Annotated in this window: 47 protein-coding genes (1 of these 47 running past the window's edge); 30 read left to right on the top strand and 17 right to left on the bottom strand. The window is 51.8% G+C overall.

Features of this window, described 5'->3' with window-relative positions:
* The 3 genes from C8E01_RS15225 to C8E01_RS15215 all read left to right on the top strand — a co-directional run.
* Positions 1–230: the 3' portion of a hypothetical protein gene (locus C8E01_RS15225; RefSeq protein ID WP_116544317.1), read on the top strand. It extends 49 nt beyond the left edge of the window; 230 of the gene's 279 nt are visible here — the last part of the coding sequence; its start codon lies beyond the left edge, outside the window; its stop codon occupies positions 228–230.
* 141 nt (positions 231–371) lie between these two features.
* On the top strand, positions 372–1385 hold the full coding sequence (locus C8E01_RS15220) for an NAD(P)/FAD-dependent oxidoreductase (protein ID WP_116544316.1): 1014 nt from the start codon (positions 372–374) through the stop codon (positions 1383–1385).
* Entirely contained in the window at positions 1385–1708 is a 324-nt protein-coding gene (locus tag C8E01_RS15215; RefSeq protein WP_116544315.1) for a 2Fe-2S iron-sulfur cluster-binding protein, read from the top strand. The genes C8E01_RS15220 and C8E01_RS15215 overlap by 1 nt, the downstream gene beginning before the upstream one ends.
* Before the next feature lie 109 nt (positions 1709–1817).
* On the opposite strand, the gene C8E01_RS15210 is transcribed toward C8E01_RS15215, so the two are convergent.
* Entirely contained in the window at positions 1818–2651 is an 834-nt protein-coding gene (locus tag C8E01_RS15210) for a helix-turn-helix domain-containing protein (RefSeq protein WP_116544314.1), read from the bottom strand.
* A 225-nt stretch (positions 2652–2876) separates the two neighbouring features.
* On the opposite strand from C8E01_RS15210, the gene C8E01_RS15205 reads away from it, so the two are divergent.
* From C8E01_RS15205 to C8E01_RS15180, 6 genes are all read left to right on the top strand, one after another.
* Complete coding sequence (locus C8E01_RS15205) at positions 2877–4436, top strand: aldehyde dehydrogenase family protein (protein WP_207774904.1); 1560 nt, start codon at positions 2877–2879, stop codon at positions 4434–4436.
* A 78-nt stretch (positions 4437–4514) separates the two neighbouring features.
* The gene (locus C8E01_RS15200; RefSeq protein WP_116544313.1) at positions 4515–4865 is read left to right on the top strand and encodes a DUF779 domain-containing protein; all 351 of its coding nucleotides are present in this window, start codon (positions 4515–4517) and stop codon (positions 4863–4865) included.
* Positions 4866–5017: 152 nt separating this feature from the next.
* Positions 5018–5845 carry a pseudouridylate synthase gene (locus tag C8E01_RS15195; protein WP_116544312.1) on the top strand — a complete coding sequence of 276 codons (828 nt, stop codon included), beginning with the start codon at positions 5018–5020 and terminating at the stop codon, positions 5843–5845.
* 38 nt (positions 5846–5883) lie between these two features.
* On the top strand, positions 5884–6684 hold the full coding sequence (locus C8E01_RS15190; RefSeq protein ID WP_116544311.1) for a HipA family kinase: 801 nt from the start codon (positions 5884–5886) through the stop codon (positions 6682–6684).
* Positions 6662–7045 (top strand): DUF3037 domain-containing protein, encoded by a 384-nt coding sequence (locus C8E01_RS15185; RefSeq protein WP_116544310.1) that lies wholly within the window; start codon positions 6662–6664, stop codon positions 7043–7045. The genes C8E01_RS15190 and C8E01_RS15185 overlap by 23 nt, the downstream gene beginning before the upstream one ends.
* 65 nt (positions 7046–7110) lie before the next feature.
* On the top strand, positions 7111–7671 hold the full coding sequence (locus C8E01_RS15180; protein WP_116544309.1) for a tetratricopeptide repeat protein: 561 nt from the start codon (positions 7111–7113) through the stop codon (positions 7669–7671).
* Positions 7672–7696: 25 nt separating this feature from the next.
* Here the strand turns inward: C8E01_RS15180 and C8E01_RS15175 are convergent, their stop codons facing one another.
* Genes C8E01_RS15175 through C8E01_RS15160 form a run of 4 tightly spaced genes read right to left on the bottom strand, consistent with a single transcriptional unit; the run spans position 7697 to position 10724 of the window.
* Positions 7697–8593, bottom strand: coding sequence for a cyanophycinase (locus tag C8E01_RS15175; RefSeq protein WP_116544308.1), 897 nt, complete (start codon positions 8591–8593; stop codon positions 7697–7699).
* A 26-nt stretch (positions 8594–8619) separates the two neighbouring features.
* Positions 8620–9054 carry a hypothetical protein gene (locus C8E01_RS15170; protein ID WP_116544307.1) on the bottom strand — a complete coding sequence of 145 codons (435 nt, stop codon included), beginning with the start codon at positions 9052–9054 and terminating at the stop codon, positions 8620–8622.
* Between the two features lie 8 nt (positions 9055–9062).
* Positions 9063–9938: a TIGR02587 family membrane protein gene (locus tag C8E01_RS15165; RefSeq protein ID WP_116544306.1), complete on the bottom strand. Its 876-nt coding sequence runs from the start codon at positions 9936–9938 to the stop codon at positions 9063–9065.
* A gap of 12 nt (positions 9939–9950) precedes the next feature.
* The gene (locus tag C8E01_RS15160; RefSeq protein ID WP_243409609.1) at positions 9951–10724 is read right to left on the bottom strand and encodes a transporter; all 774 of its coding nucleotides are present in this window, start codon (positions 10722–10724) and stop codon (positions 9951–9953) included.
* Positions 10725–11386: 662 nt separating this feature from the next.
* On the opposite strand from C8E01_RS15160, the gene C8E01_RS15155 reads away from it, so the two are divergent.
* Together C8E01_RS15155 and C8E01_RS15150 are read left to right on the top strand one after the other, a co-directional pair.
* Positions 11387–12049 carry an outer membrane beta-barrel protein gene (locus C8E01_RS15155; protein ID WP_116544305.1) on the top strand — a complete coding sequence of 221 codons (663 nt, stop codon included), beginning with the start codon at positions 11387–11389 and terminating at the stop codon, positions 12047–12049.
* Between the two features lie 7 nt (positions 12050–12056).
* Positions 12057–12776, top strand: coding sequence for a hypothetical protein (locus C8E01_RS15150; RefSeq protein WP_116544304.1), 720 nt, complete (start codon positions 12057–12059; stop codon positions 12774–12776).
* 84 nt (positions 12777–12860) lie between these two features.
* Here the strand turns inward: C8E01_RS15150 and C8E01_RS15145 are convergent, their stop codons facing one another.
* Positions 12861–13601, bottom strand: a complete 741-nt coding sequence (locus C8E01_RS15145; RefSeq protein ID WP_116544303.1) for a (Fe-S)-binding protein — start codon at positions 13599–13601, stop codon at positions 12861–12863.
* A 2-nt stretch (positions 13602–13603) separates the two neighbouring features.
* Positions 13604–14464, bottom strand: coding sequence for a hydroxymethylglutaryl-CoA lyase (locus C8E01_RS15140; RefSeq protein ID WP_116544302.1), 861 nt, complete (start codon positions 14462–14464; stop codon positions 13604–13606).
* A gap of 256 nt (positions 14465–14720) precedes the next feature.
* Between C8E01_RS15140 and C8E01_RS15135 the strand changes: the two genes are divergently transcribed.
* The 4 genes from C8E01_RS15135 (at position 14721) to C8E01_RS15120 (ending at position 18654) form a co-directional block, all read left to right on the top strand.
* Complete coding sequence (locus C8E01_RS15135; protein ID WP_116544301.1) at positions 14721–15569, top strand: SDR family oxidoreductase; 849 nt, start codon at positions 14721–14723, stop codon at positions 15567–15569.
* A gap of 13 nt (positions 15570–15582) precedes the next feature.
* Positions 15583–17013 carry an aldehyde dehydrogenase gene (locus tag C8E01_RS15130; RefSeq protein ID WP_116544300.1) on the top strand — a complete coding sequence of 477 codons (1431 nt, stop codon included), beginning with the start codon at positions 15583–15585 and terminating at the stop codon, positions 17011–17013.
* Between the two features lie 118 nt (positions 17014–17131).
* A complete protein-coding gene (locus tag C8E01_RS15125; protein ID WP_116544299.1) occupies positions 17132–17524 on the top strand; it encodes a hypothetical protein in 393 nt (130 codons plus the stop codon).
* Between the two features lie 80 nt (positions 17525–17604).
* The gene (locus C8E01_RS15120) at positions 17605–18654 is read left to right on the top strand and encodes a CNNM domain-containing protein (protein ID WP_116544298.1); all 1050 of its coding nucleotides are present in this window, start codon (positions 17605–17607) and stop codon (positions 18652–18654) included.
* 88 nt (positions 18655–18742) lie between these two features.
* Here the strand turns inward: C8E01_RS15120 and aceA are convergent, their stop codons facing one another.
* Entirely contained in the window at positions 18743–20023 is a 1281-nt protein-coding gene (gene aceA, locus C8E01_RS15115) for an isocitrate lyase (protein ID WP_207774903.1), read from the bottom strand.
* Positions 20024–20231: 208 nt separating this feature from the next.
* The gene (gene aceB / locus C8E01_RS15110) at positions 20232–21824 is read right to left on the bottom strand and encodes a malate synthase A (RefSeq protein ID WP_116544296.1); all 1593 of its coding nucleotides are present in this window, start codon (positions 21822–21824) and stop codon (positions 20232–20234) included.
* A gap of 152 nt (positions 21825–21976) precedes the next feature.
* Here aceB and C8E01_RS15105 point away from each other — a divergent pair, with 152 nt between their 5' ends.
* The 4 genes from C8E01_RS15105 to C8E01_RS15090 all read left to right on the top strand — a co-directional run bounded on the left by C8E01_RS15105 (position 21977) and on the right by C8E01_RS15090 (position 26592).
* Complete coding sequence (locus C8E01_RS15105) at positions 21977–23458, top strand: helix-turn-helix domain-containing protein (protein WP_116544295.1); 1482 nt, start codon at positions 21977–21979, stop codon at positions 23456–23458.
* 1093 nt (positions 23459–24551) lie between these two features.
* Positions 24552–26114: an exodeoxyribonuclease VII large subunit gene (gene xseA / locus C8E01_RS15100; protein WP_116544294.1), complete on the top strand. Its 1563-nt coding sequence runs from the start codon at positions 24552–24554 to the stop codon at positions 26112–26114.
* Positions 26107–26373 (top strand): exodeoxyribonuclease VII small subunit, encoded by a 267-nt coding sequence (gene xseB / locus C8E01_RS15095; RefSeq protein WP_116544293.1) that lies wholly within the window; start codon positions 26107–26109, stop codon positions 26371–26373. The genes xseA and xseB overlap by 8 nt, the downstream gene beginning before the upstream one ends.
* 18 nt (positions 26374–26391) lie before the next feature.
* Positions 26392–26592: a hypothetical protein gene (locus C8E01_RS15090; RefSeq protein WP_116544292.1), complete on the top strand. Its 201-nt coding sequence runs from the start codon at positions 26392–26394 to the stop codon at positions 26590–26592.
* 79 nt (positions 26593–26671) lie between these two features.
* Here C8E01_RS15090 and C8E01_RS15085 read toward each other — a convergent pair whose 3' ends face one another.
* Positions 26672–28879 (bottom strand): bifunctional alpha,alpha-trehalose-phosphate synthase (UDP-forming)/trehalose-phosphatase, encoded by a 2208-nt coding sequence (locus C8E01_RS15085; RefSeq protein WP_116544388.1) that lies wholly within the window; start codon positions 28877–28879, stop codon positions 26672–26674.
* Positions 28880–29283: 404 nt separating this feature from the next.
* Between C8E01_RS15085 and C8E01_RS15080 the strand changes: the two genes are divergently transcribed.
* Positions 29284–29883 (top strand): DUF2179 domain-containing protein, encoded by a 600-nt coding sequence (locus tag C8E01_RS15080; protein ID WP_116544291.1) that lies wholly within the window; start codon positions 29284–29286, stop codon positions 29881–29883.
* 280 nt (positions 29884–30163) lie between these two features.
* Here the strand turns inward: C8E01_RS15080 and glgB are convergent, their stop codons facing one another.
* From glgB to C8E01_RS15065, 3 genes are read right to left on the bottom strand one after another with little or no spacing between them, the layout of a single operon-like run.
* Positions 30164–32509, bottom strand: coding sequence for a 1,4-alpha-glucan branching protein GlgB (glgB, locus tag C8E01_RS15075; RefSeq protein ID WP_116544290.1), 2346 nt, complete (start codon positions 32507–32509; stop codon positions 30164–30166).
* On the bottom strand, positions 32502–35834 hold the full coding sequence (gene treS, locus C8E01_RS15070; RefSeq protein WP_116544289.1) for a maltose alpha-D-glucosyltransferase: 3333 nt from the start codon (positions 35832–35834) through the stop codon (positions 32502–32504). The genes glgB and treS overlap by 8 nt, the downstream gene beginning before the upstream one ends.
* Positions 35835–35849: 15 nt before the next feature.
* Entirely contained in the window at positions 35850–37871 is a 2022-nt protein-coding gene (locus C8E01_RS15065) for an alpha-1,4-glucan--maltose-1-phosphate maltosyltransferase (RefSeq protein ID WP_116544288.1), read from the bottom strand.
* Positions 37872–38081: 210 nt separating this feature from the next.
* On the opposite strand from C8E01_RS15065, the gene treZ reads away from it, so the two are divergent.
* From treZ to C8E01_RS15035, 6 genes are all read left to right on the top strand, one after another.
* The gene (treZ, locus tag C8E01_RS15060; RefSeq protein ID WP_116544287.1) at positions 38082–39926 is read left to right on the top strand and encodes a malto-oligosyltrehalose trehalohydrolase; all 1845 of its coding nucleotides are present in this window, start codon (positions 38082–38084) and stop codon (positions 39924–39926) included.
* 109 nt (positions 39927–40035) lie between these two features.
* Complete coding sequence (locus tag C8E01_RS15055; RefSeq protein WP_116544286.1) at positions 40036–42459, top strand: DUF3536 domain-containing protein; 2424 nt, start codon at positions 40036–40038, stop codon at positions 42457–42459.
* A gap of 150 nt (positions 42460–42609) precedes the next feature.
* Positions 42610–45327 carry a malto-oligosyltrehalose synthase gene (treY, locus tag C8E01_RS15050; RefSeq protein WP_116544285.1) on the top strand — a complete coding sequence of 906 codons (2718 nt, stop codon included), beginning with the start codon at positions 42610–42612 and terminating at the stop codon, positions 45325–45327.
* On the top strand, positions 45324–46832 hold the full coding sequence (malQ, locus tag C8E01_RS15045) for a 4-alpha-glucanotransferase (protein ID WP_116544284.1): 1509 nt from the start codon (positions 45324–45326) through the stop codon (positions 46830–46832). The genes treY and malQ overlap by 4 nt, the downstream gene beginning before the upstream one ends.
* 67 nt (positions 46833–46899) lie before the next feature.
* Positions 46900–47148 (top strand): hypothetical protein, encoded by a 249-nt coding sequence (locus C8E01_RS15040; protein WP_116544283.1) that lies wholly within the window; start codon positions 46900–46902, stop codon positions 47146–47148.
* A gap of 273 nt (positions 47149–47421) precedes the next feature.
* On the top strand, positions 47422–47994 hold the full coding sequence (locus C8E01_RS15035) for a thioredoxin family protein (protein ID WP_116544282.1): 573 nt from the start codon (positions 47422–47424) through the stop codon (positions 47992–47994).
* Here C8E01_RS15035 and C8E01_RS15030 read toward each other — a convergent pair.
* Positions 47960–48814 carry a murein L,D-transpeptidase catalytic domain family protein gene (locus C8E01_RS15030; protein ID WP_243409603.1) on the bottom strand — a complete coding sequence of 285 codons (855 nt, stop codon included), beginning with the start codon at positions 48812–48814 and terminating at the stop codon, positions 47960–47962. The genes C8E01_RS15035 and C8E01_RS15030 overlap by 35 nt on opposite strands.
* 176 nt (positions 48815–48990) lie before the next feature.
* On the opposite strand from C8E01_RS15030, the gene C8E01_RS15025 reads away from it, so the two are divergent.
* Both C8E01_RS15025 and C8E01_RS15020 read left to right on the top strand, forming a co-directional pair.
* Positions 48991–50343, top strand: a complete 1353-nt coding sequence (locus C8E01_RS15025) for a peptidoglycan DD-metalloendopeptidase family protein (protein WP_243409602.1) — start codon at positions 48991–48993, stop codon at positions 50341–50343.
* A gap of 111 nt (positions 50344–50454) precedes the next feature.
* On the top strand, positions 50455–51357 hold the full coding sequence (locus C8E01_RS15020) for a Ppx/GppA phosphatase family protein (RefSeq protein WP_116544281.1): 903 nt from the start codon (positions 50455–50457) through the stop codon (positions 51355–51357).
* A 3-nt stretch (positions 51358–51360) separates the two neighbouring features.
* Here C8E01_RS15020 and ppk1 read toward each other — a convergent pair whose 3' ends face one another.
* A complete protein-coding gene (gene ppk1, locus C8E01_RS15015) occupies positions 51361–53466 on the bottom strand; it encodes a polyphosphate kinase 1 (protein ID WP_116544280.1) in 2106 nt (701 codons plus the stop codon).
* A gap of 436 nt (positions 53467–53902) precedes the next feature.
* Here ppk1 and C8E01_RS15010 point away from each other — a divergent pair, with 436 nt between their 5' ends.
* Positions 53903–54970, top strand: a complete 1068-nt coding sequence (locus tag C8E01_RS15010) for an acyloxyacyl hydrolase (protein WP_243409600.1) — start codon at positions 53903–53905, stop codon at positions 54968–54970.
* A 4-nt stretch (positions 54971–54974) separates the two neighbouring features.
* On the top strand, positions 54975–55436 hold the full coding sequence (locus C8E01_RS15005; RefSeq protein ID WP_116544279.1) for a DUF302 domain-containing protein: 462 nt from the start codon (positions 54975–54977) through the stop codon (positions 55434–55436).
* Between the two features lie 64 nt (positions 55437–55500).
* Here C8E01_RS15005 and C8E01_RS15000 read toward each other — a convergent pair whose 3' ends face one another.
* Together C8E01_RS15000 and C8E01_RS14995 are read right to left on the bottom strand one after the other, a co-directional pair.
* Entirely contained in the window at positions 55501–56133 is a 633-nt protein-coding gene (locus C8E01_RS15000; RefSeq protein ID WP_116544278.1) for an HD domain-containing protein, read from the bottom strand.
* A gap of 276 nt (positions 56134–56409) precedes the next feature.
* Positions 56410–57483, bottom strand: coding sequence for an erythromycin esterase family protein (locus C8E01_RS14995; RefSeq protein ID WP_165820663.1), 1074 nt, complete (start codon positions 57481–57483; stop codon positions 56410–56412).
* Between the last annotated feature and the right edge of the window lie 188 nt (positions 57484–57671).

Genomic DNA, 57671 nt, shown 5'->3' with positions numbered 1-57671 from the left:
TGGTAGTAGCAGCCGTTGGAGTCCTGAACCTGGTACTGGTACATCCTGTGCCCGGGCTCGTATACCTGTTGCTCTCGCTCGTCTATCTCCCACCGGCCAACACCTATCTGAAGCGCCACCTCGGCTTCGCTATACCTGTGGTGGTTAAGATCATACTGGCCATTGTGCTGTTTATGTTCACCTTAGGTGTGAGCGACCTGGGCGATATGCTGGATAAAGCACTGAAATAATTATATACAGCACAACTGAAATGGGGCGGTTTACGGCAGGTGCTGTGAGCCGCCCCATTTTATAACAGAAATTGCTATGGATGCTTAACACATGGCCGTATCTTTACGGTAGAAAATTGATTGATCAAAAGACAATTTTAAATGGACAGAATAACAACCGATATATGCATTGTAGGCGCAGGCCCTGTGGGCTTGTTCGCCGTGTTTGAGGCTGGTCTGCTCAAGATGCGCTGCCACGTGGTGGACGCTCTGCCTGTAGTGGGCGGACAGCTAGCTGAGATATACCCTAAAAAACCGATCTACGACATACCTGGTTTCCCGTCGATACTGGCTGGTGAGCTGGTTGACAATCTAATGAAGCAGATCGAGCCTTTCCACCCTACTTTCACCCTGGGAGAGCGCGTAGAAGAACTCGACAAGCAGGAAGACGGCTCGTTCATTGTGCGTACTTCCGAAGGCACCGAAATTGCCTGTAAGGTAGTGGCCATTGCGGGCGGACTGGGTTCTTTTGAGCCCCGCAAACCCGCCATCGAGAGCCTCGAGAACTTTGAAGGAAAAGGCGTGACCTACATGGTGCGCGACCCGGAGCTGTTCCGCAGCAAGAAAGTGGTACTGGCTGGCGGTGGTGACTCCGCCCTGGATTGGGCCATCTACCTGGCCGGTGTAGCGGAAGAACTGACACTCGTACACCGCGGCTCTACTTTCCGGGGTGCGCCGGAATCGGCGGAAAAAGTGCTTACGTTGGCCGAGGAAGGACAGATAAAACTTCTGCTTAAGTCGAACGTGACGGAAGTGCAGGGCAACGGTAAACTCGATGGTGTAACCGTCTTGATCGACAACCAGACCGAGTACCAGATCAAGACCGATTACTTCATCCCGCTTTTCGGTCTGGTGCCAAAACTGGGGCCGCTCGAGAACTGGGGACTGGAGCTGGAGAAGGGCGCCATCGTGGTGAACACCGTGGACTACTCTACCAACATTCCGGGCGTGTACGCCATCGGCGACATCAACACCTACCCGGGCAAGTTGAAGCTGATCCTGTGCGGTTTCCACGAGTCGGCCTTAATGGCACAGAGCGCCTATAACATTATCTATCCGGACAAGAAGTTTGTGCTCAAGTACACCACCGTGAACGGCATACAGGAGCTAAGCTAATGGAGGAGCTGATCGACATACACGTGGAGCTGCCCGACGGTAGCCGCGTAACCCTGGAAGCCCCTACCGACATGGGCCTTTCGGTAATGGAAGTGATGAAGGCCAACGAGCTGGACGTACCGGCTATCTGTGGCGGCATGGCCATCTGCGCCACCTGCCACGTGGAGGTGCTCGAAAGCGGTGAACTACCCGAGCCCGGAGACGACGAAGCCTACATGCTCGAAACTCTGCCACACGCCACCGCAACCAGCCGGCTTTCCTGCCAGCTGCGCGTCAACCCCGAACTCGATGGCCTGGTGGTGCGCCTGATGCCGGAAGCCTAAGCGCTATACCTTATACCTGAAAATCCGGAAAGCCATACCTGTAAAAGGGTATGGCTTTTTGTTTGCGCTATACCTGAAGCCCCTTCAGCATGATATTGCTTGCTATACATTAGACAGGAAAAATACGCTCCTTGGCTTGTTTCTGGAACTGCTCCGGCGTCTGTCCGGTCATTTTTTTGAAGAACCTGCTGAAGTAGGATCTGTCATCAAAACCAAGGCTATAGCCCACTTCCTGTATCGTCTTTGCGCTGGCGATAAGCTGCTGCCTGGCCTCCACTACCAGGCGCTCCTGCAGCAACTGCGTGATTGTTTTTCCGGTCTTTTGCTTCAGGATCTGGTTCAGACGTTTGGGGGTAATGTTCAGTTTATCGGCATAGAACGCCACCGCTTTCTCTTCCCTGAAGTGGTGCTCCAGCAGCAGCAGGAAATGGTACACCCGTTTCTCATTAAGCCCCTGTCTGGTTAAGGTCTGTACCTTATACTGCATTAGCTTCAATAAAAATGCCTTCAGCAGCGCTTTAAGCACCAGGAAATTCTCTTGCTGCTGCTCATACTCGTCTTTAATGATCCAAAGGATGCTCTCCAAAGTTACGGCCATCTCCTCTTCCAGCAGGATAGTAGAGAAACTACCAGCCCCTTTGCCCAAAAAAAGCCTGATCACATCCAAAGTAAACTCTTTTACCTCATAATCCAGCACCGACTTGTGGAAGGCGAGCAGCGTCCCTTTTTTGCCTGATTTTCTGGGACGGGGAGAGCGGTTGGCCGGGATCAGGTATAGCCAGTCTCCCTTGATGCGGGATGTACCCTCTTTTATAAAATGAATGGGTTCCTCATCCTTCAGCCAGGCAATTTCAAAGTAATCTTCCCGGTCAGGGCTTTCAAAATATTCCTGCAGCGGGGCGTCAAGCGGGCTTATAAAAAACAGGTCCATTTCAGGATTCATAGGCTTCTAGTAAAATGTAAAGTCTGTGCGGAATCTACGAGCACTTACTCTCGGGTGTGCTCCTAAGTTACACCTTGATATTTCCAGGCAATTTCCCTTTTGTCCTACCTTATGGGAAGTCTGTACTACCCCTCGCGCTAAGTTATGTTGTAAATTTGTAACAGTTGCAATTACAGTAGCATGCTGCTTCTAAATACATTAAAACACATTTAAAGATATAAAATTATGAGCACGACAGTATTAGAACCTATATTAAAGAATGGAAAAGCTGACAAGAAACAGTATAAATTCCCACAGCTCAAAGGCAAAGAACTACCACGCGATAACTTTATTGGTGGGCAATTTGTCCCACCAATAAAGGGAGAGTATTTCGACAACATTTCACCCATCAATGGAAAGGTCTTTGCGCAGGCAGCCCGTTCTACCAAAGAGGACGTGGAGCTGGCGCTGGACGCAGCGCACGAGGCGTTTAAAACATGGAGCAAGACATCTGCCAAGGACCGTAGTAATACATTGCTTCGGGTAGCCCAGACCATCGAAGACAACCTGGAGTACCTGGCCACAGTCGACACCATTGACAACGGTAAGCCAATCCGTGAAACGCGTGCGGCAGACCTTCCGCTTGTAGTCGATCACTTCCGCTATTTTGCCGGTGTGATCCGTTCTGAGGAGGGTGGTGTTTCAGAGCACGACGAAAACACGGTGAGTATCGTATTGCACGAGCCGATCGGGGTGGTAGGACAGATTATTCCGTGGAACTTCCCGCTGCTGATGGCCGCCTGGAAAATTGCCCCGGCACTTGCTGCAGGCAACACGATTGTCCTGAAGCCGGCTGAGCAGACCCCAACGAGTATTCTGGCCTTGGTGGAGTTGCTCACTGATGTACTACCAGCCGGTGTACTGAACGTGGTGAACGGTTTTGGAGCCGAGGTTGGTAAAGCGCTGGGTACTTCCCCACGAATCAGCAAGCTTGCGTTTACCGGATCCACGGCAACAGGAAAACTGATCATGCAGTACGCCTCTGAAAACATCATTCCTTCCACGATGGAGTTGGGCGGTAAATCACCGAACATCTTCTTCCCTACCGTGATGGATGCCGACGATGAATTCTTCGATAAAGCCCTGGAAGGAGCCGCCTTCTTTGCCCTGAACCAAGGGGAGATTTGTTCTGCCCCAACCCGATTACTGGTGCACGAAAGTATAGCCGACGCATTCACAGCCCGCGTGATAGAACGTGTAAAAGCCATAAAAGCCGGTAACCCGCTGGACGGCGAGACCATGATCGGGGCTCAGGTATCGAAGCCACAGTACGACAAGATCCTGAACTACATCAAGATTGGTAAAGAAGAGGGAGCTGAAGTACTGGTAGGTGGCGAACCGCAGAAACTCGAGGGTGAATTGGCCGATGGCTACTACATCCAGCCAACCATTCTGAAGGGCCACAACAAGATGCGTGTGTTCCAGGAAGAGATCTTTGGTCCGGTCGTGGCGCTGACCACTTTTAAAACAACCGAGGAAGCCATTGAGATCGCCAACGATACTATTTACGGACTGGGCGCCGGCGTCTGGACCCGTGACGCACACGAGATGTACCAGGTGCCGAGAGCCATACAGGCCGGCCGTGTCTGGGTGAACCAGTACCACACCTATCCGGCGCACGCTCCGTTTGGTGGCTACAAGCAGTCGGGCTACGGTAGAGAGAACCACAAGATGATGCTCGACCATTATCGCCAGACCAAGAACATGCTGATATCTTATGATAAGAAAAAGCAAGGTTTCTTTTAAGAGCTAAAGTTTGTCATTAACCTGAAATCACCTGGGGCTTCCTCAGGTGATTTTTTTTAATCATTTAATATGTAGGATATGGAAAAGATACTAGTAACCGAAAAAGCAAAAGAAGTAATCAGCCAGTTGAAAGAGCGCTACGGCGAGCTGATGTTTTACATGAGTGGCGGCTGTTGCGAAGGTTCCCAGCCCATGTGCTACGAGAAAGGCGAGTATAAAACGGGCTCCAGCGATGTGCTGTTCGGCGAGGTGGAAGGATATGAATTTTACCTGTCGGAAGAGCAGAACCAATATTACGAATACTCCCAGATGCTGCTAGATGCGGCACCCGGCATGGGCGGTGGCTTCTCGCTGGGGAGTGTGCTTGGCATGGCATTTAGTATAACAACGCATACGCTGATTGAGAAGGAAGATGCCGAAGTAGTCTAGCCAACCCTGTTTGCTATGTGCATTAGAATAGCTTTCGGGGAGGTTTTGTGGAGCAGGAACTTCAGGGTTACTGTTTCTGGTTGACACTATTACTCTTGTCAACACTTTATATATGACTACCTTTGTCGCCCCAATAGCTTTTTCCAGTTCTTTTGTCAGATACCCTTACCAAGCCACTGCTCATACCTTTTGGCGAGCGTGCAGCGGCCTATACCCTGCCCGAAAAATTCACTTACCCTTTCGGGTATACACCCCATGCCCTTGCCCTACTGGCAGCTGAAAAGCTACAGCAGCAACTCGCACAGCAGCAAGAGTGGGTGCACAATTTTGGCTTAGAAGCGGGCCAGGCAGGAACGATCATCGGGAAAATGTTTGGTGTGCTGGTTGTGAAGACGGCACAGGATGAACTGGGCTTTCTGGCGGCATTTTCGGGAAAACTGGCTGGCAGTTATCACCACCCTGCCTTCGTGCCGCCCATATTTGATGCGCTCATGGAAGGCAGCTTTCTGAACACGGGCATGCGCGAACTTACCCGCATCAACCAGGAAATAAACACACTTCAGGATCAAGGAAAAACCGAAAACGCTACTCGGATTGATGAGCTGCAAAAGCTGCGCAGAACTAACTCTGTTGCGCTGCAGGCGAAGCTCTTTGACCAGTATCATTTCCTGAACCAGAAAGGTGAAGTGAAGGGCCTGCGTGATATTTTCCAGAAGAGAGCCAACGGTAATCCACCAGCCGGCGCCGGGGAATGCGCCGCGCCAAAGCTTTTGCAATATGCCTTTCAGCACAACATGAAACCACTTGCAATGGCAGAATTCTGGTGGGGACAGTCACCCAAGTCGACAACTTGGAAACACGGCCACTTCTACCCCGCCTGCCACGAGAAGTGCAAACCCATTCTGGCCCATATGCTACAAGGTATAGCCCTGGACAAAAGCCGGAATAGCGGCCCTCCCTACTGTATATTTTCAGCATAGGCCAATCGCGCTCAACACATTTTTCGTAAGTTGCACCTATGAATCACAGATCACCAGAGATCCGGACCGTCAACGTTGTCCGCTACATCACGCCTTTGCGCGAGGGAGGCTCGCTGCCCGCCATCGTGGAGGCCGATGATGATTTTCTGTACGTCCTTAAATTCAGGGGCGCGGGCCAGGGCATCAAAGTGCTGATCGCCGAACTGATTGTGGGAGAGATTGCCCGCGCATTGGGCTTCCAGATTCCCGAGATCGTGTTCATGCACCTCGACGAAGCCTTTGGTCGCACCGAGCCCGACGAAGAGATACAAGATCTGCTGCACGCCAGCGAAGGCCTTAACCTGGGCTCACACTACCTGCAGGGCGCCATTACCTTCGACCCTGTGGTCACAACCATTGACGCCGACCTGGCTTCCCGCATTGTGTGGCTCGATGCCCTGGTGACCAACGTAGACCGCACGGCCCGCAACACCAACATGCTCATGTGGAAGAAAGAACTCTGGCTGATCGATCACGGCGCTTCGCTGTTTTTCCATCACTCCTGGGATAACTGGGAAGAGCAGGCCAATCGCCCGTTTGCCATGATCAAGGACCACGTGCTCCTGCCGCAGGCCAGTGAGCTGGAAGCAGCGAACGAGGTTGGCCGGTCAACGCTTACACTTGAACGCATACAGGAGATCCTAGCGCTTATACCGGACGAGTGGCTGACCGGCGTGGAGTCACCGTTCGAAACAGCCGGGGAACACCGCCAGGCATACGCCCGCTTCTTCGAGATCAGATTAGCCCAATCAGACATATTTGTGAAAGCCGCCCAAGATGCAAGAAAGACACTTATTTGAGTACGCCGTCATTCGGGTGGTGCCGCGGGTGGAGCGGGAGGAGTTTCTGAATGTGGGCGTTATCCTGCTTTGCAATTCACGGGGCTTTTTGCAGATCCGCTATATCCTAAACGAGGCGCGCCTGCAAGCTGCATTCGGCGAGCTGGACATGGAGGAGCTGCGGGCACGCCTGCAGGCTTTTGAGAAAGTGTGCGCCGGACGTCGAGAAGGCGGACCGATTGGTCAGCTGGGAACAGCCTCCCGTTTCCGCTGGCTCACAGCTAACCGCAGCACCATTGTGCAGACCTCGGCTGTGCATCCCGGCCTTTGCCTCGACCCTGCCGAAACCCTGGAGAAGCTGCACCGCGAGTTGGTGTTATAGGCACTTTGGCTGCAACTCAACCTGCTTTGCTTTTTGTTATATTCGCATAGACCAGACGCCACCTTATGAACATCTCCCGCATCATCACCATCGTCCTGACCATAGGCGCAATCGTGTTTGTGGTCCTGATCCTCTCGGATCCTTACTTTTTCGCGAGTACAAAAAAAATGCGAAAGAATGCGGAGGCGAAACTGGAGGAAGGCATCATGGGCAACCCCAACGCGTTCAAAGAGGCGAGCTATTTCTTCAATTCACTCATCACTCAGGGCCACGGCGACCGCCAAACCCACGACCTCCTTTACTGGAGCTACCGCTACGACAAGAACTTTATACAGGCCGAAGAAGCCCTGAACGAGGCACTCGAAGCCTATCCGGATGACATCGGTTTTCGGTACCACCGTGCCGAAATGCGTTTAGAATTAGGCAAGTATGAAGAGGCGCTGGAAGATTACAACGCTGTTATACCTGCTGCCGGTAGTGAAAGCTTTTTTTACGATGCGCTTTATGGCCGTGGCGCCGCCAGGTATAAGCTCGGCCAGGAGAAGGAAGCAGAAGCAGACCGTGTGAAAGCGCAAGCCTTGACGCAGGATACCTTGCAAACCTATGCGGTGTATTTCAGGGAGTAGCTTAGCGTTTAATCCTGCTAACTGCCTAAATATGTAATTGATCGTAGGTAGGCAAGGTATAGGTATCGCCTGCTGCCAACAAGTGCACTCTCATATCCCGAACCGAGAAGGGTTCACCTGTTTTGATCTCGTATATATTCGTTTCTGTGATGCCCAGCCCATCAACAATGGTGACCAGGCCGGAGCCAAGCACTTTCACTTCGGATCCTTTGGTGACGCAAATAGCAGTGTCCTCTTCCAGCCCAATGCCAATACAACCCGGGTTAGTGGCAATGCACTGCGACACCCGAATGATACGTCCGCGCTGGATAAAGTGTGTGTCAATGGCAACGTTCTTGAGAAACTCCAGTCCGGTAGTAATGCGCACATCACCTTTGATGTAGCCTCCCTGCGTTTCGCCCTCGTAGATCATAGGCGTGGACATGGCTGCGGCTCCAGCGCTGGTGCCGGCTATGATAAAATCTTCGTCGTAGGTATAGCGCTCTTTCATAAGCTGCAGCACCGGCGATCCGCCCAGTATGGAGGTGAGGCGCAGCTGATCGCCCCCTGTGAACATGATGCCAGCCGCCCGTTCGACCATCTCCAGAAATTCAGTCTTGCGTGCATCCAGACGGTTGCGGATGTCCAATACCTCTACATTCTTTACCCCCAGTTTGTTAAACTCCTTGATGTAGTCTTTTGCTAATTCATCGGGCTCGGTAGAAGCTGTCGGCACCACAGCCACCATCGGCTCATTTCCTTTGAGTGTGCTCACAAAGTATTTCATGATCTCCTCGCTCTCGAAGTCTGCATTCTTGCTCTGCTCTTCTGATAGCTCCTTGTCTCCTTTGTCCTCACGGCCTCCTATGGCCAGCAGGCAACCTTTGGGTACAGGAGCCTCTTTGTGATGCTCGTGCCGGTTAGATACTTTTTTCTTCGCCATTATATCTCCATTAGTTAACTCAATTATCAGGGTCTCTTATAACTCACCACACGTGCCACCAGCGTATCGGCTTTGGCCGGATCTTCTTTAAAATTCACCCAACCTTCCCGTTTCGATTCCTTCGGGGAAAAGGCGATATTCAGTTCAGCACTTTCCACTTCCGCTCCTCCGCTTTCAACAATGAGCTCCACCTGCACTTCCTCTGCGGTTTCACCTCCTTTGTTTTCTACCACCACCCGATAGCGGTGCGGTGCGTTAGCAGAAGGGTCGTGAAAATACGCTACTGCCAGATCGGGCGTGGATGGTTTGTGCGTATAGGCCATGTAACTCAGGTATACCAGTATCGCCAGCACCAGCACCAGGCTGACGCCAAAAACCGCCCACTCCAACGCATTTTTATCATCATCATCTCCTGCCCTATTCCCCTGTTGCTCCTTTTTTGTATCGTTTTGTTCTCTCATTTATCCGGTTACTTAATAAGCAGTCGGCCTGCCGAAGCGCCCAAACTGGCCAGTACACCCAGCACAATGCATTGCGCAAAGGCTACCTCAAAATTCACCCCTTCAAAACGCCCGAAAAACCAAAGCAGAAAGGCCGAAGCCATCAGCGCCGTGAGGTAACTCAGACAGGTATCGAGTGTGATGGCGAAAACCAGGTTCTGTTGTTTGAGATGCCCTGTACCTTTAAAATCACTGAAATAAACCACGATCATGCTCATAGCGAGTGAAAGCACAGCCATGAGTAGAATATGAAACGGCTTGGCGCCGACTGCCAGCACAACGACTTCCTCGGTGGGGGCCACGTTGCCGCCCACTATGATGCTGCCGCAAAGTGCCAGCACCACTAAACTGACCTTGCTCCGTAGCCCGGTGCGCCAGCCCGCTTCCTTTGCTTCTGCCTGTACTTCGTCTTCTTCTTCCGGCTCATCATCTGCGCCACCCAGCTGCGCCGTCCCGATCGAAACGCCAATGGATACGGCCATGGCCTCCACGATGATCTTTCCCATGATCTCATCGATGGACATCTCGCCGAACTGGATGCGGTTGAGCACAAACAGAACCCCAAAAGCCAGCACAATACCCAGGCCCATTTCCTCCACTGAGTCGATGAAGACGCTGCGCCACGATGCCCCCGGCCGCATACCTGCGTAGCGGTTATAGCCTAGCAGCAGCAGATAGGTCACGACGACCATGATCAGCAACTGCGTGGGAGATGCGATAAAGCCCGCCCACCATACCTCCATGGTGTATAAAAGAGGAAAGCTGAACAGGAGTCCTCCGGCTATACCCCGGGCATATTCCTGCAGCGATTTCCGGACAGGTCTTATCTTCTTGTTTTTTTCCATACCTGCTACCTATTAACGGGGTAACCGAAATGCCAGACCTGTTGTGATAAAATGCTGCGGGGCCTCTTTGTTGAGCCGCCTTCCGGCCGCCACATCAACCTGCAAATTGGGCAGCAACAGGTATAGTAATCCCACATCAGCCTGGTGCCCTGCCGTTTCGTTTTTTTCTTTGCTGCCAAACACCTCCAGGTATAGCGTTAGCTTATCGAAGAACTGCCGGGTAATGTTGGCACCATAGGTTCGCACAGGGCTGCCCTTGGTCCAGCCATAGCCCACCGTGTAAGTGAGGTCCATCTTATCAGAGAGCGCATTGCTAAAAGCCACACCGAACTGAGGCTCCGGATGATCGGGTTTGAACACTTCGCTGGCAATGGGCAGCGCCAGCATAGCGCTGATGCCAGCCTCCGGACGCCAGCCGCTTTCTTCCCACAGTCGTATTTTGGTTCCGACACTCAGTGGCCCCCATCCTTTGATATGTCGAGTTGATCCGTTCTCGATAACAGAATCTTTTACGGCACCCTGCAGGCGCAGCTCCACACCCTGTAGCAAGCCAATGCGCACAAGCGCTGTAGGATAGGCATATGTTCTGATATTGGTGTTTAACTTTTGATAATTATAGCCAGCCTCCAACTGCACGTAGCCACGAGAAATAACACTGGGACCCTGTGAATTATCAGGCCTGTCAGTATTAAGCTCCTCCCGCTCTTCCTGCGCCTGCGCCGGAAGCATAAGTACACTGAGGAAAAAACTCAGCAGTCCTGGCACTAGCGTTTTTGTAAATGTCATAGCCTTGAGCGTGTCCGTGCATTCGTTGCGCTTTATACGCTGAAGTATACGGCTGGTAGGCTAGGCGGGGCACAAATACCGTTTTGCACGTAGTTAGGCCGTATAATACCGCAAAGTATGGTCAGAGGCACTTTTTCCGTGAAACCCCTGGAAGAGGACTATGAATGGCCTGGCAGATGATGGGTTAAAACCGAAAGGGGATTCGTATGACAGAGGAGAAAAAAAGGGAGCCGGTTCCAACCGCCTGCATTATAAAATAACAGATACCGACTCCCCTATAAACATGCACAAACCGCTAAACGCACCCCAGATAGCGGCAAGTCCATGATCATATTAAAAACAACGTTCGTTTCGGCAGCACGCTCGTCTAGCGTAAAATACCTGGTTTAACCAACCTAAAACCAGGCTTCATAAACGCCTCATCCGTGTTTTGTATTCTTATACGATAACGATTTGGAGAGGTCATCTCAAAAGGCACTAATTAGTTGTCGTTCAGGCATTTTCAGTATTATCAGCTCTTAACCTACGTGTTTCTACGCATAACTATAAAACCGATACCCTGCAGTGGCTAGCCTCCACGAGTTTATCACATTAGAATATTCCGATATTACAATACTGGCACATTTGTTGCCTTTCATGTGTCCTAACCTTAAAAAACAAACATGAAGAAAATCTTTACAACTGCCATGCTGGCATTACTGGGTGCCGGGGCTTATGCTCAAACTATTCCGCAAACGACCCAGGGCTCCTTGGTCGTATCAGGGTCGGTGTATTTCAATAATGAAGTCTCCGAAAACACGGACAACACTTCCGAAAGCAAAGGCATCTCACGCAGTATCAACCTAAATCCCACTGTAGGTTATTTTATAAAGGACGGTCTTGAAGTAGGTACAGGTTTGGGTTTGAGGCATCAGACCAGTATAAGTAAAACGGAGGGAGCAAAACATACCAACAGAACTAAAACGATCAGTCTCAATCCCTATGTCCGGAAATATATTCCACTTTTTGAACAGCTTCAGTTGCATGGCACAGCCTATGCTTCTTTTGGCATCGGCAACCAAACGGCCAAAAACAACCAGGGCGCATCATCTGAGGTTGTGAGTACTCATAACAGTTTAGGTATAGGCGTTTACCCCGGCCTTACTTATTTTGCCACGCCACGGCTAGGATTCACGGCTGTGTTTGGCAATATCTCTTATGATCGCAGCAGGGAAAAGTCGAAGGAAAATCAACCCTATGATTGGAGCAGAGGAAGCAACTCTTTTAATGCCAATTTTTCTCCTAGCAGCATCGGTGTAGGTTTCAGTTATTTCATTTCCCGCTAGTCCGATCATGGTGAAGAAACTGACTATACTAGCGATTACGGGTTTGCTGGCTTACAGCGTGCAGGCACAAACCACAAAAGGCACTCTGGTGCTGACGGGAGAATTGGGCTATACACAATCAAAATCCGAGACCGACAAAGAGAAAAACAGCCCACTATATGAGTATGAGCATTACAACTATTTTGTATCGCCATCCATAGGATTTCTGATAAAGGATAACCTGGAAATCGGGGCGACTGCACACAGGTATAAGTCTGCCAACGAGAATATAAGGTATATGGAAGGTTTCAAAAGTACCTGGAAGCTGAGTCAAAAAACAACGGGCGCGAGCGTGTACGCCAGGCAATACAAGTACCTGACTGAAAAACTCGCCTTGCACGGCACGCTTTCAGTTGGCGTCAGCAATCAGGAGTATCACGACATCAGCAGCAATTCGGATGCACCTTATTCATATCATTTCTTATATGAGTTTGATGCTACCACGCTAAATGGATCCTTTTCTCCCGGCCTTACTTTTTTTGCTTCCAATAAAATAGGGTTTACAGCAAGCCTGGGTGCGCTTACATACAACCGCGTCACTACTGATGCAGCAAGAGAACACTCAGATTATTATTACTCACCTGATGAATTTGAAAGAAGGGAGTATACCCTTAAAAGAAATGTGCTCCTGTTTGATTTCTCAAGTCTGCACCTGAACTTTGGAATCTCTTATTTTCTCGGAAAATAGACTCCCTATACCTGTAAACGAACAGCGGCCTCACCCTTTCCAGAGTGAGGCCGCTACTTTATACCTATACCTGTCGTTTATAACTTACCAGCCACTGGCCAACACGTCGGCAATGTGCATGGTTTTGATCGGCTTCTTGTTTTTCTGTATGTAACCGTTGAGGTGCATGAGACAACTGCTGTCCGTGGAGATGATGTAGTCGGCACCGGTTGCCAGCGCATTTTCTACTTTTTGCTCTGCCATCGCTACTGATATGGATTCGAACTTCACGGCAAAGGTGCCGCCAAAGCCGCAGCAGGTTTCAGTGTCTTCCATTTCGATCATTTCCAGCCCGTGCACGCCTTGCAGCAGCACACGCGGCCCTTCCTTGATGTGGCACTCGCGCAGGGCGCTGCAGGAATCGTGGTAGGTGGCTTTGCCGTCGAGGCGGGCGCCGGGCACCTGCGATACTTTCAGCACGTCAGTCAGAAATTCGGTCAGTTCGAACACCTTCTTCTGCATGGCGCGGTACTTCACCAGTTTCGATGACTTCACGAAAATATCCTGGTAGGCATTGCGCACCATCCCAACGCAGCTTGCCGAGGGCGCCACAATGTAGTGCGACGTTTCGTTTGAGAAATCGTCGAGAAACTTGTTGGCTACTTCGCGGGCTTCGTCAAAAAAACCGGCATTAAAAGCAGGCTGTCCGCAGCAGGTCTGGTTGGGGTTATAGTTTACCTCGCAGCCCAGGCCCTCTAGTACTTTCACCATGCTCATACCTGTCTCGGGGTGTAGCTGGTCCACGAAGCAGGGGATAAAAATATCTACAATTGTTCTTCTTGCCATAATCAGGAGAAAACAGAGCCTGAAGCTGCCAGCACAGCAGCGAAAGCCTCTTTGTCGAGCTTCAAATTTAAGGCATTATTTTCGAAGTAGCCGACCAAATTTTCAGTCGCCATATTGCCCACCAGTTCATCTTTGGCCATCGGGCAACCGCCATACCCGCGCATGGCCCCGTCAAACCGACGACAACCGGCCCCGTACGCGGCCTCCACTTTCTCTTGCCAGGTAGTCGGAGTGGTATGCAGGTGCGCGCCAAACTCGATGTGCGGAAAAGCGGGCACCAGTTCGCTGAACAGGTAGGTAATGTTCTCCGGATTGGAAACGCCAATGGTATCTGAAAGCGAGATGATCTGTACGCCCATCTTATCCAGTTCCTCTACAAAACGAATCACGGTGGCTGCATCCCAGGGGTCGTTGTACGGATTGCCGAAACCCATGGAAATGTAGGTCACGAGCGTTTTGTCCTGGTGCTGGCAAATGTCCTGTATCTGCGCCAGTTGGGTCATGGCCTCGGCGATGCTCTTGTTGGTGTTGCGCTGCTGAAATGTCTCTGATACCGAAAGGGGAAAGCCCAGGTAATCGATTGCTTTGTGGGAAGCCGCCTCCTCTGCGCCCCGCACATTGGCAATGATGGCCAGCAGTTTAGAGCGGGTGCTGCTCAGGTCCAGCCCAGCCAACACCTCGGTAGTGTCAGCTAGCTGCGGGATGGCTTTGGGCGATACAAAACTACCAAAGTCAATCGTGTCGAAGCCCACCTTCAGCAGCTTGTTGATGTAGTCGATCTTGGTCTGCGTAGGTATAAAATCGTGCAGGCCCTGCATGGCATCGCGGGGGCACTCGATTATTTTGATGGTATCGTTTATCATAGAAAAGCGATTTTGGTCGTTTTGCCAAAGATACAAAGAAGCGTAAGTCTGAGTTGGGAAATACCGGGAGAATTTATACCTGACCCAACCAGCAGGTTTAATGGTATAACACCTAAGCAGCCACACAATACGCGGCCAGGTATTGCATGACTTTATTTGCGCATCATACTGAGGATAAATACATAATAATTTTTGTATATGACCTTATTCTCCTATATTATGCTTGCGAAATACAGATAATTTCAAAAAAAGCCACATGACCCACATCAGGAAAAGTACAGTGCTCATCACTGGAGGAGCCTCCGGCATAGGCAAACTGATGGGCAGCAAATGCCTGCAGCGCGGTGCTATCCGTGTACTGGTGTGGGACATTAACCCCACTGGGCTGCAGCAGACTTATCAGGAATTCAGTAAAGCCGACCACGAAGTGCATACCTGGCAAGTGAACATAGGCGATGCGGCACAGGTGCAACAGGCGGCTGAAGATGTACAAAGCCGGTTTGGCGCACCGGAGATCCTGATCAACAATGCCGGCATTGTGGTGGGCAAGCCTTTTGTAGAACACAGCATGGCCGAAATTGAGCGGACGCTGCAGGTAAATGTGCTGGGCGCCATGCTGGTGACCCAGGCCTTTTTGCCTGCCATGGTCGCGCGCGGATCTGGGCACATTGTGAACATTGCCTCGGCTGCCAGCCTGCTTCCCAATCCGCGCATGAGTGTGTATGCGGCCAGCAAGTGGGCGGTGCTCGGCTGGTCTGAAAGCCTGCGGCTGGAACTCGAGCAGACCGGACCCAACCTGAAAGTTACAACCGTCACGCCCAGCTACATCGACACCGGTATGTTTGCCGGTGTAAGAGCGCCGCTCCTAACCCCGATCCTGCAGCCTGAAGTGATCACAGAAGCCATACTGCAGGCCGTGGAGCGTAACAGGATCCTGCTGCGCAAACCTTTTATCGTGAACCTCCTCCCCTTCCTTCGTGGCATTTTACCCACCCGTGTCTTCGATACGGTGGCAGGCCGCTGGTTTGGGGTCTATACCTCTATGAATGATTTTACCGGCCGACCGGCTGCTGACCCAAAACCGGCTTACGCAACCAAACCCTAACCATTCACCCGCTATGAACGCTACAAACACCTTTGTAACCAAGGTCAGCCCCGCCAGGGAAGCAGACCCGCAGGCCGTGCTCGACCTGCTGCAGCAGCAACGCGCCTTTTTTGCCGGAGGCCACACCTTAAGCGTCAGCTTTCGCAAGGAGCAGCTCCGTCACTTACTGGAGGCCGTGCGCAGCCACGAGCAGGAGCTGATCGATGCCATGTATGCCGACTTCCGGAAGCCGGCTTTTGAAACTTTTACCACCGAGATAGGCTTCGTTGAAAAAGAACTTCAGCTTGTACTCAAAAATATCGTGCGCTGGGCCAAGCCACAACCCGTAAGCGAAACGCTGCTAAACTTCCCGGCCCGCAGTTACATTTACTCACAGCCTTATGGCGTTGCCCTCATCATCGGCCCCTGGAACTACCCATTGCAACTGGTGCTCAATCCGCTGATCGGTGCCCTGGCAGCGGGCAACTGCGCCATCATCAAGCCGTCTGAACTCACTCCTGCCACTTCGGCTGTTATTTCGCGGCTCATCTCCGACACGTTTGATCGGCGCCTGGTCGCTGTGGTGGAAGGTGGTGTGACTACTACGCAGCACCTACTGGCTCAGCGGTTCGACTATATCTTTTTCACAGGCAGCACCCAGGTGGGCCGGGTCGTCATGAAAGCGGCCTCCGAACACCTGACTCCGGTTACGCTGGAGCTGGGCGGTAAAAGTCCGGTGATCGTAGCAGAAGATGCCGACCTTGGGCTGGCAGCAAGGCGCATTGCCTGGGGGAAATTTATGAACGCCGGTCAGACTTGTGTGGCCCCTGACTACCTGCTGGTGCATGAGCAGGTGAAAGACGAGCTGATCGAAAGGCTTCGCATCGCCATTCAGGAGTTTTATGGCGACTCGCCACGACACAGCCCGGACTTCGCCCGCATTATCAGCGACCGGCATTACCAGCGTCTGAGCAGCTACCTGCAGCATGGCGTGATTCGCATCGGCGGACAGCACGATCCCGAAAGCCGCTTTATCGCTCCTACTGTGCTGGATCAGGTGAGCTGGCAGCACCCCGTCATGCAGGACGAAATTTTCGGTCCTATCCTGCCTGTGCTTACCTATACCTATTTGGATGAAGCCATCCGGCAGGTCAACACAAGAGAAAAGCCCCTGGCGCTTTACTTTTTCTCTTCTGACAAATGGCAGCAGCAGCAAGTGCTCGAGCAAGCGCACTTTGGAGGCGGTTGCATCAACGATACCATCTCACATCTCATTAATCCCAAGCTGCCTTTCGGCGGTGTAGGCGAGAGTGGTGTGGGCAGCTACCACGGGCAGGCCAGTTTTGAGCTTTTCTCGAATCAGAAGAGCGTGGTGCACCGCGGCACCTGGATCGACCTCCCGTTGCGCTATCCGCCTTACGGCAACCGGCTGGCCTTTATCAGAAAGGTTTTCAAATGGCTGTAAGTCCAGGTATAGGTATACCTTCAGCAGGCATGTAGCCGTACCATAGCTCTTCACGTATGAAAATAAACAGGGGAATTTTCCGTATAGGAGCTGTATACCCTGCTATACCTGATAAGAAATGGAAAACCTGATTGAATACCTGGACGAATCACTCGTTCCGCTAGAAGAAAAAGTGAAAGAATACCTGCATGTGGAACGTGACATCCGGCTGCTGGAGGTAGAACTGCTGTCGTTGCAAAGTATGCGATCTGACTTCGATCCGGAGCAAACTACTGAACAGCAACTGACTGACGGACAACCGCAGAACACGCTGAACGATAAAGAGCAGAAGCTGAAAGATTTGCTGGAAAAGTATAAAAACCTGCAGCAAGAGGTGATTGGTATGCTGCCTGAACAAGATAAATTTGTGGAGCTTAATCTGGGGTATGGGCCAAGTATGGTGGGCTATTTTACAGTGGACCCAGAGACGCGTACGCCGCTAGAAGAGCCGGTGCTGCGCGTGGTGCATTAATTTCAGTATCTTTGATCCCTTAATCTTTGACGTCTCTGGATTAGGATTGTCATAGACTAACCATAACCGTATCTACCTACATGGGTTTACTATTCCTATACCTTACTATTTCACTTGTATTTTCATTTTTATGCTCTCTGCTCGAAGCAGCTTTGCTTAGCATAACGCCCTCGCACGTAAGCATCACCTCACAGGAAAACCCTACCGTAGGCAAGCACCTTGAGGAATTTAAAGACAATATAGACCGTCCGTTGGCTGCCATCCTGACGGTGAACACCTTTGCGCACACCATCGGGGCGGCTGGTGTGGGTGCTCAGGCCCAGATCATTTGGGGCGAAGAGTACCTCTCCCTTATCTCTGCCATCCTCACGATCATCATCCTGATCCTCTCCGAGATTATACCTAAAACACTGGGTGCCAACTACTGGAGGCAATTGACGCCCTTCACAGTGAGGACGCTGCGCATCATGATCTACTCTCCTTTGTATCCGCTCATCATACTGTCTCAGTTCATTACCAAGCGCCTGAAGCGTGACAAAGACAAAAGTGTGCTGAGCCGTGCCGACTTCACGGCCATGGCGGAAATAGGTATAAAAGAGGGCATTTTTAAGAGAAGCGAGTCCCAGATACTGCGCAACGTACTGCGCTTTAATCAGATTCTGGTGCGCCACGTGATGACACCTAGAACGGTTATTTACGGTGCGCAGGAAGACATGCTGATTGTCGATTTTTTCAAGCAAGCCAAGACCCTTCGCTTTTCCCGCATCCCGGTTTACCAGAACAGTCTGGACGATATACATGGCTATGTGCTGAAAGACGAAGTGCTTTCCAAACTGATTGACAACCAGGGGAACCTACCCTTGAAAAGCATTAAGCGTGATATTGAGGTAGTAACCGAATACATGCCTATACCTGAGCTCTTCAGTCGACTGCTCAAAGACCAAAACCACATCGCGCTGGTAGTGGACGAGTACGGTGGCACGGCCGGAATCGTGACCATGGAGGACATCATTGAAACGCTGCTGGGCATGGAGATTATGGACGAGATGGACAACGTGGAGGATATGCAGAAATGGGCGCGTGACAACTGGGCAAAAAGAGCCAAAGGCATCGGGTTCAAAACAGAATAGGCAATTGTTTAAATCATTTAAGACACCATAAAGAAAGCTCCCCGCCATCGCCAAGACAGAGGGGAGCTTTCCTTTTATGCAGTCATGCTTAATGAAACTGTTCTTCTTCCGTAGAGCCTACCAGCGCAGCCGTAGAGGCGGTGCCGGATGTAACGGTGTTCTGGATGGCATCGAAATAAGCGGTTCCGACAAAAGACTGGTGCTTCACCGCTTTGAAGCCTTCTTTCGCCAGGCCGAACTCACGTTCCTGCAACTCAGAGTAACCGGCCATGCCACGTGCTTTGTAAGCCTTTGCTAACTCGAACATGCTCGTGTTGAGCGCATGGAAGCCGGCCAGTGTGATGAACTGGAATTTGTAGCCCATCTTCGCTAATTCTTCCCGGAACGTTTCCATTTCTTCCACACTTAATTTGGCAGCCCAGTTAAAGGATGGCGAGCAGTTATAAGCCAGTAGCTTGCCCGGAAATTCTGTATGAATGGCTTCTGCAAATCTACGGGCCTGCTCCAGGTCTGGGGTAGACGTTTCCATCCAGATCAGGTCGGCATAAGGAGCATAGGCCAGGCCACGGGCTATACCTTGCTCGATCCCACAATTCACGCGGTAAAAGCCCTCGCTGGTGCGCTCACCAGGTATGATGAATTCATGGTCACGCGGATCAATATCGCTCGTGATCAGGTTGGCGGCATCGGCGTCGGTGCGGGCCACCAGCAAAGTAGGCACCCCCATCACATCGGCTGCGAGTCGCGCAGCGACCAACTTGTTAATGGCCTCTTGCGTTGGCACCAGCACCTTGCCACCCAGGTGCCCGCACTTTTTGGCACTCGACAATTGGTCCTCGAAATGCACCCCGGCAGCACCGGCTTCGATCATCATTTTCATCAATTCAAAAGCATTCAGGTTGCCCCCGAAGCCAGCTTCTGCATCAGCCACGATCGGCACCAGCCAGTCAATTTCACCATCGCCGGTCACGCTTTGAATCTGGTCGGCACGCAGCAGGGCGTTGTTGATCTTCTTGATCACATTCGGCACGCTGTCTGCCGGGTACAGGCTTTGATCGGGGTACATGTGTCCGGCCAGGTTGGCATCGGCGGCAACCTGCCAGCCGCTTAGGTAGATGGCGTTAAGTCCCGCCTGCACCTCCTGCACCGCCTGATTACCCGTCATCGCGCCCAATCCGACCACATATTCTTCGGTATGCAGCTTGTTCCACAGTTTCTCCGCCCCGTTGCGGGCCAGGGAATATTCAATTTTAACGGAGCCCTGCAGTTTTACAACTTCGTCGGCGGTATACGGTCTTTTTATACCTGTCCAACGTGGGTTCACCAGCCAGTCCTGCTGGATAGCCTGAATTCTTTCGGTCTTTGACATAATTATTGGAGTTTTGGAGTTTGAGAGGTTTGAATTTGGGAGTTAAATGAGTTTAGGAGTTGGGGAGTTTGAGAAGTAGAAATTAGAAAGTATAGAAGTCACAAGTCCTGGGTTAATTAGGGTTGAAAAGAGAATCAGTTTTTGCGTACTTTTTCTTATTCCATAAACTCTTACATCCTCAACTCTTAAACTCCCCAACTCCTAAACTCTACACTATGTACTTATAAGCCGGGAGTGTCAGGAAATCAACGAAACAGGTAGAGAGCACGAGCTCGGAGAAGAGTTGTGAGGCACGTTCGAAATGGCAGTTTTTGAACATAGCCAGCCCAACTTCTTCTTTGATATGGTCGGTCTCTTCTTTGATAAGTTGTAGCACGCGTTCCTCCGTGATCGGCTCGCCTTCGGCAGTGCGGGTGTCTTTTTGGTGAAGCCACTGCCATACCTGTGCCCGGGAGATTTCGGCGGTGGCGGCGTCCTCCATCAGGTTGTGGATGGCGGCCGCACCGGTACCGCAGAGCCAGTTGCCGATGTAAAGGATGCCTACGTTGATGTTAAGTCGCAGCCCGGCCTCTGTGATCTTGCCTCCTTCTATGTTGAAGTTGAGCAGGTCATAAGCTTTTACGTTCACCTCTTCTCGTAGCACTTCCTTCTGGTGCGGTTTATCGCCCAGTACTTTATCGAAAGCTTCACGGGCAACAGGTATAAGATCCGGGTGTGCCACCCAGGTACCGTCAAAACCATTCTTCGCTTCAAAGTCCTTGTCGGCTTTCACTTTCTCAAAGGCAGTCTTGTTTACGGCTGGATCGTGTCGATTCGGGATGAAGGCCGCCATACCGCCCATGGCATGGGCGCCGCGTTTGTGACAGGTTTGCACGAGCAGATCGGTATAAGTTTTCATAAAAGGCACCTGCATGGTAATGGCGGTGCGGTCTGGAAAGATCACTTCCGGCTGGTTGCGGAACTTCTTGATGGCGCTGAAGATGTAATCCCAGCGGCCGGCGTTGAGACCCACAATATGCTCGCGCAGTTCATACAGAATTTCGTCCATCTCAAAAGCAGCCAGAATGGTTTCAATCAGTACCGTCACTTTGATGGTGCCGACAGGTATAGCCAGAGCCTCCTGCGATGCTACGAACACATCATTCCACAAGCGGGCCTCCAGATGGCTCTCCAGTTTAGGCAGGTAGAAGTAAGGTCCTGTACCGCGGGCAATCAATTCTTTAGCGTTATGGAAGAAGTAAAGCCCGAAGTCAAACAAAGCAGCTGAGACAGGCTTGCCTCCTATCACCAAATGCTTTTCAGTCAAGTGCCAGCCGCGTGGGCGCACTTTCAGCAAAGCCACCTCCTCTTTCAGTTGGTATACCTTGCCATTTTGGTAGGTGATAGTGCGACGCACGGCATCGTATAGGTTGATCTGCCCCTGCACAACGTTCTCCCAGATAGGCGAGTTGGCGTCCTCAAAGTCAGCCATAAACACATCAGCCCCGGAGTTGAGCGCGTTGATCACCATTTTGCGGTCCACCGGCCCTGTGATTTCCACGCGCCGCATTTGCAGGTCGTCAGGCATAGCGCCCACTTTCCAATTCCCCTCTCTGATTGCTTTGGTCTCCTCCAGAAAACCGGGGCGCTCGCCGGCATCAATGCGCTGCTGTCGCTCTGATCTGGCTTTCAAAAGCTCTTCTCTTCTTTTTTCGAAACGATCGTGCAGTGTTTCCAAAAACTCGAGGGCTTCCGGTGTTAATATTTGCTCTATACCTTTCACAGGCATTCCTTTTACCTGGGCTGTGCTCTCTACTAACATATCTATAAACGTGAGGTGACGGATTGTAATTTTATCATCTATACGCGAACATTTAATTTTTGGCGAATTTTCGCTAATAATATTTTTTACGTTTTTAGGAAATAATCGCAAAAGCCCGTTTATTAGCATTAGCACAGTGAAATTATTTTTGAATGAGGCTACAAGAAGATGTTATCAGGCTTATACTCGGTCTGAAAATCAAACAGTTAAGATCAGAAAAGAATATATCGCTGACAGACTTGGCTATAAGCACAGGGATATCGGTGTCGTACCTCAACGAGATAGAAAAGGGAAAGAAGCACCCCAAACCCAGCAAAATTGCGATAATAGCCGATGAACTGGGCGTGACATACGATTACCTGGTGTCGTTGCAATTGAGCAAGCGCCTACAGCCTGTAGGCGAACTCCTGCAATCGAACATTCTGTCGGAGTTGCCGCTCGAGCATTTCGGGCTGGATGTTAGTCGGTTACTGGACCTGTTTGCCACAGCCCCGGCCAAGCTAAGTGCTTTTGTGAACACTTTGCTTGAGATCTCGCGCGCCTTTGACCTTCGGGTAGAGCAGTTTTACTTCTCCGCCCTCCGCTCATACCAGGAACTGCACGACAACTACTTCGAGGATTTAGAACTGGAAGTAGAGCGATTTATGGAAACTCACGGCATCAGCGCGGAGGCTACCCCTGGCTTTGAGCAATTGGCAGGTATACTGGAAAACTCATTTAACATAAAAATTGCAACGGAGGCTTTTGAGCAGTACCCTGAGCTAGCTCCGCTTCGCTCCATTCACAAACCAGGTGCGACACCTCTGCTTTTGCTCAACCCTAACCTGACAGAGCAGCAGCGTACGTTTGCAGTAGCACGCGAGATTGGTTTTGAGGTATTGCAGTTGCAACCACGCCCCCATACCTCCACCTGGGTGAAAGTGGGGTCGTTTGAAGAGGTTCTCAACAACTTCAAGGCCTCTTACTTCGCTGGTGCCCTCCTGCTCAACCGCGACCGACTGGTGCAGGACATGCAGACATTTTTCGCACAACCGACCTGGCAGCCAAATTTGCTGCTGCAGCTCATGGAGAGCTACAACACCTCTCCCGAGACGTTGCTGCACCGCCTGACTTCGTTGCTGCCCCGCTTCTTCAGCATCAAACAGCTTTTTTTCCTGCGCTTCCACCATGATGCGGCCTCAGACCACTTTTCTCTTACCAAAGAGCTCCACCTGTCGGGACTGCACAACCCACACGCCTCCTTCCTGAACGAGCACTATTGCCGCCGCTGGATCTCGCTCACGCTCTTCGAGGACATGGAGAGGCAGAAACTGATGGGTCAACTTGAGCGGCCACTGGTAGGCATACAGCGCTCCTCATATATCAACTCAACCAATGAGTACCTGGTGCTGGCACTGGCGCAGCCAACTGAAAGCCTGACCGGCACGATCAGCATTGGCATGCTGCTCAATGAGAACCTGCGCCGCAAAGTCCGCTTCCTCGACGACCCGGCCATTGTGCACCGCTACGTCAACGAAACCTGCGAACGCTGTCCCGCCCTCGACTGCCTCGAACGCGTCGCCCCCCCCGTGATTTTAGAGAAGCAGCTATGGCAGGAGAAGGTGATGCAGACGCTGGATCAGTTGAAGGGGTAGGGTTGGATTTTGGGTTGTTAAAGATTCTTGTGCATGATTGTCATCTTCCTGCCTCTCCCGAAACAAGTCCTGGATATTCAACTTCGAAGCGGGACTTTTCCGCTGCTGCTTTCCGATCTGTCATCCTGAAGGGATCTTAGTTGAAGGGAGGTTAAGCGGTTGCTATAATATACCCCTGTCCCTCTCTTAATAGAGGGCCTCTACCTCCAGAGGGGAATTTCTGGTACTTCCCGACCCTTAGGTATAGGCTTTGTCTCTGCAGCAATTCTTTTGCTACACCGGGTCCAATCACCCTTGCCCCTCCTTATCCAAGGAGGGGAGCTTTCGCCACTGCCAGTTGGTAGGTATAAGCCTCATTACTTCTGTATACCTGTAAACGATTATACCAACCCCTACCCCTCACTTCTAAGCAGGCTGCTTCATTCTACGAAGACAGGCAAAAATCTTACTGTCATTTTGTTAAGAGACTTGGTTGAAATAGACGGCCCCTACCCCCGGGAGGTTAAGTCGATCCTAGTTGCGGGGGTAGGGGCCCTCTTTACCAAGATTCTTACAGGATAACAAAAGAGGTGGAATGAAACGAACCTGCCCGTACCGAGGCAATATCTACCAATCTCAATCTACAGGTATAAGTGCTATATTTTCTGCCACACACCACTATCAGTTATAGCAAGGCATCCTTGCCCCTTGGGCTACGAAGCAGATCGCTCTAGCCAAGTGCACAAAACGGCGCTCTACTGTTGGGGGTGAAGGGGTCCCCCTGTCAAGAGCGTTCAGCGAGTGGGGGTAGGGGCCCTCGATTTGGATAGTCTTGATTTTTTTGCCTACTGGGGGTAGAGGCCCTCTTTCTTTTCATCAAGGAAAAAAGTAGGTGCCCGCCGCACAGGCGAAAAAGTCGCCCGGCTGGCCAAGCCGAGCTATGAAACAAAACAAGTAGTTATACTTGAAAGACCAGTACCTACCCATTCAGCTATTAAAAAACAAAGCCCATGCGCCGCTAAACCAATATCTGTTAAAGAACAAAATCCCATAACGCTTTAAAAAGAATTCCCCTAAAACCCCTATCTTCGGGTTTAGATCCTTCACCCTACCCATGGCCCAGTTTTATTTCAGCCAGACTACCGTAACCCAGGAGTTTCATGCTCCGCTTTCGCTCTTCGAACTGCACCAGCAGATACGCGAAGAGCTGGAAATGGCGTTTCCGGAGAGCTACTGGGTGGTGGCGGAGATCTCGCAGGTGACGCCGGATCGCCGCAAAGGGCACTGCTACCTCAACCTGGTCGATAAAGGCGACAATCCGCGCGGCGCGATACAAGCGCAGGCCCGAGCAACGATCTGGAGCAGCCGTTTTCAAATGCTGGGGCGGTATTTTGAGGAGAAAACAGGGCAGCCACTCAAGGCCGGACTCAAGATTCTCTTTCAGGCGCAGGTGCGTTTTCACGAACTCTATGGCCTTAGCCTCGACATTGTCAACATCGACGCCAACTATACCATTGGTGATCTGGCCAGACAGCGACAGGAAACCCTGAAGCGACTGGAAACCGAGGGATTGCTCACAGCCAACAAAGAGCTGGAAATTCCACTGGTGCCACAGCGGCTGGCCATTGTATCGTCGGCGACAGCGGCGGGCTACCAGGATTTTATACACCAACTCGAAAACAATAGCTACGGCTATACTTTCGATACGAGGCTTTTCCCAGCTACTGTTCAAGGGAACGAGGCACCCGCCTCCATTACCAAAGCCATGGACCTGATCGCTAGGTATAGCCATTTGTTCGACGCCATTGTGATCATTCGTGGGGGCGGTTCGCAGACCGATCTGGGCTGCTTTGACGATTACAAGGTAGCTGCTGCCATTGGCAATTCGCCGCTGCCCGTTATAACAGGTATAGGCCATGAGCGCGACGAAAGTATCTCTGACCTCGTAGCCCATACCCGCCAGAAGACGCCGACGGCTGTGGCAAATTATCTGGTGGATAAAGCGCTTGCTTTTGAAACAGGGGTAGAGGGACTGTTTGACAGTATTCACATGTTCGCCAGTCAGCAGCTGCGTCTCACAGCCGACAAGTTGGAGCGACAGAGCCTGAAAATAGCGAACTTAACCAATAGTTTTCTGCAGGAAAACCGGGAGCAGCTGGAGCATTTTTCTAAGAGTCTGCTCCTTAAGCCCAAAAGCTTCCTCGAAACCCAGAAACACCGACTTCTGAACTCAGAAAGGTTGCTGCAGGCTTATACCAAAGACCTGTTGCACCTGCGCGGCAGGGAACTAAGCGAGCTGACCGTTTGTGTGGAGGGAATAGGCCAGCGCTGGCTGCACATGAAGGAGCAGGACCTGAACAAACTCGTGCACTGCATCGAGACAGAGGCCAAGGACAAGCACAAGCGTAGTCAGTTGAGCTTTGTGAAATGCAGTGACCGCCTGCAGTACAGTGCCCAGAAAAAACTAAGCTCCGACAGCCACAAGCTTGACATGCTCGAAATGCGCATCCAGGCCAACGACCCGGAAAAGCTTTTGTTGCGCGGCTATACCTTAACGCTGATCAACGGAAAGATCATCAAGCACATGGGGCAGGTAAAAGAGGGAGATGTGATTGAAACGCGCCTGCAGGACGGCAGGGTGCACAGTTTAGTTGTAAACACAGACAAAGATGAATAACAAAGACATAAGCAAAATGACCTACCGCGAGGCCACCCAGGAACTTGAGGAAATCCTGCGGGCCATCGAAAGCGACTCCGTGGATGTGGACGAACTGACCCAGAAAGTGCAGCGTTCTTCCCTGCTGATCAAATTCTGCAAAGACAAACTGCGCCATGCCGAGAACGCCATCAACCAGGTGTTCAACGAGGAGAATTGCGAGGAGCCGGTATCTAAGTCTGAGAAAGGCGGCGCAAGCGGTGGCACTTTGTTCCAGTAATGTATAGCCGAATTGCTCATGAAGAAATTCGCCCTTGTTCTGATCATCCTGTTGATCGTCTTGATCATCTATAACATCACCAACATTGATTTCTCCGACTCGCTGACTTCTGTACCGAACCAGCATGTATACATGCGTTTGGTAGCCAACGTGCTGGTGCTTCTATCACTCGTATACAGTTACCGCAGGTATAGCAAGAGAACGGAAGAAAGACGCTAAGCTCAGCTGGTACCGCCTAAACGAAAAGCCCCGACCTGTTATGCAACAGCCGGGGCTTTTCTGTTTCACTAAAACCTATTTACAGCAATTCTTTCGGTAGCTTTTTTTGCTTGAGCCCCACCAATCTGGAGAGCAGTTTCCGGGCTTCTTCACAGCTATCAAGGTGATACTTTGCCACGGAGTGCGTGTTTCCGATCTTCACGGTATAAGCCTCGCGCGGCATGGCTTTGAAGATATCCTCGTCGCCCCAGTCATCGCCAATGGCCAGCACAAAATCATGCGGGTACATGTTGAGCCAGTAACTGGTTGCCTTTCCCTTGCTCACTTCCTGCGCCTTGATCTCTACGGCCATTTGTCCGTCGAGCACCTGCAGGTTGCTGTTGGTGGCCAGGAAGTTGAGGTGGCTCACGAGCTCACGTGCACGCAACTCACCCAAACCAGTTTCTACGCGGCGGTAGTGCCATACCAGTGAGTACTCTTTCTCCTCAATAAAAGAGCCCGGCGTGCGGTCCACGTACAAATCCAGAATCAGGCGGATGTCGCTCTTCCAGTCGTCGATCAGGCTGGTCATGGTCTGCCAGCCGGTGCCGCGCTGCTTTATCCACACGCCATGCTCGGCTATCAGGTCGATGTTCATGTGTCCCAACCAGCGTTGCATGGTGTCTTTCTCGCGGCTGCTGATCACCACCACCCGGTTCTTGGAATTGCTGCTCAGCATCTGCAAAAGCTCCAGCAGGTCTTCGTCAGGCGCAGCCATCAGCGGACGGCCCTGGTAGTCGACCAGAGCCCCGTCATACTCCAGGAAGAACAGACGCGAACTGGCCTCTTCATACGAGTTGCTGAGTTCCTGATATGTTGCCTCGTCGAGGTATGTGGTGGCCATGGACAGCTGTTTAATCTTGACATAAGAGAGGCGGTCCATGAACATGCTCACCCAGTGGTGGATGTTATACCTGCGCAGCGATTCCTGCATATGCTGCATGTGCTGCTTCTGAATTTCTTCGGGCATGGTAAGGGCTGTGTGCAGCGTCTCCACCATCTGGTTGATGTCATTCGGGTTGATCAGAAGCGCCTCGGAAAGCTCTTTGGAAGCCCCCGCCATCTCACTCAGGATTAGCACGCCTGTCTGGTCGAGCTTGCTCGCCACGTACTCTTTGCAGACCAGGTTCATACCATCGCGCATCGGCGTTACCAGGGCCACATCCGCCATGCGGTAAAAGGCAGAAAGCGTTTCGAGCGGGTACGAGCGGTAGAAGTACTGGATCGGATTCCAGTTCATGTGGCTGTAATTGCCGTTGATGCGGCCCACCAGTTCGTCCACCTCCTCTTTCAGCTCCTTGTATTTGTCCACCGCGTCACGCGACGGCACCACGAGCATTACCAACGTTACCTTTTCGTGAAACTCCGGATAGCGCTCCAGAAACAGCTCAAAGGCCTGCAGTCGTTGCGGTATACCTTTGGAGTAGTCGAGTCGGTCGATGGAGAGCACGATCTTTTTGGAGTGCAGGTTATTGCGGTAGATCTTCTCACGCTTTTTCACCTCCTCACTCTCAGCAGTCTGCTCATACTTCTCATAGTCGATGCCCATCGGAAAGGAGTCGACGAGCAGCGAGCGGTTACCGGTGTTGATCCAGCCATGCGTGCTGCCGTGGCCCACCAGTCGGTTGACCGAGCTGAGGAAGTGGCGCATGTCGTCGTAGGTATGGAAACCGATCAGGTCGGAGCCCAGCATACCTTCCAGCAGCTCCTTGCGCCAGGGCAGGAGGCGGAAAACTTCGTAGGATGGAAACGGTATATGCTGAAAGAACCCAATAGTACTCTCCGGTAACTTCTCGCGCAGCATCGACGGCAGTAGCAGCAACTGGTAATCGTGCACCCAGATCGTGTCATCGGGCTCCGCCACTTTTACCAGCTCGTCACAATACTTCTGGTTTACCTCAACATACGTTTCCCAAAGCTGCTGTTCGTAAATAGCGTACTGACTGAAATAGTGGAAAGTAGGCCACAACGTTTCATTGCTGAAGCCCTCGTAAAACTCTTTTATTTCTTTTTCGGAAAGAAAGACTGGGTGCATGTTCTGTCCATTCAGGTTGTCGACGATCTGCTGTTGCTGCGATTCATCCTCAACCACCATGCCCGGCCAGCCAATCCAAAGGTTGTTCTTTTTCTTATATACAGAGCCTAATCCCGTTGCGAGGCCGCCCTCACTCGGTTTAAAATCAAGCCGACCCTCATGTTCCTGTAGCTTTACAGGGAGTCGGTTTGACACAATAATCAATTTCGCCATGTGATTACACCTTATGTCTGGCATCTGCAGCAACCGACCCAGGGTGTGAGCCAGCTGCATTCAGGGTCCGGATTTTAAAAAATATGCTTCGTCAAATTATGGTACAGGCAGTCTTTATAACATACGGATATAATTGGGCGCACGTTTTGACTATATAGTAAAATTAATATGAAATAAAATCGCTGCCTGCCACTACACCTACCTATCTGCAAGGTCATCCCCTTTATACCTAGCCATATAAGCCATATCCGGAGATAAGGTACCATATACGCAAAAAACTTAGTACCTTTATAAAAGGGCCTCGCCCGGAAGCACTGCACAAGACCAACCCTGTTTAAATCAGAAAACTATTTTTGGTCGTTGTCAGTAACAGCTTACACATTAGCCAAAGAACAAATCACCCCATGGATTACTTTAAAGGAATTGACCCGGAAATCGTCAATTGGGTCATTATACCTGCTCTTATTTTTCTGGCCCGCATCATGGACGTTACGCTGGGCACCCTCCGTATTGTTTTCATCTCGAAAGGCGACAAAACCATTGCTCCGCTGCTAGGCTTCGTGGAAGTACTCATTTGGCTCGTAGCCATCACGCAGGTGATGCAGAACCTGAGCAACTTTGCGTCCTACCTTGCCTGGGCGGGCGGATTTGCCGCGGGCAATTTCTTGGGGCTGCGCATTGAGCAGATGCTGGCCTTGGGCCAGGTCGTGGTGCGGGTTATCACGGTAGATTCAGGCGACGAGCTCATCAGTCGCCTGACCAACAGAGGCTACCGCCTCACCGCTTTGGACGCGAAAGGCTCGCGTGGCAAAGTCAATCTGCTTTTCATGATTGTGAAGCGCAAGAAAATGACAGAAGTCATCGACATTATCCGCGACTACAACCCCAACGCTTTTTACTCCATCGAAGATGTACGCTCGGTTTCGGACACAAGTCTTCCCAGCGAGGAGGGCGAACGCAAGCGAAGTTTTACCAAGTTTTTGCCGCTCAGGAAGGGGAAGTAGTAGCTGGGTTTTGAGTATTCGCGTGCACAATTGTCATCCCCCTTCCCCTCCCGAAACAAGTCCCGGATCTTCGACTTCGAAGGGGACTTTTCTGTACTGTCAATAAATAGGTATAGGCGAAGCCATGAAACAAAGAAAGCTACTATAACTGCAACAGCCATAACTACGCCAGTTGCAAACTAACACAACAAACGGCTATTTAAAACAAGAAAAGAGCGTCTGCCCGGTATTGGGCAGACGCTCTTTTCTATTATCAACCAATACTTTTGACCCAAAACCACTACGCTGGCTGGTACTTAAAATACACCACCGCCATAGGTGGGAGTTTCAGCACAATGGAGTAATCATGCCCATGGAAGGAATCAGGTATAGCCTGCAGCGTGCCGTGGTTATGGAAGTTGCTTCCACCGAAAAGGCTATCATCGCTGTTGAACACCTCTACCCAATTGCCACCGGTCGGTACGCCCAGGCGGTAGTTGTCGTGCACGCCCGGCGTGAAATTACAAACCACCAGCAGTTGCTCTTCCGGCCGCTCTCCTTTGCGCAGGAAACTGATCACACTGTTATGGGCATCATTATAGTCAATCCACTCAAAGCCTGCTGGTTCAAACGCTTTCCCGTAGAGGGCCGGCTCCTGCTGATAGGTATGGTTCAGAGCACGTATGAGCTCCTGTATACCTGCATGGTTGCCATACTGCAGCAAGTGCCAGTCCAGGCTGCTGTCATGGTTCCACTCGGTGCTTTGTGCCATTTCGCCGCCCATAAACAGGAGTTTGGCGCCTGGGTGCGCGTACATGTAAGTATAGAGCGCCCGCAGGTTGGCAAAAGCCTGCCACTCATCGCCCGGCATCTTGCGAATCAGGGAGCCTTTCCCGTGCACCACTTCATCATGCGAGAGCGGTAGCATGAAGTGCTCGCTGAACGCGTAGATAATACTGAAGGTGATATCACCCTGGTGGTGCCTGCGGTAGATCGGGTCTTTGGAAAAATAGGTAAGCGTGTCGTGCATCCAACCCATCATCCATTTCATGTCAAAGCCCAGACCGCCGTCTGCTACCTTGCCCGTCACCTGAGGCCAGGCCGTGGATTCTTCCGCAATCGTGAGCGTTTCCGGGAACTGCGTGTGCACGGCTTCATTAAAATCTTTCAGCAAAGAAATCGCCTCCAGGTTCTCGCGTCCGCCAAACTCGTTCGGGATCCACTCGTCGTGCTTGCGGCTGTAGTCCAGGTATAGCATCGAGGCGACGGCATCTACCCGCAGGCCATCCACATGATACTTATCCAGCCAGAACAGTGCGTTGCTGATCAGGAAAGAACGCACCTCGTTGCGACCGTAGTTGAAAATGTAGCTGTTCCAGTCCGGGTGGTAGCCTTTGCGCGGATCGGCGTGCTCGAACAGGTGCGTGCCGTCGAAGTAAGCCAAACCGTGCTCATCGGACGGGAAGTGCGAGGGCACCCAGTCCATGATCACCCCGATGCCTTCGCGGTGCAGGGCATCGATCAGGAACATCAGGTCTTCGGGCGAACCGTAGAGACTGGCTGCCGCAAAATAGCCCGTGATCTGGTAGCCCCAGGAGCCACTGAAGGGATGGTACATAACCGGCATGAACTCCACGTGCGTAAAGCCCAGATCTTTGACGTAAGCGGGCAGTTCCTCAGCCAGTTCGCGGTAAGTCAGTGGACGGTTGTTGTCTTCGGGCTTGCGGCGCCACGAGCCCACATGCATTTCATACACAGAATAAGGCTGCGGCTGGCCATGGCGCGACTTGCGCTGTGCCAACCAGTTCTGGTCCTGCCAAGTATGGCGGAACTCGTGCACTACCGAAGCCGTTTGCGGAGGCTTTTCGCGGCGTAGCGCAAAAGGGTCGCTCTTCTCGACATGGTACATGTGGTAGCGCGACTTGATGTGGTACTTATACAGCATGCCTGCCTGCACATCCGGAATAAAGCCTTCCCAGATGCCGGAGTTATCAGCACGCGCCTGCAGTTGGTGGCTTTCTCGGTTCCAGGAGTTAAAGTCGCCCATCACGGATACCTGCTCGGCATTCGGGGCCCATACCGCAAAGTATGCCCCTTTGGTGCCTTGTCGTTCCATCAGGTGCGAACCCAGTTTCTCGTACAGGTTAAAGTGGCGGCCTTCGCGGAACAGGTATACATCAAACTCAGAAAGCCGGCTAACATCGTAGTAGACCGGTCCGGTCTGCTCCTGCCGGGGCTGCTCCAGCACCGGTGCAGGCGTGGTCGACAGACCTGCCTCCTGGGCCTCCTGTTGCAGCGCTACGGGTTTATTCGACCTGCCTCGCTTCGGTTTGGTTTCACTTTGCCCAGCAGTTGGTCCAACTGAAGTAGCTGTAGCTGCACGACCCCGCTTTGGCTTCACCATCATTTCCTCAGCTGCACTCTCCTTAGCGGAGTTGTCCGTTTTGCGTGGCCTGCCCCTTTTGGGTTGGGCTGCTGCACTACCAGACTGCACTTCCACAGTGGCCTTACCTTCATCCTTCTTGCTTTTCTTTCTTCCCCCTGTTTTGTTTGGTTCGGTGCCTTCGTTCATGGCTGCGCCGGTACCGGTTTCCATACCTGTCAGTGGGTTCTGCTGTGTGTTTTCCTGTTCCTTTTTCTTAGCCATTCTGATATTTCCTCATGATGTACTTTATGCCTCTGATCGGGATGAGCACCCAATCCGGACGGTTGTTCAGTTCATAGCCCAACTCGTAGATCGCCTTTTCGAGCAGGAAGGTCTCCATCAGCACCTGGATGTCTTCTTCGTTGCCGGGTACAATGCCCGCGCCCTGCGTTTTGTCCAGATAGGTGTGCATAAAGAAACCGCTGGCGTAGTGGTACCACTGCTCGGCCCATTGCTCCAGGTAGGCGCTGTCGTCTTTTCGGAAATTGTCCTGCTGGAACAGCGCATTGTAGGCTGCATAATGGAACGAGCGGATCATACCGGCCACGTCGCGCAACGGAGAGCGTTTGAGTCGGCGTTCGCTGAATGAACGGGCGGGCTCCCCCTCAAAGTCAATGATCACAAAGTCACGCCCCGTAAAGAGCACCTGGCCCAGGTGGTAATCGCCGTGGGTGCGTATTTTCTGGGTATCTATCTTGCGGCGGAAGATCATTTTAAACCGCTCCAGTATCTCTTGTCGCATTTGCAGTACTTCTTCGGCCTCCGCCCGCACGGCATCCGGCAGGTTAGGCAAGTGCTTTTTCAGACTGTCGAAATTACTGCGCACCAGCGAGGTCAGCGACGAGTAAAGTGAGCGCTGGTAGTGCAGCGAGAAGGCCTCCGGTGTAAAGTCTTTGGATTCAATTATATCAGCCAGCGCCAGGTGCATTTCGGCCGTGCGCTGCCCCAGTAACTCGATGCGCTCCACAGACGCGCCTCCTAACTGCAGCTGCATGTGCTCCGGCGCTTCCGAGAATGGCACAGGACTGGCCAGGGTGCCAGTGGTATCAGTCAGCGGCTCGTGGTCCTTATGGGTCTGCAATCGCTCAAAAAAGCGTTTAAGTGAATCCTCCATGTATACCCAGGCATCGCCCTGGTTAGGCACCAGTTCCTGCAGCATCACGAGCACCATCGGCGGTTTGCCCTCCTCTTCATGTTCTATCGAGCCCAGGTACATCGGCACGTTTGCAAATTCTCTATCCGTGAGTGCCTGCACGATCTCTACATCAGGGTTTTGGGTACGGTCGAGCTTGCGGTATACCTTCAGGAAAAACTGATTGTCGTACAGCACCGATGTGTTACTCTGCTCGGCTCCCAGTATTTTAGAAGAAAGCGGTTGACCAATTTCCTTTATTTTGCTGGCAATACTTCGACTTCCGGTACCAACCAGTTCAGCGCCGTCCACTTTAATGCTTTTGCGTTTGGCCATCAAATTGAGCAACAGCTGGCGGAAATCCTCAGAATAGACCGCATCGTACAGGATGCCTTCTTTTCCATCCAGGGTGACACGGGCGATTACGCTATTCGGTTGGGTAGCGATCAGTTCCTCTTCCTGTTCTCCACTGGCAAAGGCAATTGGCAACTGGTAGAGTTCCGGCAGCCCTTCGTTGTAGTTCACCTCAATAAACAGCAGCGAAGCGGCAAATCGGCCGAACGTCATCGGTGTGTTGCTGATCACCTGCATGCGCTGAATCGTACGGGCCTTGCCCCCAAACCAACGGCGGTTCAGGATATATGGCGGCAGCACCTTGCTCTCGAGTGTTTTGAGCGCACGGGAAGGTATAGGCTGGCTGAGCGGTGGCAGTTGCATGGCCGGCTTTTTCATGTCGAGTCCTTCGCGACCGCTTACTTCCTGCGGCTGCAGCTCAAACCAGTAGTATCCATGCGCTCCCATCGTGAGCACATAGCTATCTTCTTTAATCTGCGGGAATTTGTTTTTGCTGAACACCTCCACCGGCACGTAGCCTCTGAACTCCGGCAAGTCGAGCTCCACAGCCTCCGGGAAGCGCGACAGGTTGGCAATTACCAGAATGTTCTCGTCCTGATAAGAGCGCACAAAAGCCAGCACTTTGGCGTTGGACGGGTTCAGGAAACGTATCTCGCCACGACCAAAGGCCTTGTAGCGTTTGCGCATGTTGATGACGCGGCGCATCCACCACAATAGTGAGTTGGCATTGTGCTGCTGTGTATCCACGTTCACAGATTCATACTTGTACTCCGGGTCGATGATCACGGGCAGGTATAGCTTCTGCGGATTGGCGGTGGAGAAGCCGGCATTGCGGTTGTCGTTCCATTGCATCGGTGTGCGCACGCCGTCGCGGTCGCCCAGATAGTAATTGTCGCCCATACCGATCTCGTCGCCATAGTACACCACCGGTGTACCCTTCATGGAGAAGAGCAGTACGTTCATCAGCTCAATCTTGGCGCGGTCGTTACCCAGCAGCGGGGCCAGGCGGTGACGTATACCCAGGTTGATTTTGGCCAGCGGATCGCGGGTATACACTTTGTACATGTAGTCGCGCTCCTCGTCGGTCACCATCTCGAGCGTAAGTTCATCGTGGTTGCGCAGGAACATCGCCCACTGGCAGGTTTCCGGTATGGCCGGCGTCTGGTCGAAGATATCGATGATCGGGTAGCGGTCTTCCATCTTCACCGACATGAACAAACGCGGCATGATCGGGAAGTGATAGTTCATGTGGCACTCGTCGCCATCACCAAAGTATGATGCCGAATCCTCAGGCCACATATTCGCCTCAGCCAGTAGCAGCTTGCCCTCGTATTTCTTGTCGACGTGGGCACGCAGTTTTTTCAGGAAGTCGTGGGTCTCAGGCAGGTTCTCGCCATTGGTACCTTCGCGCTCAAACAGGTAGGGTACTGCATCCAGACGGAAACCATCTACGCCCATGTCGAACCAGTAATCGAGCATCTTGAACACCTCCTGCTGCACGTCCGGGTTGTCGAAATTCAGGTCGGGCTGGTGGTGGAAGAAGCGGTGCCAGTAGTATTGCCCTGCTACCGGGTCCCAGGTCCAGTTGCTAGGCTCATAATCGGTAAAAATAATGCGCACGTCCTTGTACTGCGTCGGGTCGTCGGACCACACGTAGTAGTTGCGGTACTTGGAGCCCTTCTTTGCACGACGTGCCCGCTGGAACCAGGGGTGCTGGTCGGAGCTGTGGTTGATGACCAACTCAGTGATCACCTTCAGCCCGCGGCGGTGTGCCTCTTTCACGAACAGCTTGAAATCCTGCATGGTACCATAGCTCGGATTGATGCTGTAGTAGTCGGCAATGTCGTAGCCGTCGTCTTTGAGCGGCGACGGGTAAAAAGGCAAGAGCCAGATAGCGGTTACGCCGAGCTCTTCCAGGTAGTCGAGCTTCTGCATCAGGCCTTTAAAGTCGCCGATGCCATCGCCGTTGCCATCCATAAAGGCTTTGATGTGCAACTCGTAAATGATGGCGTCTTTGTACCAGTGAATGTTGTCGTCGAGAAGGGTGTTGTCCTCTGCCATATAGTTTTTTCTGTTTTATTCGTGTTTACCATGGTCATCGGGTAGCCAGTTGTCGTCCAGACTGTCGTGGCCCATGCCCGGGTTTGCGATTTCGATGCGGAATACGTGAACGGGCATTTCGTGCGGACGAAGCTCCACGTAATTCCATTCGCTGTTCCAGGTATACTTGTGTTCGGTCATCAGGTCGTGCACCATGTACTGCTGGGTGCTGTCCATGTGCAGGGCCTGCAGCGGCACCTGCACCCATCCGGCCTGCGTATTGTGCGGATCCAGGTTCACAACCATCAGCATTTTGTTTCGCCGTTCGCTGTCCCACTTGGCGTAGCACAGCAATTGCGGATTGTCGGTGTCGCCGAAGGCGATGTTCCAGGTAGTTTGCAGCGCCGGATTCACCTGGCGTATCTTGTTTATTTTGGTGATGACCTCCCGGATTTTGGTGAGCTTCCCCCAATCCCAATGCATGACTTCGTACTTCTCCGAGTCCCAGTATTCTTCCTTGCCCTGCACCGGTGTGTTGATGCCGAACTCGTACACGGGCCCGTATAGGCCGTAATTCGACGAAAGTGTTGCCGCCATCACCACGCGGGCGATATGGGCCGGTTCGCCGCCAGACTGCAATTCATGCGGCAGAATATCGGGCGTGTTAGGCCAGAAGTTAGGGCGGTAAAAGTCGCGCATCTCGGTCTGAGTGAGTTCACGCATGTACTCTTTTATCTCGGCGGCCGTGTTGCGCCACGTGAAGTAGGTATAGGACTGCGTGAAGCCAATCTTGCCCAGGCGCTCCATCACACGCGGACGGGTAAAGGCCTCAGCCAGGAAGATCACCTGAGGATATTGCTGGCGTACTTCCCGGATCATCCATTCCCAGAATGCAAAAGGCTTGGTGTGCGGGTTGTCGACCCGGAAGATATAAACGCCCTGCTCGATCCAGTGTGTGACGATGCTCTTGAGTTCTAGCCACAGGTTCTGCCAGTCTTCTGTTTCGAAGTTGACAGGCAACACATCCTGGTATTTCTTGGGTGGGTTTTCGGCATATTGTACGGTACCGTCAGGCCGCCATTTAAACCAAGCTGGATGCTCTTTCACATAGGGGTGGTCCGGCGAGCACTGGATCGCAAAGTCCAGCGCGACTTCAATGCCATGTTCGCGGGCGGTCTGTACAAAATGGCGGAATTCGTCTAAGGTACCCAATTCCGGCAGAATACTTTTATGTCCTCCACTCTCAGCACCGATGGCCCAGGGAGAGCCCGGCTCTCCTGGTTGTGAAGTGACTGAGTTGTTCTTGCCTTTTCGGAATGCGTAGCCAATCGGATGGATGGGCGGCAGGTAGATCGTGTCGAAGCCCATTTCGGCGATACGGGGCAGCAGTCTCTCGCAATCCTGGAAGGTGCCGTGGCGGCCCGCTTCCTGCGCGGCTGATCGTGGAAAGAACTCGTACCAGGTGCTGAAAAGCGCTTTCTGGCGTTCGACTTCTACTGTCAGTATTTTCTGGTAAGTTGTTACGTTTTGGCGGTAGCAGCAGGCATGCATCAGGTCCGATACTTCCTGGCTCGTGGCCAGTGCTACGGCGTCGGCAACGGAGCCCGGCCTGTTGAGCTGTTCGGCCCACTTGCGCAGTCGCTTCTGCTGGCCGGGCTTGGCGGTAGCGGAAGATTCCTCTAGTAGTTGCGCGCCGATCTGCAACTCCACGGTAATGTCCTGATTCGCTTCGAATTTCTTTTTGAGCCCCTTTTGCCAGGTATAAAAATGATCGATCCAGCCCTGCAGGGTGTACTCAAACGTACCCATGCTATCGGGGGTGAAGGTCACTTGCCAATGGTCGTTTCCCAGAAACCGCATCGGTACTTCACTCCATTTTTTCTTTCTGGAATGGCGGTAGAGCAGCACGGCTTTTACTTCATCATGGCCATCTCCAAACACATCTGCCGTCACTTCGACCTCCTCTCCCACTACGCGTTTGATTGGATACTGCCCACAGTTTACCTGCGGCTTCACGTTCTCGATGACAACCCTTTTGGTTCCTTCCAATGCTTCCATGTATGCTTTTTTTCCTGATTTGATGAAGAATAGCTAATAGGTACTGCATGCGCGCGCAATAGGTTTCGATGTAGAACCAGCTGCGCTGCCTACGCCTTGTGTTAAGTGGGTTGCAGGTAAACTTTAGAATCAGAAAAGATCAGATTGGCTAAAAAAGAACAACCTATTCGCGTATAAGCGAGTTAAGAATCAGGCGTAAAAACATTGAAAATGAGCATAACACGAGAAATAGGAGCACATTATACCCCTGGCAAAGGCACCTTGTTCACGGTTTGGGCACCGACCGCCACGCAGGTGGACGTGGTGTTAAAAGATAACGATAAGATAATACCACTGCAGCAGGAAGCCTTCCATTACTGGACCGCCCTAAGCGAAGAAACGGGTCCGGGAGCCCGCTATACCTTGCGGCTTGACGAAGACATGGAACGGCCCGACCCCGCCTCTCATTTTCAACCCGATGGGGTGCATGAACCCTCAGCCGTGGTTAGTCACGCTGACTTTAACTGGACCGACAAACATTGGAAACCGCTGCCGCTGGAGCAGTACATCATCTACGAACTGCACGTGGGCACCTTTTCCGAGGAGGGCACTTTTCAGGGTATCATCGAGAAACTTCCGGAGTTGGTGGATTTAGGTATAACGGCCATCGAACTGATGCCGGTAGCTGCTTTTGCTGGCAGTCGTAACTGGGGCTATGATGGCGTATACCCTTCGGCGGTGCAGAATTCGTACGGTGGTCCTGAGGGACTGAAAAAACTGGTGGACGCCTGCCATGCTGCAGGTATAGCCGTGGTGCTGGATGTGGTGTACAACCACCTGGGTCCGGAAGGCAATTACCTCAATGACTTCGGTCCTTACTTCACTAATAAGTATAATACGCCCTGGGGCAAGGCACTCAATTTTGATGATGCCCACAGCGACCATGTGCGCAACTTTTTCATCCAGAACGCCCTGCTATGGTTGCGCGATTACCACATCGATGCTTTGCGCCTCGATGCCGTGCACGCCATCCTCGACACAGGCGCCAAGCACTTTTTGCTGGAGTTGCAGGAGCAGGTGGAGCACCTGGAGCAGCAGTTGGGCCGCCCCTTCATCCTGATTGCAGAAAGCGACCTGAACGATGTACGCATCATCAATCCGGTGGAGAAAGGCGGCTTTGGACTGGCAGCGCAGTGGAGCGACGATTTCCATCATGCCGTACACGCGCTGCTTACGAGCGAGGACTCCGGCTACTACAGCGACTTTGGCAAACTGGAGCAACTGCAAAAAGCACTGCAACATGGCTTTGTGTACGACGGCCTTTACTCCGAGCACCGCAAGCGCACCTTCGGTAGCGACGCCACCGCCAACCCCGCCCGTCAGTTTGTGGTCTGCTCCCAAAACCACGACCAGGTGGGCAACCGCATGCTCGGCGAGCGATTGCCGCAACTGGTTTCTTACGACATGCTCAAAGTGGCGGCCGGCTTGGTGCTGCTCTCCCCTTTTACACCCATGCTGTTCATGGGCGAAGAATATGGTGAGGAAAATCCGTTCCTGTACTTTGTGAGCCACTCTGACAAAGACCTGGTAGAGGCCGTGCGAAATGGACGCAAAGAAGAATTCTCGGCTTTTGCCTGGCAGGGTGAGGCACCGGATCCGCAGTCAGAGGAGACGTTTAACCAATCGAAACTGCAGCGTACGTACGAGCACAGTGAAAAACACCGCCAGCTGCGTGACTTCTACAAGGCGCTTATCCGGCTCCGCAAGTCAGCCCCTGCCCTGACAAGACCTGACAAGGCCCGCCTGCATGTTGCAGCGGACAGCCATACCCAGGTGTTGCATTTGATCCACTCCGGTGAGAGTCCGTATCTCTATGCCTTATTTAACATAAGTAACCAACCTCAAAAAATTAAAGTAGTGAAAGAGGTGGGTGCTGCATGGAAACTGGTGCTGCATTCAGATGAGAACAGGTATGGCGGGGCAGGTATAGCGTTGCCGCAGGAGTTGAGCGCAGGTCAGGAAGTAGAACTGCCGGCCGCTTCTGTTACCGTATACCAAAGCAATATCATCCTATAAAAGAGACACGAGCATCACCTGGTAGAGTCCTTGTTTTTGGCTGAGCCTTCAGGGTCTATACCTGCCCGTTTCATGTTCTTTGTCTAATGACCCTTTGTCCCATTAAAATATGAACAAGTACATCTGCATTCACGGTCACTTTTACCAGCCGCCCCGCGAGAACCCATGGCTCAACGAAGTAGAGCTGCAGGAGTCGGCGCACCCTTACCACGACTGGAACGAGCGCATCACCGCCGAATGCTATGCCCGCAACTCCGCCTCCCGCATCCAAAACGGAAAGGGGCAGATCGTGGACATTATGAACAACTACGCCCGCATGAGCTTCAACTTCGGGCCGACCTTACTGGAGTGGATGGAGAAAAAAGCACCCGACATTTACCAGTCCATACTCGATGCCGACAAAGAAAGCCAGAAGCGCTTCTCGGGGCACGGGGCCGCCCTGGGGCAGGTATACAACCACATGATCATGCCGCTGGCCAACGAGCGCGACCAGCACACGCAGGTGATATGGGGCATTTATGATTTCCGGAAGCGCTTCGGTCGAGACCCCGAAGGCATGTGGCTGGGGGAGACGGCTGCCAACACCGCTACGCTGGAAGTGCTGGCCGAGCATGGCGTCAAGTTCACGATCCTATCACCCTATCAGGCCAGGCGCTACCGCAGGATCGATGAAAAGGAATGGCACGATGCGACGGGCGCCAAGATTGACCCGAAACGGCCTTATCGCTGTACACTGCCCTCGGGCCGCACCATCTCGTTGTTCTTTTACGACGCACCCGTGTCGCAGGCTATTGCCTTTGAAGGTTTGCTGGAGAGTGGTGAGAAATTCGCACATCGCCTCACCACTACCTTCGACGAGCACAGCAAAGACCCGCAGCTCATGCACATCGCCACCGACGGCGAAACCTACGGCCACCACCATCGCTTCGGCGAAATGGCCCTCTCCTATGCCCTGCACCACATTGAGCAGGAAGAGCTGGCCAAGATCACGATATACGGGGAGTACCTGGAGCTATACCCGCCTAAGTACGAGGCCGAGATCATCGAAAACACTTCCTGGAGCTGCATGCATGGCGTGGAGCGCTGGCGCAGCGACTGCGGCTGCCACACCGGTGGCCACGACGAGTGGAACCAGGCCTGGCGGGCACCGGTGCGCGAAGCCTTTGACTGGGTACGTGACCAGGTGGAGCCGCTCTACGAACAGGAAATGCGTAAGCTAAGCGCTGATCCCTGGCAGACGCGCAACAACTACATCCAGGTGATCATGAACCGGGATGAAAATCAGGTCAGGGAATTCATTGACACTCATACCGACCGGGACCTGAGCAAAGGCGAACAGATCAAGTTTCTCAAACTGCTCGAAATGCAGTATCACGCCATGCTGATGTATACCAGTTGCGGTTGGTTTTTTGACGAGGTGACCGGTATCGAAACCATGCAGGACATTTTGTATGCGACCCGTGCCCTGCAACTGGCCAAAGACTTGAGCGGCGAAGACTATGAAACGACGTTTGTGGAGTTTCTGAAGCGGGCCAAGAGCAACAACAAAGAGTATGGCGACGCCTCCAAAGCCTACTACAAAATCGTGCAGCCTACCCAGTTGGACCTGTTGCGGGTGGGCGCCCACTATGCTGTGTCGTCACTCTTTACCGACTCCCCGGATGAGTTGCCACTCTACAGCTATAAGGCAAGCTCAGAGTATTATGAAATGCTGGAAGCGGGACGACAGCGACTGGCCATTGGCAAGGCCTATATCCGCTCGACCATTACCTGGGAGGAAGTGGACGTTTCGTTTGGCGTGCTGCACATCGGTGATCACCAGCTGTTCGGGGGCGTGCGCAAATACGTGAGCGCCGACGCCTTCGCCACCCTGCACCACGAACTCAGCACCGCTTTCGACAAAGGCAACATCACCGAAGTGATCATGCTGCTCGACAAACACTTCGAGTCGCACAATTACTCTTTCTGGCACCTGTTCCGCGACGACCAGAAGAAGATACTGGACCAGGTGCTGGAGCAAACCATGCGGGCGCTGGAGCACGACTTTCAGCAGGTATACGACAACAATTACCCGCTCATGGCTGCCATCAAAAGCGTGGACATGAGCTTGCCGCGCCCCTTGCAAATCACAGTCGATTACATCGTGACAGGCCGTCTGCTCGAAGCCCTGATGGCCGAGCGGGTGGATGTGGACACGGTGCTCAAATTGCTAAAGGAGGTAGAGCGCATGGGCGTAAAACTGGACGAAGACGCCGTGAATTATGCAGCCACCATCCACGTAGAAGAAGCGATGCACTACCTGGAGGAAAACCCCGATGATACGGAGCACATGCTATACCTGACCGAGCTGCTCACCGTGCTCAACGGCTCCAAGCTACAACCTGAGTACTGGCAGTCGCAGAACATTGCCTTCAGAATACGGCAGAGTACTTACGAGACCAACTGCAAAAAACAGGATGAGAAAAATGAGAAAACCGAGGCCTGGTGCCGGCAGTTCAAAGACTTGTATGAGAGTCTAAACCTGAAGCTATGATCTTAGATTCTCTAACTCATAGTTTTGACAAAGGGCAATAGACTTTGTGAATTTGAGTCAGTGACAGACATTTTGCTCATGCTAATTCGTGCAACGATGCCGGGATGCCACTAAGACAACCTCTGCCTAAACAGCTAAAAAGAAAACAACATGGTATACATACCTTCTTCCACATACAGAGTACAGCTCTCGCCAAAGTTTACGCTACGAGATCTGAAAAACATACTTCCCTACCTGCGGGATCTGGGCATCAGCACGATCTATGCCGCACCTTTTTTCACGGCCCGTCCCGGCAGTGAGCACGGCTATGATGTGACAGACCCGCACCAGATCAACCCCGAAGTGGGCAACATGGAAGAGCTGCAGGAAATAGCCGAAGAATTGAAAGCGTATGGCATGGGCTGGCTGCAGGATATTGTGCCGAATCACATGGCCTTCCATCCGAACAATGCCTGGTTGATGGACGTGCTGGAGAAAGGCCAGAAATCGCGCTACTACACCTTCTTCGACGTCAACTTCAGCCATCCTGATTTTAAAGGTCAGCTGATGGTGCCTTTTCTCGGAGAGCCTTTGGATGAAGTCATCAAACAAGGGCAGCTCAAGGTCACATTTGATGAACATGGCTTTCGGCTAAATTACTTCGACAATGTATACCCGATCAGCATCGACAGCTATACTTTCCTGCTGCAACGCGTTGCTGGAAACCTCACTCCAAGTGATGTCAAAGCGCAACTGGCAGAACAGGTGCAAAAGCTGGAGCAGCTGATGGCGCATGACACACTGGAGCCAAATGACTGGGAGCAGGCGAAAAAGGCACTCCACCAAACTGCACAGGACCAGCCGGATATAAAACTAGGTATAGCCAATGTGCTGCAAGGTATAAACGATGACGAGTCAGCCTTGCGGGAACTGCAGCAGCAGCAGTACTACATTTTGAACCACTGGCAGGAAACGGAAAAGCAGATCAACTACCGGCGTTTTTTCACCGTCAATGATCTGATCTGCACGGCCATGGAACGCGAGGAGGTGTTCAGCCATTATCACCAATTCATCAAAGAGCTCTGCATGCGGCAACTGGTGCAGGGCCTGCGGGTTGATCACGTCGACGGACTCTTTGACCCGGACAAGTACCTGACGCAGCTTCGCGAACTGGCTGGCGAGCAGGTATACCTGGTGGTGGAGAAAATCCTGGAGGGCGAAGAAAACATGCCCGACTACTGGCCTATACAGGGCAACAGCGGCTACGATTTTCTGGCTTGGGTGAGCAACCTCTATACCGATGCCGAAGGCGAACGCAAACTGACACAGGTATACCGCCGCCTTGTGCCCGAAGCGCCCCTTGACTACGAGGGACTGGTGTACGAGAAGAAGCTGCTGATACTTGAAAACTACATGCAGGGCGAACTGCAGAATCTGTTGCGACTGCTGCGCGAGTGTGCGCTTATACCTGCTGACGATAAAAACTGGCATCATACGCTGGCTACCCTGCTGGCTTCTTTCCCGGTATACCGCATCTACGGCCATGCCTTTCCGTTGTCACCAGAAGCCATGGAAGTGGTGGAGAAGGCCTTCGCCATTGCACACGAAAAAGCTCCCGAAGTGAGAGCTGAGTTGGAGCACCTGCGTACCTTGTTTGAGTCTGGCGATCAGGACAGCGAAGAGAAGAGACGGGAAAAGCTTTACTTCGTAATGCGCAGCCAGCAGTTTACAGGGCCGTTGGCGGCCAAAGGCGTGGAAGACACCACCTTTTATAATTACAACCGCCTGCTGGCGCTCAACGAAGTGGGCAACAGTCCGGATGTATTCAACCTCGACCGCCGTGATTTTCACGAGCGCATGGAATACCGCATGCAGACCTATCCGCACTCCATCAATGCCACGGCTACGCACGACACCAAACGCGGCGAAGGCTCCCGCACGCGCCTGCAGGTACTGAGCGAGTTGCCGGAAGAATGGGAAAAAAAGGCGAAAGACTGGATGCAACTGGCGCAGCAGCACAGTAAGGAAAAGGGCCCGACAGCGAACGACCTCTACTTCATTCTGCAGACTCTGCTGGGCGTGATGCCAATTGATGGCAAGGTGGATGACACCTTGGTAGAGCGGGTGCAGGAATACCTGGTAAAAGCTTTCCGGGAGGCCAAGGTCAACACCAATTGGTCGGAGCCGAACGAGGCCTATGAAACAGCAACCAAAGACCTGGTGAAAAAACTGCTGCTGGAAGACGAGGCATTCATGTCTTCTTTCCGTCCGTTTTTCCGGAAAGCGGCCCACTTCGGCTGGATCTACTCACTTTGCCAGACGCTTCTCAAAACTACCTGCCCGGGCGTACCCGATGTCTACCAGGGTTGCGAACTCTGGGACTTCAGCCTGGTAGACCCCGACAACCGCCGCCCTGTGGACTACGAGCAACGGCAGCAGTTCCTACAAGGAATAAAGACCAGTGAACAATCTGAAGATTGGCTGGAGCAACTGCTATCATCCCCCACCGATGCGCGCGTGAAGCTATACCTGTTGCACCAGGTACTACACCTCCGTAAAGATCAAAAACCACTTTTTGACCAGGGCGACTACATCCCGTTGCGGCTAAAAGGCAAGCACAGCAAACGTGCCATGGCTTTTGCACGTCGCTACGAAGACAACTGGTGCATCGTGGTAGTGCCGCGCCTGCTCACCGACATTATCTCCGAAAAAGAACTGCCACTGGGTGAGCAGGTATGGGACGACACTGCGGTGGAGCTTCCGGCCGGATCACCACAGGTATGGCAGCAGTTGTTTGGCGGACAGCAGCTACAGGCGAAGCAGGCTATAACACTGGCAGAAATATTTAAGTCTTTTCCTGTAGCACTCTTAACTTCTACGAACCTATGATCATACCCAAGCGAAGCAGTGGCATACTGCTCCACATCACCTCCCTCCCATCGGCCTACGGCATCGGCGATCTGGGCTCTGAAGCTTATAAGTTCGCAGACCTTCTGGCTGAGGCGGGCCAGCGCTATTGGCAGATTCTGCCCCTCAACCCGACCGAAATTGGCTCTGGCAATTCGCCTTACAGTAGCCACTCGGCCTTTGCTGGCAATCCGTTGCTCATCAGTCCGGAGCGCTTGGTCGAAGATGGGCTGTTAGACAAAAAAGATATCCGGGCAGGGGGTGGTTTCGACAAAGCCAAGGTAAACTACCCGAGGGTGGCGGAATATAAAGTGAAGCTCCTGCAACAGGCCTACGACAACTACAAAGAGGGTAAAGCCAGCAAGCTGCAAGGCGAGTTCGTTCGTTTTCAGGAGGCGCACAAAGGGTGGTTGCCTGACTTCACCTGCTTTGTGGCGCTTAAACATTACTATAACCATATGCCCTGGACCGAGTGGCCTGAAAAAGTAAAGACAAGACAGGACCACACCATAGAAGCGCTATCGGCCGAGTTGGCCAGTGATATTGAGCGTGAGGCTTTTCTGCAATTCCTCTTTTACCGGCAGTGGGAAGCCCTTAAAACCTACTGCACCTCCAAAGAAATCACCTTCATCGGCGACATGCCTTTTTATGTAAGCCACGACAGCGCGGACGTATGGTCGCATCCGCACATTTTTAAACTCGACCGGGCCGGTATGCCGACTGCTGTGTCGGGTGTGCCACCCGACTACTTCAGCGAGACCGGTCAGCTTTGGGGCACGCCTGTCTTTGATTGGGAAGAACTGGAAAAACAGAATTTCGACTGGTGGCTGCAACGCATTGCCCACAACCTGGAGCTTTTCGGCCTGCTGCGGCTCGACCATTTCCGCGCTTTTTCGGCTTACTGGGAAGTGCCAGCCGGTGAAGAAACTGCTATCAATGGAAAGTGGGTGAATACACCTGGTGCCAAATTGCTAACAGAGGTAAAGCGGAAATTCCCGGCCATGCCCATCATCGCCGAAGACCTGGGCGAGATCGACCAGCCTGTGCGCGACCTGATGGCGCAATTTGATCTGCCAGGTATGCGCGTGCTGCTCTTCGCTTTTGGCGAAGACCTGCCACACAGTTTGTATGCGCCGCACCACCACGTACAAAACTCCATCGTGTACACGGGCACCCACGACAACAGCACCGTGCGGGCCTGGTATGAGCACGATGCCAGCCGCGACGACAAGAAGCGCCTGAGTGACTACAGCGCCCAGCGCCTGTCGAAGGAAAATGTGAGCGGTGTGATGGCCAGACTGGCTTTTATGTCGGTGTCGCAACTGGTGGTACTACCGATACAGGATGTGTTGGGCCTCGGCAAGGAAGCCATTATGAACAAGCCCTCTACGGCTAAAGGCAACTGGCAATGGCGCCTGCAACCGGGCATGTTCACCAAAACGACGGCCCAGCGGCTGAAGCAGGAAATCGAGTTATATGGCAGATAGGTGAATATTATCTTTTTTATGTATATTGTTAGAGCAATATAAAACGCTCTAACAATATACACGAAAGATGAAGAAGAGACTTTCCCTCACCATCATGCTCCTTCTTGTATGCATTACTCCTATGCTGGCGCAGATCGGTGATGCCACAGAAGTTACGCAGACAACTGTCATCGAGAAAGGCGTTGGGCTGGGTTCCGTTATTGCTGTGGTGGCGTCCTGGTCGCGCAATCAGTCCATCCTCTGGGCGATACTGCACGGCATACTCAGCTGGTTCTACGTCATTTACTATGCCATCACCAGAAGTTCAAAGGATTAGGTTCTGAGGCTTGTATTCCTATACCCCACACATACCCTCTTTGCCCGGTTTCTCTCTTAACAGCGGAATATCTGGTTAGTCCTAAGGATTTGAGAAAGCAGGTGTATTCTGTTGTAAACGAAATTAACCTTGTTGGCTTTATTATTTGAGTAGAGAAAAACGACAGCGGCCGGGTACCTGCTGTTTTTCTTTTTTTATTCCCGCGAAAATCTTACATTGATTCAGCTTTCGGGTATAGCCTGAAAAGAGTCTCTCACCTTAATCTACAGCATTATGCCATTAGTTTCCACAGCATTACCACTGGGCACTGTAGCACCCAACTTCGCCCTGCTCGACACGGTATCTGATCAGCTTGTCTCGCTGCAGGATGTCGCTTCAAACAAAGCCACCGTGATCATGTTCCTCTGCAACCACTGCCCCTATGTGCAGCACATCCTGGAAGAACTGGTTCAGGTAGCAAAAGATTATCAGCAAAAGGGTGTGAGCTTTGTGGGCATCAGCTCCAACGATGCCGTAAATTATCCGCAGGACGGTCCGCAGCAGATGCGCGAAGTGGCCAAAGAGCTGGGCTTCTCCTTCCCCTACCTGTATGACCAGACCCAGCAGGTGGCGCGCACTTACCAGGCAGTCTGCACACCTGAGTTTTACGTGTTTGACCGGAACATGCGCCTGGCTTACCACGGACAGTTTGACGACGCACGCCCAAAAAGCGAAGTGCCTGTAACAGGACGTGACCTGCGCCAGGCACTCGATGCCCTGCTGGCCGGTCAGTCGGTAAGTACTGACCAAAAGCCAGGTATAGGCTGTGGCATTAAATGGAAAACTCCGCTGGCGGAAGCGGGGTAGGCTGCGTGCTGGCCATGTAGCCCGCTACGGCATTGGCATTGTCCAGGTAATGGGAAGTATACTGCTCGTCTCCCGAATGAATGTACAAAGCCGTTTTACCTGTCACGGCATCAATGATGCTTTCGTGCTCACCCAGTGGCACAGCCGGGCAACCCAGGCTGCGGCCCAGTCTGCCGTATTTGTTCATAAAATCTTCGGTGGCGTATTCGGCTCCGTGCATCACCACAGCGCGGTCGCGGGCGTTGGTATTGTACCCTTCGTCCAAACCATCGAGTCGCAGCGACTTTCCGTGTTTGCCATGGTATATGTCATCCGTTACATAAAAACCCACGCTGCTCATAAACGACTTGTGCTCGTTGGAGAATGTCTGTGCCGTCACCTCACCAGAATTACGACCGTGTGCAACGTAGGTGTTGTAAAGTACTTCACGGTTGTTGAGGTCGAGTACCCAAAGCCTTTTCTCGTTAGAGGGCTTCGTGAAATCCACAACGGTCAGGATGCCTTTGTCTGATAAACGACCCTCGTTGTACATGCCGTAGTAGCCCATCAGCGCATTGTTAAACACATCATAGCTCAGGTCTGTCGCGCTCAGGTTCATTTGAGTGTAGAGGTCAAAAGAGACCTGCTCAAAACGCATGACCGATAGTGCGGTTACATTGGCTTTCACCTTTTTATCTACAGACACATATTTGCCGGCCGCCATGGAAATGGAGGGCGACAATATAAGCGGCGCAAAAAGCGGCAACAGACGCTTGCCCATTTTTCTGCGGCGGTTGCGCCACCGTTCCTTTATGCTTTTCTTTCTAACGTTCGTTCTCACAATCCATTCTCATTAGTACATCTGTTTTCTACGTGCCTGTCCATGCACAGTTCCGAATTGGCCAAAAGGTCCAACATTGCGCTTAAATCATTCTATATCAAGCCAAAGGAATCAAACCGGGTATCATATTTGTATAGAAAGGGATACACATCTGAAATCCGGAAATAAAAACAAGCATGAACAGAAAGCCGATCAGCTATTCTCCCTTCTTATACTTCTTCCTAATCATCGTCTTCCTCTCCAGTTGCGGAAGCCGGGAAACTCTGCGTGGGGTTTTTAAAAAAGAGACGCCCTATGAGGCCTATGTCTCTTCTTTGAAAACTGCTAAGCTCGATGAGACCGCCGTGGGACAGGACTGGCTGGCGGCGGGGCAGACGGCCTTGCAAACGCCCACCCCTGTTACATTACCTTTCAAGGAAACTGGCTATTTCCCGGCCGACAAACCACGGGCGCTTGGTTACAGAGTAGAGGCCAAGCGCGGCGAGAAGCTGGTGGTGAACCTGGAGATGAAAGCCCGCCAGACCATGCAGGTGTTTATGGATTTGTTTGAGGCTAGCTCCGACCCCACAGCAGCACCTATACGTATTGCCTCTGCCGATACAGCCGCTACCACCCTGACCTATGTGGTTGATGAAGACATGGCCCACCTGCTGCGAATACAGCCTGAGTTGCTGCGGGGTGGCACTTATACCATCACCATACAAGCGCAGCCTACACTGGCTTTTCCTATACCTGGAAAGTCGAGCCGGCACATTGCCAGCATCTGGGGTGACCCGCGCGACGCAGGAGCCCGTAGTCACGAAGGCATCGACATTTTCGCACCGCGTGGCACCCCCGTTATCGCTTCGGTAAATGGGGTGGTGTCACGGGTAAGCGAAACGCCTCGCGGTGGCAAGGTCATCTGGCTTTCGGATACGAACCGCGGCCAGAACCTGTACTATGCGCACCTGGATCAGCAATTGGTTTCAGCCGGGCAGCGCGTTAGCGTAGGCGATACACTGGGGCTGGTTGGCAATACCGGCAACGCCAGAGGAACTGGCCCGCACCTGCACTTTGGCATATACCGCTACGGCCACGGTGCTACCAACCCCTACCCTTACGTGCATCAATCCGCGGCACCTGTACCTACCGTAAAAGTGGATGCTGCCCACATCGGCAACTGGGTGCGGGTCTCGTCCAAAATGGCTAATGTTCGGACAGAGCCTTCGGCCAAAGCCGGGCTGCATACCTCTCTCAGCAAAAACACCCCACTGCAGGTTGTGGGTGCTGCTAACAACTGGTACCGTGTGCGCCTGCCCGATCAGTCAGAAGCTTATATTATCAGTTCACTTGTGGAAGGTATAGCCAAACCGATCACTGTCAAGAAGCTAGATCAGGAGCGTCCGCTGCTGGATGCTGCGCACCCGGATGCCGGGCAAATGGACAGTCTGCCGGTGGGAGCCGCTATACCTGTGGTGGCTGTTAACGGACAGTTTGATCTGGTTCGCCAGCCCGACGGCAGACTCGGATGGGTACAGTCCGGCGAATAAAATTGTCTGATCGCTGGTCTTATTTTGGTGGCTTATGGACTTTCTGCGTACAGCATTTATACCTATATTTGGCTTGAAAAAGCTTGTTATACGCTCTTAACCAGATCTTATTTGAAGTTAGCTGCTATTGATATCGGTTCTAACGCCGTGAGATGCCAGATCTCCAGCGTTCTGAATCAGAATGGAAACGTCATCTTTAAACGAGTAGAATACATCCGCTACGCCATTCGATTCGGCGAAGATGTGTTCAGCAACGGCTTTATCAGCGAGCACAAAATTCAGAAATTCATCAAGCTTCTTCACGCTTTTCAGCTACTGCTCGACGTGCACGACGTGGACCATTACATGGTGTGCGCCACCTCCGCCATGCGTACCTCCGAGAATGCCCCTGAAATTCTGGACCGCGTGCACCAGGCGATCGGCATGGGCATCCAGGTAATCGACGGAGTAGCAGAGGCCGACCTGATCAACAAAGTCATTGTGAACTTCCTGGACGAACGCAACTACCTGCACATCGACGTGGGTGGCGGCAGCACGGAGTTCAACATCTATGTGAACCGGGAAAAGATGGCTTCGCAGTCGTTTGAGCAGGGCTCTATCCGCCACATGCACGGAGTAGACTCGCAGGAGCTTTGGAACAGCATGCGGGTCTGGATAGAAGAGAACGCTAAGAAATACCACCTCACCCGCGCCATCGGCACCGGCGGCAACATCAACAAGATTTTCGATATGTCAGGCAAGGCGGTTGGCAAGCCGATCTTCCGCAAACAGATCGAGGAGATAACCCAAGGTATAGCAGCCATGACCATGGAGCAACGCATCACCGAGCTCCTCCTCAACCCCGATCGCGCCGACGTCATTCTCCCTGCCGCTGAGATCTACCTGTCTGCCATGAAGTGGGCGAAGCTGGAGAGCATGCTGGTGCCTGCCGTCGGTCTCAAAGACGGGATGATCCATGCCTTGTATGAGCAGCACCATCAGGAGCGGTTTGTGATCAGCCAGATTAGTCGGTAGTACTTATACCAACTCTACTTCCTGGGCGGCATCCTCAAAAACCTTCTTGTAAAACAGTTTGTGCACGTCTACGATCTCTTCGTTGGCGGCTGGTTTTTTGCGGGTATAGGTGCCATCCTCACGCATGATGTAGGAGTTCTGGTTGTCGAGCAGGTTGTAGTAAAGGATGTTGATCGCTTCTTTCTTTAGCTCTTCATTTACGATCAGGAAAAGTGCCTCGACGCGGCGATCAAAGCTGCGCACCATAATGTCGGCACTGCCGCCGTATACCTTGGAGTCACCATTATTGTGAAAGTAATAAATGCGGCTATGCTCCAGGTATTCGCCTACGATAGACTTCACCGAGATATTCTCACTCAGGTCTTCACGACCGGGTCGCAGACAGCAGATGCCGCGCACGATCAGTTTGATTGGCACACCTGCCTTCGAGGCTTTGTAAAACTCGTCGATCACTTCTTTGTCCTCGAGCGAGTTAATTTTGATCACGATGCCGCTCTTTAAACCCTTCTTCGCATTGCGCGCTTCATTCCGGATCAGCTCGATCAGTTGCGAGCGCATGGCCTTTGGCGAAGTAAGCAGGTACTTATACTCGTTCGGTCTGGAGTGACCGGTGATCACATTGAAAAACTCAGACACGTCGTGCGCATATACATCATTCGTGGTCAGCAAGCTGATGTCGGTATAGAGGCGGGCCGTCTGCTCGTTGTAGTTGCCGCTGCCAATGTGTACGTAGCGTGTTACCTTCTCCCCTTCTTTGCGGATGATCATGAGCATCTTGGTGTGCGTCTTGTACTTGCTGATGCCGTAGATCACAAAGCAGCCTGCTTTTTCCAGGCGTTCGCCTTCCCGCAGGTTTTTCTCTTCATCAAAACGCGCCTTCACCTCAAACAACACCGACACGTGCTTGCCGTTTTCAGCAGCCTTCAAAAGCGCAGCTGTCACACGCGACTGGTCGGCCAGGCGGTAGATCGTCTGCTTGATGCCCAGCACATAGGGGTCCTCTGCGGCACGCTCCAAAAGTTGCACCACAGGCTCCATGTTGTTATAGGGGTGGTGCAGCAGCACATCATGCTCTTTGAGGTACTCAAACATATTCACCGACTCGGCAGGCAAACTAAGCGGGATCACGGGAGCGGGCTGTTTAAAGCCTTTGTCCTTGAACTGCCGGTTATTGATAATCTGCCAAAGACCGCGCAGGTCGATCATGGACGAAATGGTAAAGACATTGGCATTGTCGATGGTCCAGCGCTCCTTTAGCACCCGCATCATAAACTGAGACGGATTGCGCTCAATTTCCAGACGCACCACACGGCCCTTCTTGCGCGTCTTCAGTTTCGACTTGATCTCCTGTACAAAGTCGGCCTCAATATCGTCAGACTCCTCCAGGGTAAAGTCGCCGTTGCGGGTGATGCGGAAGAGGTTGACCGAAACGATTTCCACGTTGCGGAACAGCTTTTTGATCTTCCAGCGAATGATCTCCTCAATTGGCACAAAAATAAGCTTGTCTTTGCGGTTGATCTCGTAGAAACGAGCCAGGTTTTGCGGTATCTGCACAAAGGTCACGCGGTCCTGGGCTTTCTGCTCCTCGGTGGTGCGGGTAACCACGCCAAAGGTGAGCAGTTGGTTCATGAGCAGCGGAAAACCATGGTAATTGTCGAACACCATGGGCGTGAGCAGCGGGTAGATCGTGTTCTTGAAGTAGCTGTCTACCTTCTTCTGCTCGATCTCGGTCAGGTCGCCTACTTTGAGTATATCAAACCCGTTCTTCTCGAACAGTTCGGCCAGTTCGTTATTGAATGTGAGGTACTGGTCGTTGACAAAGCGGTGGGCGTAGTCGAGCAGTTTTTTGCGGAAAGGCATTTCGCGCAGGCCGGAATAGTCCAGACGCTCTTTGCCGTAGTCGATGTAATTGTACAAGCTGCCTACCCGGATCATAAAGAACTCATCTAGGTTTGAAGCTGTGATGGCCATAAACTTAAGCCTGTCAAAAAGACTGCGGCTGGTGTCGCGGGCCTGGTCGAGCACACGGTAATTGAAGCGCAGCCAGCTTAGGTCGCGGCTTATGTACTTGCTTCGCTTTATCTGGTCAGAAACCTTATTAATGAGCATGTTTTCAGATGTTAAAAGAAGCCTTGTGTCGGCAAGGAGAACAACGCCTCCCCGACAGACGCAGGTATACGGGAATTACAGTAAGTATGCCCAACTGCTAATATAAATTTTGTAAGTGAATTTGTCATGCCTTTTGAGGAAAGCTTGCACAAATGTTTTTTAAAAGCACCATTTGGCACCAAAAATGGCTGCGGCTATACCTGAGCGGCTACAGAAACCCAAAACCAATCTGCCTGCGCCCGGTATAAAACAAGAGCAATTGTGAGAAGCCATGAAACAGCATCCTTTACCTGATACAGGCGCGTTTGAACCTCTGCCCCTGGCGTAATGCCACATTGATGATTTAACCGTGACATGAGGCAACTCTAAGTGATACAAAATGATGCATGAAGGAAGACGTTTTCATTTCAGCCTATTAGCATCCATAGCTCTGGTCATGCCTGTGTTGTGGGTACCGGCATTGGCCAGCGCCGCCTGGCAAAGCGATTCCTCCCGATCATCGCTTAATATCGGCCTCTCTGGCCACACAGGCTTCATTATACCCCACTCGCGTGACATCCGGGATGTTTCCGGCTCGAACCCCTGGGGTATAGAAGCGGATGTGAGCCTGCACTTTACCAATGAACGCGCCTGGCAGTACATGCAAGGTTACCCCAGGCTGGGTGCCGCGCTGGCTTACTATAATTTCGATAACCCCGATGTGCTGGGCAGTGCCTATACCTTGCTCCTGTATGCAGAGCCTTTTCTTTCGGCGCACCGTCGCTTCAGCCTGTCCTTCCGCTTCGGGGCCGGACTGGCTTACATGGATAACGTCTACCACCCTGACACAAACCCGGATAACCTCTTTTACAGTACCCGCATTAGCTTTCCGCTTGAGGTCAACCTATTAGGCAACTACCGGCTGAACGAACGATGGATGTTGCGGGCAGGCGGCACGTACAAACACATATCCAACGGTGGCTTGCGACAGCCAAATAAGGGCATCAATTTTCCGTCGGCCACACTGGGACTCAACTATGCGCTGCAACCTGCCGTTTTTCCCGAAAGACAGCTGTCAGAAGGTATGCGGGAGCAGCAGGAGCGGAATATTCTGGTGGCTGTGTTTGGCACGGGCAAAGACCGCCGAGACGAGCCTTCGCGCAAGTTGCCGCTGCTCGGTATAGCCGCATATGTGAGCCAGCCCATTGGCCGCATCAGCGCCCTGACCGGCGGGGCCGAGTGGATAGCAGACTATACCTTGCGGAAGCACTTGCAGGACGAAGCAGACGGGCGTAGTTTTCAGCGCGGTGCTTTGCTGGTTGGCCACGAGTTGCGCATCGGCCGCTTCCGTTTCAATCAGCAACTCGGGGTATACGTATACTCGCCTTATAAAGCACGTGACCCCGTGTACCAGCGCTGGGGCCTGGAATACCATACCGGTGGAAGTATGTTCTACGGCATCAACCTGAAGGCCCATCGCCATGTAGCTGATTTTTTGGATGCCCGTGTCGGGTTTAGATTTTAAAAAGATGAAGTACTTTGCAATTGCCTTTCTCCTGTTGCTCTGCACCGCTTGTGCAGGTATAGCACAGCCTTCGCAATCTGACAGACTGGTGACAAAACCCAGCGCCTATGGTATGGAAGAAACGCTGAACAAGCTGCGAACAGCCATACAGGGTATGGGCATTAACCTGGTAGCGGAAGTGGACCACGCCAAAGCCGCCGCTGACAAGGGCCTGGAGCTGCGGCCGACGCATGTGCTTATTTTCGGCAATCCCCTGGTAGGCACCAACCTCATGCAAGCCGACCAGCGCTCCGGCCTGGACCTGCCTTTGCGCCTGCTAGTGTGGGAAGACAAAGAGGGCCAGGTATACCTGAGCTACCGCCACCCCATTGACCTGCAACAAGACTTTAAGCTAAGTGAGCAGCAGACCGTGCTCGATAAAATGGGAAACGTGTTTGAAAAGCTGAGTGAGGTGGTACAGGAGTAACTTTGTTGAAAGGTTAGTTTACAACTATTAGCCCACTAATGCCCGTGCGAAGTTTTTAGTGGATTTATCTTACCTCTCCTAAAACTCTTTGTTTTATGACATCTGTATTAATACCATTCAATTGCATTTTTTCGGTTGCCTGATTTTCAATCTGGGTCTTCAATTCAAATAGCGTTGTGTCAAATAAAACGTGTTTATCCATCATATAACACATATCGTATTCTAATTCCTCCCAGGTTAAGAAGTCAGCGTGGTTGTGCTGGAGCTGGACTTCTAATTTGTCTAAGGCATTTGCGACTTTAGATTCGTAAGTTTCTTTTTCCTCAAATTCATAAAACAATTCATAAATTTCGTCTCCATTTGAATCCTGTAAGGCTGACCGTAGGTTCTCAATTGCCTTTCTTTCTCTTTCGACTTTATTCAGCCTGATCTCGGGGTTTCTTAATACGTCCAGCGCTGAAATATCTGTGGCTTCTGCCTCAACTAAGTCGTGTATAATTATCATTTTCAAAAGTCGGGCTGTGTCAACTTTTTGCTTTAACAATGGCTCAATTAAAACAGCCATCAATGCCATCCTCCAGGTATGTTCAGCAACACTTTCTTGTCTGCCACTTGATGTATAGCTGTGTCTAAGTTCAAATTTCAGTCGCTCTGCCAGCTCAAGAACTTTCAGTATTGATGTGATTTGTTTTTGCATATTTAAGTTTTAGTTATTGTCTGTAAAAATCACCATTAACGTACTAGGCTTTGCGGTGGCGTAGCTACCTTATAGGTTTTGTTGAACTAAGATCTATTTTATTCTCTCACTCGGAAACATTTCTCTAATGAAGAAAATACCGTCGAAAACCTTTGTCCAATCAGCATAATTGCTGCTGTGGCCGTGCCCTTTCATCATAAAATGGTCTTTATAAGAAGGATTCTCCTTTCTAAAACTCCTGAAATCTATAAAAGCATATTGTTGGCTCTTGTCGACCTAATTCTCAAGGCCCTTCTTCTGTGGGGCGTTAACTTTAGTAGGTGTAGGCTCTAGCACGTTCTGATGCACGCCGCTTCTGGAAGCAATACCAAGCACATAAGTGGAGGCGTTGTTTAGGCTGTCGCTGGTGAAGATAGTTCCCATCCAGTTTTTCCTTGAGTTTTTGAACTTGAATGCTGTGGTTGCATTCTTGGAAACATGGGCGTTTGCGGCCCACACGATCACCTTTTCATTTGGAAACTTCTTCCGCACAAGCCATTCTAAATTTTCTGCCATTTGCCTGTCTCTTATTTCAGTGGCTTCATGGTGATTTCTGGCTGCAAGATTAGCGGCTGCGAATGATTGGATGTTCTTAAGCAAGAGCCAGTTGTACTCGTTATTACGATCTCCCAGTTGGTTTAGAATCACAGCAACATGATCTTCTAGCACCTTCAGCTCTGTCTCTTTACCGACCAACCATCCTTTGGTCAGCCCCTCTACTGCAGGAAGAAATTCATCTTGATAGGCTTTAGTTTTAACGAACGCGATATTTGTTTGCCGCAGTGATGTGTCGATATAAATCTTTAAATGCCTAGCAGAATGGTCTAGATAAAGTTGTATGTCGAATCCTGTTACTTTTAGAGGGATGTTAGTTTGGTAGGATCCGGGGATGTAATCGTATAGCAGGTCGCTGCACTGCTTGCTCCTAGTCCAGACCGTGTAGACATTATCATAAAGAAACTTACTGATCTGTTCCCGCTCCTTACGTATTTCGTCCCAACCAGCGTTCAATCCGAAGAAATCACCCTCAAAGGCTATCACATTGAACCCTTTCTGTTCATGTAGGTATTTAACAAGCCTTGTTTTAGCCAGGAACGCTGCACCGTCCCCGTGCCCCTGCTCACCAAGCATTACTATTCTGGCGTCCCCAATAGCTTTTCCTATCGGCTCCAGATCAGTATAGTCGGCAAAATCAGGTTGTATGGAGTTGATTGAAATAGCGTTGCTTTCAACATACTTCTTAATTTGACTTTGCCCATAAGATGGTATAGTGATAAACGCTAGCAACGGGAGTACATAAAATTTCTTCATTCTGTTTGATTTTGGTCCAACGTCTCGTGTATACATTGTGCGAGGCTATCAGCCGAAGCATAAGGTATAAACCTTGTTGCACTAAACCTTCGATAGCTGGTTTTAAAAAGCAGCGGATAAGGGCTATCTTTTGGATTCACATTTAACTTCTAATTTAAGATGAAAAAAAAGAGCCTACCCTTATCCAG

Origin of the sequence: Pontibacter virosus, assembly GCF_003096355.1 — a bacterium.
Lineage (GTDB): Bacteria > Bacteroidota > Bacteroidia > Cytophagales > Hymenobacteraceae > Pontibacter > Pontibacter virosus.
Note: the sequence above shows the minus strand (reverse complement) of the source record. Positions and strands in the feature narration are given on the sequence as shown.

Bases quoted from the DNA above. Each gene is read 5' to 3' on its own strand.
- C8E01_RS15220 (WP_116544316.1), top strand. From the start codon at position 372: ATGGACAGAATAACAACCGATATATGCATTGTAGGCGCAGGCCCTGTG.
- C8E01_RS15215 (WP_116544315.1), top strand. From the start codon at position 1,385: ATGGAGGAGCTGATCGACATACACGTGGAGCTGCCCGACGGTAGCCGC.
- C8E01_RS15210 (WP_116544314.1), bottom strand. From the start codon at position 2,651: ATGAATCCTGAAATGGACCTGTTTTTTATAAGCCCGCTTGACGCCCCG.
- C8E01_RS15205 (WP_207774904.1), top strand. From the start codon at position 2,877: ATGAGCACGACAGTATTAGAACCTATATTAAAGAATGGAAAAGCTGAC.
- C8E01_RS15200 (WP_116544313.1), top strand. From the start codon at position 4,515: ATGGAAAAGATACTAGTAACCGAAAAAGCAAAAGAAGTAATCAGCCAG.
- C8E01_RS15190 (WP_116544311.1), top strand. From the start codon at position 5,884: ATGAATCACAGATCACCAGAGATCCGGACCGTCAACGTTGTCCGCTAC.
- C8E01_RS15185 (WP_116544310.1), top strand. From the start codon at position 6,662: ATGCAAGAAAGACACTTATTTGAGTACGCCGTCATTCGGGTGGTGCCG.
- C8E01_RS15180 (WP_116544309.1), top strand. From the start codon at position 7,111: ATGAACATCTCCCGCATCATCACCATCGTCCTGACCATAGGCGCAATC.
- C8E01_RS15175 (WP_116544308.1), bottom strand. From the start codon at position 8,593: ATGGCGAAGAAAAAAGTATCTAACCGGCACGAGCATCACAAAGAGGCT.
- C8E01_RS15170 (WP_116544307.1), bottom strand. From the start codon at position 9,054: ATGAGAGAACAAAACGATACAAAAAAGGAGCAACAGGGGAATAGGGCA.
- C8E01_RS15165 (WP_116544306.1), bottom strand. From the start codon at position 9,938: ATGGAAAAAAACAAGAAGATAAGACCTGTCCGGAAATCGCTGCAGGAA.
- C8E01_RS15160 (WP_243409609.1), bottom strand. From the start codon at position 10,724: ATGACATTTACAAAAACGCTAGTGCCAGGACTGCTGAGTTTTTTCCTC.
- C8E01_RS15155 (WP_116544305.1), top strand. From the start codon at position 11,387: ATGAAGAAAATCTTTACAACTGCCATGCTGGCATTACTGGGTGCCGGG.
- C8E01_RS15150 (WP_116544304.1), top strand. From the start codon at position 12,057: ATGGTGAAGAAACTGACTATACTAGCGATTACGGGTTTGCTGGCTTAC.
- C8E01_RS15145 (WP_116544303.1), bottom strand. From the start codon at position 13,601: ATGGCAAGAAGAACAATTGTAGATATTTTTATCCCCTGCTTCGTGGAC.
- C8E01_RS15140 (WP_116544302.1), bottom strand. From the start codon at position 14,464: ATGATAAACGATACCATCAAAATAATCGAGTGCCCCCGCGATGCCATG.
- C8E01_RS15135 (WP_116544301.1), top strand. From the start codon at position 14,721: ATGACCCACATCAGGAAAAGTACAGTGCTCATCACTGGAGGAGCCTCC.
- C8E01_RS15130 (WP_116544300.1), top strand. From the start codon at position 15,583: ATGAACGCTACAAACACCTTTGTAACCAAGGTCAGCCCCGCCAGGGAA.
- C8E01_RS15125 (WP_116544299.1), top strand. From the start codon at position 17,132: ATGGAAAACCTGATTGAATACCTGGACGAATCACTCGTTCCGCTAGAA.
- C8E01_RS15120 (WP_116544298.1), top strand. From the start codon at position 17,605: ATGGGTTTACTATTCCTATACCTTACTATTTCACTTGTATTTTCATTT.
- aceA (WP_207774903.1), bottom strand. From the start codon at position 20,023: ATGTCAAAGACCGAAAGAATTCAGGCTATCCAGCAGGACTGGCTGGTG.
- aceB (WP_116544296.1), bottom strand. From the start codon at position 21,824: ATGTTAGTAGAGAGCACAGCCCAGGTAAAAGGAATGCCTGTGAAAGGT.
- C8E01_RS15105 (WP_116544295.1), top strand. From the start codon at position 21,977: ATGAGGCTACAAGAAGATGTTATCAGGCTTATACTCGGTCTGAAAATC.
- xseA (WP_116544294.1), top strand. From the start codon at position 24,552: ATGGCCCAGTTTTATTTCAGCCAGACTACCGTAACCCAGGAGTTTCAT.
- xseB (WP_116544293.1), top strand. From the start codon at position 26,107: ATGAATAACAAAGACATAAGCAAAATGACCTACCGCGAGGCCACCCAG.
- C8E01_RS15090 (WP_116544292.1), top strand. From the start codon at position 26,392: ATGAAGAAATTCGCCCTTGTTCTGATCATCCTGTTGATCGTCTTGATC.
- C8E01_RS15085 (WP_116544388.1), bottom strand. From the start codon at position 28,879: ATGGCGAAATTGATTATTGTGTCAAACCGACTCCCTGTAAAGCTACAG.
- C8E01_RS15080 (WP_116544291.1), top strand. From the start codon at position 29,284: ATGGATTACTTTAAAGGAATTGACCCGGAAATCGTCAATTGGGTCATT.
- glgB (WP_116544290.1), bottom strand. From the start codon at position 32,509: ATGGCTAAGAAAAAGGAACAGGAAAACACACAGCAGAACCCACTGACA.
- treS (WP_116544289.1), bottom strand. From the start codon at position 35,834: ATGGCAGAGGACAACACCCTTCTCGACGACAACATTCACTGGTACAAA.
- C8E01_RS15065 (WP_116544288.1), bottom strand. From the start codon at position 37,871: ATGGAAGCATTGGAAGGAACCAAAAGGGTTGTCATCGAGAACGTGAAG.
- treZ (WP_116544287.1), top strand. From the start codon at position 38,082: ATGAGCATAACACGAGAAATAGGAGCACATTATACCCCTGGCAAAGGC.
- C8E01_RS15055 (WP_116544286.1), top strand. From the start codon at position 40,036: ATGAACAAGTACATCTGCATTCACGGTCACTTTTACCAGCCGCCCCGC.
- treY (WP_116544285.1), top strand. From the start codon at position 42,610: ATGGTATACATACCTTCTTCCACATACAGAGTACAGCTCTCGCCAAAG.
- malQ (WP_116544284.1), top strand. From the start codon at position 45,324: ATGATCATACCCAAGCGAAGCAGTGGCATACTGCTCCACATCACCTCC.
- C8E01_RS15040 (WP_116544283.1), top strand. From the start codon at position 46,900: ATGAAGAAGAGACTTTCCCTCACCATCATGCTCCTTCTTGTATGCATT.
- C8E01_RS15035 (WP_116544282.1), top strand. From the start codon at position 47,422: ATGCCATTAGTTTCCACAGCATTACCACTGGGCACTGTAGCACCCAAC.
- C8E01_RS15025 (WP_243409602.1), top strand. From the start codon at position 48,991: ATGAACAGAAAGCCGATCAGCTATTCTCCCTTCTTATACTTCTTCCTA.
- ppk1 (WP_116544280.1), bottom strand. From the start codon at position 53,466: ATGCTCATTAATAAGGTTTCTGACCAGATAAAGCGAAGCAAGTACATA.
- C8E01_RS15010 (WP_243409600.1), top strand. From the start codon at position 53,903: ATGCCTGTGTTGTGGGTACCGGCATTGGCCAGCGCCGCCTGGCAAAGC.
- C8E01_RS15005 (WP_116544279.1), top strand. From the start codon at position 54,975: ATGAAGTACTTTGCAATTGCCTTTCTCCTGTTGCTCTGCACCGCTTGT.
- C8E01_RS15000 (WP_116544278.1), bottom strand. From the start codon at position 56,133: ATGCAAAAACAAATCACATCAATACTGAAAGTTCTTGAGCTGGCAGAG.
- C8E01_RS14995 (WP_165820663.1), bottom strand. From the start codon at position 57,483: ATGAAGAAATTTTATGTACTCCCGTTGCTAGCGTTTATCACTATACCA.